The sequence below is a fragment of the Dyella japonica genome, from assembly GCF_040545895.1.
Lineage (GTDB): Bacteria > Pseudomonadota > Gammaproteobacteria > Xanthomonadales > Rhodanobacteraceae > Dyella > Dyella japonica_D.
Genome location: NZ_JBEPMU010000008.1, coordinates 57672 through 114747 on the forward strand (window position 1 = coordinate 57672; position 57076 = coordinate 114747).

At 64.1% G+C, this 57076-nt stretch carries 54 protein-coding genes and 2 pseudogenes (2 of these 56 only partly in view); 31 read left to right on the forward strand and 25 right to left on the reverse strand.

Features of this window, described 5'->3' with window-relative positions; translation table 11 throughout:
* On the forward strand, positions 1-80 hold the final stretch of the coding sequence (locus ABIC75_RS21835) for an MFS transporter (protein WP_354016007.1). 1174 nt of this gene lie to the left of the window's left edge; 80 of the gene's 1254 nt are visible here — the last part of the coding sequence; its start codon lies beyond the left edge, outside the window; it ends in the stop codon at positions 78-80.
* 110 nt (positions 81-190) lie between these two features.
* Entirely contained in the window at positions 191-1570 is a 1380-nt protein-coding gene (locus ABIC75_RS21840) for an FUSC family protein (RefSeq protein WP_354016008.1), read from the forward strand.
* Here ABIC75_RS21840 and ABIC75_RS21845 read toward each other — a convergent pair whose 3' ends face one another.
* Positions 1571-3376, reverse strand: coding sequence for a family 43 glycosylhydrolase (locus tag ABIC75_RS21845; protein WP_354016009.1), 1806 nt, complete (start codon positions 3374-3376; stop codon positions 1571-1573).
* Between the two features lie 226 nt (positions 3377-3602).
* Between ABIC75_RS21845 and ABIC75_RS21850 the strand changes: the two genes are divergently transcribed.
* Together ABIC75_RS21850 and ABIC75_RS21855 are read left to right on the forward strand one after the other, a co-directional pair.
* Positions 3603-5162: a GH39 family glycosyl hydrolase gene (locus ABIC75_RS21850; RefSeq protein ID WP_354016010.1), complete on the forward strand. Its 1560-nt coding sequence runs from the start codon at positions 3603-3605 to the stop codon at positions 5160-5162.
* A gap of 145 nt (positions 5163-5307) precedes the next feature.
* The gene (locus ABIC75_RS21855) at positions 5308-6450 is read left to right on the forward strand and encodes a M23 family metallopeptidase (protein ID WP_354016011.1); all 1143 of its coding nucleotides are present in this window, start codon (positions 5308-5310) and stop codon (positions 6448-6450) included.
* Positions 6451-6625: 175 nt separating this feature from the next.
* Here the strand turns inward: ABIC75_RS21855 and ABIC75_RS21860 are convergent, their stop codons facing one another.
* The gene (locus tag ABIC75_RS21860; RefSeq protein WP_354016012.1) at positions 6626-7957 is read right to left on the reverse strand and encodes a hypothetical protein; all 1332 of its coding nucleotides are present in this window, start codon (positions 7955-7957) and stop codon (positions 6626-6628) included.
* Between the two features lie 100 nt (positions 7958-8057).
* The gene (gene glnA, locus ABIC75_RS21865; RefSeq protein ID WP_354016013.1) at positions 8058-9473 is read right to left on the reverse strand and encodes a type I glutamate--ammonia ligase; all 1416 of its coding nucleotides are present in this window, start codon (positions 9471-9473) and stop codon (positions 8058-8060) included.
* Positions 9474-9795: 322 nt separating this feature from the next.
* On the opposite strand from glnA, the gene ABIC75_RS21870 reads away from it, so the two are divergent.
* The gene (locus tag ABIC75_RS21870) at positions 9796-10593 is read left to right on the forward strand and encodes an undecaprenyl-diphosphate phosphatase (RefSeq protein WP_354016014.1); all 798 of its coding nucleotides are present in this window, start codon (positions 9796-9798) and stop codon (positions 10591-10593) included.
* 45 nt (positions 10594-10638) lie between these two features.
* Positions 10639-12204 (forward strand): winged helix-turn-helix domain-containing protein, encoded by a 1566-nt coding sequence (locus tag ABIC75_RS21875; protein WP_354016015.1) that lies wholly within the window; start codon positions 10639-10641, stop codon positions 12202-12204.
* On the opposite strand, the gene ABIC75_RS21880 is transcribed toward ABIC75_RS21875, so the two are convergent.
* Both ABIC75_RS21880 and ABIC75_RS21885 read right to left on the reverse strand, forming a co-directional pair.
* Positions 12201-13319: a serine hydrolase domain-containing protein gene (locus ABIC75_RS21880; protein ID WP_436407969.1), complete on the reverse strand. Its 1119-nt coding sequence runs from the start codon at positions 13317-13319 to the stop codon at positions 12201-12203. The two genes, ABIC75_RS21875 and ABIC75_RS21880, sit on opposite strands and share 4 nt — an antisense overlap.
* Positions 13320-13463: 144 nt before the next feature.
* Positions 13464-14414 (reverse strand): LysR family transcriptional regulator, encoded by a 951-nt coding sequence (locus ABIC75_RS21885; protein WP_354016016.1) that lies wholly within the window; start codon positions 14412-14414, stop codon positions 13464-13466.
* 145 nt (positions 14415-14559) lie between these two features.
* Between ABIC75_RS21885 and ABIC75_RS21890 the strand changes: the two genes are divergently transcribed.
* The 8 genes from ABIC75_RS21890 (at position 14560) to ABIC75_RS21925 (ending at position 25673) form a co-directional block, all read left to right on the forward strand.
* Positions 14560-15756, forward strand: a complete 1197-nt coding sequence (locus tag ABIC75_RS21890; RefSeq protein ID WP_354016017.1) for an efflux RND transporter periplasmic adaptor subunit — start codon at positions 14560-14562, stop codon at positions 15754-15756.
* Positions 15757-15947: 191 nt separating this feature from the next.
* Complete coding sequence (locus tag ABIC75_RS21895; RefSeq protein WP_354016018.1) at positions 15948-19148, forward strand: efflux RND transporter permease subunit; 3201 nt, start codon at positions 15948-15950, stop codon at positions 19146-19148.
* A gap of 199 nt (positions 19149-19347) precedes the next feature.
* A complete protein-coding gene (locus ABIC75_RS21900) occupies positions 19348-20736 on the forward strand; it encodes a TolC family protein (protein WP_354016062.1) in 1389 nt (462 codons plus the stop codon).
* A 71-nt stretch (positions 20737-20807) separates the two neighbouring features.
* Positions 20808-21497, forward strand: a complete 690-nt coding sequence (locus ABIC75_RS21905; protein ID WP_354016019.1) for an SDR family oxidoreductase — start codon at positions 20808-20810, stop codon at positions 21495-21497.
* A gap of 139 nt (positions 21498-21636) precedes the next feature.
* The gene (locus ABIC75_RS21910) at positions 21637-22599 is read left to right on the forward strand and encodes a hypothetical protein (RefSeq protein ID WP_354016020.1); all 963 of its coding nucleotides are present in this window, start codon (positions 21637-21639) and stop codon (positions 22597-22599) included.
* A 123-nt stretch (positions 22600-22722) separates the two neighbouring features.
* The gene (locus ABIC75_RS21915) at positions 22723-23802 is read left to right on the forward strand and encodes a sensor histidine kinase (RefSeq protein ID WP_354016021.1); all 1080 of its coding nucleotides are present in this window, start codon (positions 22723-22725) and stop codon (positions 23800-23802) included.
* A complete protein-coding gene (locus ABIC75_RS21920; protein WP_354016022.1) occupies positions 23799-24566 on the forward strand; it encodes a LytR/AlgR family response regulator transcription factor in 768 nt (255 codons plus the stop codon). The genes ABIC75_RS21915 and ABIC75_RS21920 overlap by 4 nt, the downstream gene beginning before the upstream one ends.
* Before the next feature lie 129 nt (positions 24567-24695).
* Positions 24696-25673, forward strand: coding sequence for a TolB family protein (locus ABIC75_RS21925; protein ID WP_354016023.1), 978 nt, complete (start codon positions 24696-24698; stop codon positions 25671-25673).
* On the opposite strand, the gene ABIC75_RS21930 is transcribed toward ABIC75_RS21925, so the two are convergent.
* The 13 genes from ABIC75_RS21930 to ABIC75_RS21990 all read right to left on the reverse strand — a co-directional run bounded on the left by ABIC75_RS21930 (position 25667) and on the right by ABIC75_RS21990 (position 34523).
* Positions 25667-26593, reverse strand: coding sequence for a prolyl oligopeptidase family serine peptidase (locus tag ABIC75_RS21930; protein WP_354016024.1), 927 nt, complete (start codon positions 26591-26593; stop codon positions 25667-25669). The genes ABIC75_RS21925 and ABIC75_RS21930 overlap by 7 nt on opposite strands.
* A gap of 36 nt (positions 26594-26629) precedes the next feature.
* Positions 26630-27091: a GNAT family N-acetyltransferase gene (locus ABIC75_RS21935; protein WP_354016025.1), complete on the reverse strand. Its 462-nt coding sequence runs from the start codon at positions 27089-27091 to the stop codon at positions 26630-26632.
* A gap of 8 nt (positions 27092-27099) precedes the next feature.
* Positions 27100-28257 (reverse strand): AI-2E family transporter, encoded by a 1158-nt coding sequence (locus ABIC75_RS21940; protein ID WP_436407970.1) that lies wholly within the window; start codon positions 28255-28257, stop codon positions 27100-27102.
* Between the two features lie 8 nt (positions 28258-28265).
* Positions 28266-28592, reverse strand: coding sequence for a hypothetical protein (locus tag ABIC75_RS21945; RefSeq protein ID WP_354016026.1), 327 nt, complete (start codon positions 28590-28592; stop codon positions 28266-28268).
* On the reverse strand, positions 28589-29056 hold the full coding sequence (locus tag ABIC75_RS21950) for an ABC transporter ATP-binding protein (RefSeq protein WP_354016027.1): 468 nt from the start codon (positions 29054-29056) through the stop codon (positions 28589-28591). Before ABIC75_RS21950 ends, ABIC75_RS21945 begins: the two co-directional genes overlap by 4 nt.
* A 21-nt stretch (positions 29057-29077) precedes the next feature.
* Positions 29078-29443: a DUF883 family protein gene (locus ABIC75_RS21955; protein ID WP_354016028.1), complete on the reverse strand. Its 366-nt coding sequence runs from the start codon at positions 29441-29443 to the stop codon at positions 29078-29080.
* Between the two features lie 85 nt (positions 29444-29528).
* Positions 29529-29684: a DUF1328 domain-containing protein gene (locus ABIC75_RS21960; RefSeq protein WP_109124688.1), complete on the reverse strand. Its 156-nt coding sequence runs from the start codon at positions 29682-29684 to the stop codon at positions 29529-29531.
* Positions 29685-29814: 130 nt separating this feature from the next.
* A complete protein-coding gene (locus tag ABIC75_RS21965) occupies positions 29815-30435 on the reverse strand; it encodes a YbhB/YbcL family Raf kinase inhibitor-like protein (protein ID WP_354016029.1) in 621 nt (206 codons plus the stop codon).
* Between the two features lie 57 nt (positions 30436-30492).
* Positions 30493-31587: a PQQ-dependent sugar dehydrogenase gene (locus ABIC75_RS21970; RefSeq protein WP_354016030.1), complete on the reverse strand. Its 1095-nt coding sequence runs from the start codon at positions 31585-31587 to the stop codon at positions 30493-30495.
* A 59-nt stretch (positions 31588-31646) separates the two neighbouring features.
* Positions 31647-32048 carry a DUF3224 domain-containing protein gene (locus tag ABIC75_RS21975; protein WP_354016031.1) on the reverse strand — a complete coding sequence of 134 codons (402 nt, stop codon included), beginning with the start codon at positions 32046-32048 and terminating at the stop codon, positions 31647-31649.
* A gap of 116 nt (positions 32049-32164) precedes the next feature.
* Positions 32165-33169 carry a YheT family hydrolase gene (locus ABIC75_RS21980; protein ID WP_354016032.1) on the reverse strand — a complete coding sequence of 335 codons (1005 nt, stop codon included), beginning with the start codon at positions 33167-33169 and terminating at the stop codon, positions 32165-32167.
* Positions 33166-33942 carry a lysophospholipid acyltransferase family protein gene (locus ABIC75_RS21985; RefSeq protein WP_354016033.1) on the reverse strand — a complete coding sequence of 259 codons (777 nt, stop codon included), beginning with the start codon at positions 33940-33942 and terminating at the stop codon, positions 33166-33168. Before ABIC75_RS21985 ends, ABIC75_RS21980 begins: the two co-directional genes overlap by 4 nt.
* Before the next feature lie 104 nt (positions 33943-34046).
* Positions 34047-34523, reverse strand: coding sequence for an Lrp/AsnC family transcriptional regulator (locus tag ABIC75_RS21990; RefSeq protein ID WP_354016034.1), 477 nt, complete (start codon positions 34521-34523; stop codon positions 34047-34049).
* Between the two features lie 145 nt (positions 34524-34668).
* Here ABIC75_RS21990 and phhA point away from each other — a divergent pair, with 145 nt between their 5' ends.
* Positions 34669-35559, forward strand: a complete 891-nt coding sequence (gene phhA / locus ABIC75_RS21995) for a phenylalanine 4-monooxygenase (protein WP_354016035.1) — start codon at positions 34669-34671, stop codon at positions 35557-35559.
* On the opposite strand, the gene ABIC75_RS22000 is transcribed toward phhA, so the two are convergent.
* Positions 35448-36467, reverse strand: a complete 1020-nt coding sequence (locus ABIC75_RS22000; RefSeq protein ID WP_354016036.1) for an alpha/beta fold hydrolase — start codon at positions 36465-36467, stop codon at positions 35448-35450. The genes phhA and ABIC75_RS22000 overlap by 112 nt on opposite strands.
* A gap of 214 nt (positions 36468-36681) precedes the next feature.
* Here ABIC75_RS22000 and ABIC75_RS22005 point away from each other — a divergent pair, with 214 nt between their 5' ends.
* The gene (locus ABIC75_RS22005) at positions 36682-37296 is read left to right on the forward strand and encodes an OmpW/AlkL family protein (RefSeq protein WP_354016037.1); all 615 of its coding nucleotides are present in this window, start codon (positions 36682-36684) and stop codon (positions 37294-37296) included.
* Positions 37297-37375: 79 nt separating this feature from the next.
* Here the strand turns inward: ABIC75_RS22005 and ABIC75_RS22010 are convergent, their stop codons facing one another.
* Together ABIC75_RS22010 and ABIC75_RS22015 are read right to left on the reverse strand one after the other, a co-directional pair.
* Entirely contained in the window at positions 37376-38059 is a 684-nt protein-coding gene (locus tag ABIC75_RS22010) for an RES family NAD+ phosphorylase (protein ID WP_354016038.1), read from the reverse strand.
* 159 nt (positions 38060-38218) lie between these two features.
* Positions 38219-38611, reverse strand: a complete 393-nt coding sequence (locus ABIC75_RS22015) for an MbcA/ParS/Xre antitoxin family protein (protein WP_354016039.1) — start codon at positions 38609-38611, stop codon at positions 38219-38221.
* Positions 38612-38749: 138 nt separating this feature from the next.
* On the opposite strand from ABIC75_RS22015, the gene ABIC75_RS22020 reads away from it, so the two are divergent.
* Positions 38750-39292 carry an SRPBCC family protein gene (locus ABIC75_RS22020; protein WP_354016040.1) on the forward strand — a complete coding sequence of 181 codons (543 nt, stop codon included), beginning with the start codon at positions 38750-38752 and terminating at the stop codon, positions 39290-39292.
* Between the two features lie 51 nt (positions 39293-39343).
* Here the strand turns inward: ABIC75_RS22020 and ABIC75_RS22025 are convergent, their stop codons facing one another.
* From ABIC75_RS22025 to ABIC75_RS22035, 3 genes and pseudogenes are all read right to left on the reverse strand, one after another.
* Entirely contained in the window at positions 39344-41134 is a 1791-nt protein-coding gene (locus tag ABIC75_RS22025) for a DUF885 domain-containing protein (protein WP_354016041.1), read from the reverse strand.
* Positions 41131-42801, reverse strand: coding sequence for a SulP family inorganic anion transporter (locus ABIC75_RS22030; protein ID WP_354016042.1), 1671 nt, complete (start codon positions 42799-42801; stop codon positions 41131-41133). The genes ABIC75_RS22025 and ABIC75_RS22030 overlap by 4 nt, the downstream gene beginning before the upstream one ends.
* A gap of 1389 nt (positions 42802-44190) precedes the next feature.
* Positions 44191-44412: pseudogene (locus ABIC75_RS22035) on the reverse strand (transposase); the annotation flags it as partial.
* 171 nt (positions 44413-44583) lie between these two features.
* On the opposite strand from ABIC75_RS22035, the gene ABIC75_RS22040 reads away from it, so the two are divergent.
* From ABIC75_RS22040 to ABIC75_RS22095, 12 genes are all read left to right on the forward strand, one after another.
* Positions 44584-45078: a DUF3304 domain-containing protein gene (locus ABIC75_RS22040; protein WP_354016043.1), complete on the forward strand. Its 495-nt coding sequence runs from the start codon at positions 44584-44586 to the stop codon at positions 45076-45078.
* A 975-nt stretch (positions 45079-46053) separates the two neighbouring features.
* Complete coding sequence (locus tag ABIC75_RS22045) at positions 46054-46320, forward strand: hypothetical protein (RefSeq protein WP_354016044.1); 267 nt, start codon at positions 46054-46056, stop codon at positions 46318-46320.
* A 63-nt stretch (positions 46321-46383) separates the two neighbouring features.
* A complete protein-coding gene (locus ABIC75_RS22050) occupies positions 46384-46704 on the forward strand; it encodes a hypothetical protein (RefSeq protein WP_354016045.1) in 321 nt (106 codons plus the stop codon).
* 78 nt (positions 46705-46782) lie between these two features.
* Entirely contained in the window at positions 46783-47634 is an 852-nt protein-coding gene (locus ABIC75_RS22055) for a hypothetical protein (RefSeq protein ID WP_354016046.1), read from the forward strand.
* Entirely contained in the window at positions 47634-48530 is an 897-nt protein-coding gene (locus ABIC75_RS22060; protein ID WP_354016047.1) for a ParB/RepB/Spo0J family partition protein, read from the forward strand. The genes ABIC75_RS22055 and ABIC75_RS22060 overlap by 1 nt, the downstream gene beginning before the upstream one ends.
* Positions 48531-48592: 62 nt before the next feature.
* On the forward strand, positions 48593-49393 hold the full coding sequence (locus tag ABIC75_RS22065; RefSeq protein WP_354016048.1) for a hypothetical protein: 801 nt from the start codon (positions 48593-48595) through the stop codon (positions 49391-49393).
* On the forward strand, positions 49383-49700 hold the full coding sequence (locus tag ABIC75_RS22070; protein WP_354016049.1) for a hypothetical protein: 318 nt from the start codon (positions 49383-49385) through the stop codon (positions 49698-49700). Before ABIC75_RS22065 ends, ABIC75_RS22070 begins: the two co-directional genes overlap by 11 nt.
* Positions 49690-49893: a hypothetical protein gene (locus ABIC75_RS22075; protein WP_354016050.1), complete on the forward strand. Its 204-nt coding sequence runs from the start codon at positions 49690-49692 to the stop codon at positions 49891-49893. The genes ABIC75_RS22070 and ABIC75_RS22075 overlap by 11 nt, the downstream gene beginning before the upstream one ends.
* Before the next feature lie 96 nt (positions 49894-49989).
* The gene (locus ABIC75_RS22080) at positions 49990-50814 is read left to right on the forward strand and encodes a hypothetical protein (RefSeq protein ID WP_354016051.1); all 825 of its coding nucleotides are present in this window, start codon (positions 49990-49992) and stop codon (positions 50812-50814) included.
* A 25-nt stretch (positions 50815-50839) separates the two neighbouring features.
* Entirely contained in the window at positions 50840-51106 is a 267-nt protein-coding gene (locus ABIC75_RS22085) for a hypothetical protein (protein WP_354016052.1), read from the forward strand.
* An 85-nt stretch (positions 51107-51191) separates the two neighbouring features.
* The gene (locus tag ABIC75_RS22090) at positions 51192-51662 is read left to right on the forward strand and encodes a hypothetical protein (protein WP_354016053.1); all 471 of its coding nucleotides are present in this window, start codon (positions 51192-51194) and stop codon (positions 51660-51662) included.
* A gap of 108 nt (positions 51663-51770) precedes the next feature.
* Positions 51771-52448, forward strand: a complete 678-nt coding sequence (locus ABIC75_RS22095; RefSeq protein WP_354016054.1) for a hypothetical protein — start codon at positions 51771-51773, stop codon at positions 52446-52448.
* Between the two features lie 657 nt (positions 52449-53105).
* On the opposite strand, the pseudogene ABIC75_RS22100 reads toward ABIC75_RS22095, so the two are convergent.
* Positions 53106-53559 (reverse strand): annotated as a pseudogene (locus tag ABIC75_RS22100) (IS3 family transposase); the annotation flags it as partial.
* 401 nt (positions 53560-53960) lie between these two features.
* Between ABIC75_RS22100 and ABIC75_RS22105 the strand changes: the two are divergent.
* Together ABIC75_RS22105 and ABIC75_RS22110 are read left to right on the forward strand one after the other, a co-directional pair.
* Positions 53961-54734: a hypothetical protein gene (locus tag ABIC75_RS22105; RefSeq protein WP_354016055.1), complete on the forward strand. Its 774-nt coding sequence runs from the start codon at positions 53961-53963 to the stop codon at positions 54732-54734.
* Positions 54715-57076: the 5' portion of a TonB-dependent receptor plug domain-containing protein gene (locus ABIC75_RS22110; RefSeq protein WP_354016056.1), read on the forward strand. 578 nt of this gene lie beyond the right edge of the window; 2362 of the gene's 2940 nt are visible here — the first part of the coding sequence; its start codon is at positions 54715-54717; the stop codon falls past the right edge of the window. The genes ABIC75_RS22105 and ABIC75_RS22110 overlap by 20 nt, the downstream gene beginning before the upstream one ends.

Here is a 57076-nt window from a genome sequence, read left to right on the forward strand (position 1 = left end):
CCAGCCTTGCCGTGCTCGATGTGCTGGCTGCCGTGGCTCTGTGGGTACTGTTGCGAAAGCGGCCTGCATCGCACGCCTGAGCGTCACCGCCATGGCGGACTTCTCCGGCGGCAACATGGACGAACTATAGTTCCGCCATTCCTCCACCTGCTGCCCCGCCATGGCCGACACTTTTCCCGCATGGATACGCATGGCCCGGTCGAGTGGGGCCGCGCTGATACAGCCGTTGGTGGAAGCCGTGGTGACCATGCTGGCGGTGCTGGCCACGCTGCTCTGCACGCTCAAGCTGTCGCCGGGCAGCGGTCCGGCGGTGTTGGCGGTGGTGTTGAGCCTGTCGTTGTCGCGCAGCCATATGGACCGCGATCTGCGTGGACGACTGGAAGCGGTGGTGGTCTTGCCGCTGGTGGGTTTCGTGGCGATGGGCGTGGGCTTGTTGCTGCGTGACACGCCGTGGATCGGTGCGCTGGCCTTTGTCGTCGGCATATTCCTGTCGATCTGGTTGCGCGGGTTCGGCTCGATGGCGCGACGTGCAGGGCATTTGATCGCGCTGCCTTTCGTCACGCTGCTCACCGTGCCGCACGTCCACGCCTCGCCCGGCGGCGCTCTACCGCCCGTGCTGGTGCCGGTGGCGGTGGCGCTGCTGTCATTGCTGTGGGTGACGATGTTTCATCTGCTCGCGCGTCGACTGCGTTTGTTGCCGCCGGTGGAAACGCTGGAACACGCACCCGCCACACCAGCGCAGGAAGGCGGCATGCGCCCGACTGCCAGCACACGCATGGCCATCCAGATGGCGGTGGCGCTCGCGTTGTCGTTTGTCGTCGGTTACCTGTGCTTTGCGGAACGCTGGGCGTGGATCGTGCTCACGGCCTTCATCGTGAACAGCGGCAACCGCGGGCGGCTTGATGTCGCTTACAAGTGCGGCCTGCGCGTGTTGGGCGCGGCGGCGGGCACGGTGTTGGCGATGACGCTGACGATACACACCGGTGCAAGTCCTGCGATGACGGGCGTGCTGATTCTCATCGCGCTGTTCTTCGGCGTGTGGCTGCGCCCGCTGGGTTACGCGTGGTGGGCCTTGTTCGTGACGCTCGCGCTCGCGCTGTTGCAGGGCTTTGAACCGCAGCCGCCAGCCATGCTGCTGTGGCTGCGACTGGAAGAGATCGTCATTGGGGCGATGATTGGCCTGGCCTCGGCTTGGTGCGTGTTGCCCGTGCGCTCCACCGACGTGCTGCGTCGCCGATTGGCCGATGCGCTGGCGGCCATGGCCGAAGCGATGGACCCAGCCACCGCGGAACGCCTGCCCGCACGCGTGGCCAGGGCATTGGACGAACTCGACGACATGGCCGCGCCATTCCGCGCCGCGCGGCGATTGACGCAGCGCTTCCGCGCCCTGCAACCGGCCGATTGGGTAGACACCTTGCTTGCATGCCGCGCGCCGGCCATCGATGTGATTGCGCGTGGCGAAACCCCAGGCCGCGTGCGCCAGGCCATCGGCGCGGCGCGCAAGTCGCTGCGCCGGCCCGACACGCTGCTGCCGGCATTGCAGCAATTGCGTCAGACGCTCGACGGCTGATCACTCGCCGGCGGGCAGATTCCGCACGGCTGACAGCACGGAGACGCCGTGCTCGTCGAACGCTTCCACCGCCACCACGTAGTTCACGCCCTTGTTCAACGAGTGCAGCACCAATCGCGTCGGCTGGTCGGCGAAGCGTTGATAGGTGGAGTGCAGGCGATCGGCGGCGAGCCCCCAGCGCACGTTGTAGCCCACCGCACCGGGCACGGGCGTCCAGACAATGTCGGCATCGCGTGTATCGCTCAGTCGTTTGGCGGATACCAATCGGGGCGCCGATGGCAATGCACCGTCGGCGTTGCCGAACACACGCAGGTCCGCGATGGCCAAGGTGTGCGCGCCCACATGCTTGTGCACGTAACGCACATAGCGCACGCGTGCCGGCTGATCGAGTTCGACATAGGCGTTGGCGCGGTCACGCGTTTCACGCGACAGGTCGGCCAGCGTGCTCCAGTGCGTGCCGTCGCGCGATCCTTCCAGCACGAACTGCGTCACGAGGTCGGGCGCGTCGCCGTAACGGCCGGATTGATAGTCCGCGAAATTCACCTGCACCGCGCGCACAGTGCGTTCGCCGCCCAGATCCACGGTGAGCGTCTGGCCGGCTGTGTTGCTGGCAGCCACCCAGAACGTGCGCGGGTTTTCGTCCGTGGCGGCGGAGGCGGGATGATCGCGCAGCGACGATGACGCCATGGCCTTCTTGCGATACGAGAGCAACATCCAGCCCGTGAAGGTGTCTTCGCCTTCCTTCAAGGCGTGATCGGGCATGCGGTGCGGGAAATCGCCGAAGCGCGTGTCGATCCACATTTGGCCGTCCGAATGAAATCCGGCCGGATACAGGCCGATGCGTCGTTCGAAGGTCCAGTTGGCGCCGATCCACGACGTGCCAGTGTTCCAGACATTGCCGTGTGCGTCTTCGAAGGTGGAGCCGTGGCCCACGCCCGTGACGAAGCCGCCGGGCTTCTCGCCCACCGGGTTGTACGGCGCATAGCGGAACGGGCCAAGCGGCGCGTCGCCCACCACCACGCCGGTGCCGTACACGTTGTATTCGGTGCCCGGCGCGGCGTACTGCAGGTAGTAGCGGTTGCCATGGCGATTCATCCACGCGCCTTCGAGAAAAGGCTTGGTGGTGTTGTCGGTGTGGTCCTCGCCGAAACGCTCCCAGCCGTGCTCGGCAGGGTTCAATTGAAGCAAGGGCTGCGGCCGCGTGACGAACGCGAGGCGCTTGCCCTCGCCTTCGCCCGCGTCGGCAAACTTCATGTCCAGCTGCGCACCGTACAGCGGATGCACGTTGGACGAATCCCAATACAGGTAGACCTTGCCGTCGTCGTCCTGGAACAGCGCGGGGTCCCACGGACCGGGCGGCAGCTCGCCGGGTTTCATGGCCCATTCGCCCGCGCTCGACACCGCGCCAGGGATCGGCGGCAGCAGGCGTGTCCAGAATTGCCAGCGGCCGTGTGCCGGATCGGTGGAAAACATCAACGGCCGCGGCTCGGTGGCAGACTGCATGAGGAACAGCTTGCCGTCGGCCACCAGCGTGGCCGGTGCCACTTCGCTGTCGAACGGCCAGTGGTCGGGCTGCACGAAATCCCAGTGCACGAGGTCGGTGGAATGCCAGTAACCGTCGGCCAGCGTCTGGAACAGGTAGTAGGCATCGCCGTAGCGCACCACCGCCGGATCGGCGCCGGTGCGATAGGAAATGCCCTCGTTCATCTGCTCGAAGTTGTAGCGGTAGTCGATGTCGAGGGGGTTAGCCCACGTTTGCGGCGTAGCCGTGGCGGTTGAAACGGCGCCGATGGCCATCAGCGCCATGCAGCAAACACAACCGTGCCGGAGTGACACAAAGGCCTTACGAATCAGGCGTGACATAGGCTCGCTTGCCATGTTGCGGCGCAGCGGCGCCGGATTCTGTGAACTTCCCATATTGATCACGCGACCCGGTCTGTAAGAGACTCCGTGACCATCCGCGTAAACGTTTACATCGTAGCCGCCCATACACGGCCGGCCAACCCATCCCCTGTTGATCGAAGGAATCGTCATGACTACCCCGTCGCCGCTCCGCCGCCTTGCCCTGCGCACCTGCGCAGCGGCCTGTCTTGCCCTGCTCGGCTCGGTACACGCGGCGCCCGCCGGGAACGATTCCGTGCAGTTGCAGGTGGACGCCAGCGCCAAGGGCACGCCGCTGCCGCACTTCTGGGAAAACATGTTCGGCTCCGGCCGCGCCGTGCTCGCGCTGCGCGACGATTACCGCAAGGACCTGGAAGCGGTGAAGGGCGCCACCGGCTTCACCTATATCCGCTTCCACGGCATCTTCGATCGCGATATGGGCGTGGCCTATCGCGATGCGCAGGGCAAGCTGCAATTCAACTTCAGCTATGTGGACCAGGTGTACGACGGCCTGCTCGCGCGCGGCGTGAAGCCGTTCGTGGAACTGGGCTTCATGCCGCCGGAAATGAGCACCCAGCCCGATAGCCATCACGACTTCTGGTATCACCCCAACGTGATGCCGCCGAAGGACCCGGCCGAGTGGGACGCACTGGTGCGCGCCTTCCTGCAGCACGAGATCGAGCGCTACGGCATTGACGAAGTCTCCAGCTGGTACTTCGAGGTGTGGAACGAGCCGAACCTTGCTTTCTGGGGCGGCAAGCCGGAACAGCCCACCTATTACGACCTGTACGACCGTTCGGCGCGCGTGGTGAAGTCGGTGGACAAGCGCCTGCGCGTGGGCGGCCCGGCCACCGCGCAGGCGGCGTGGCTGCCTGATTTCCTCAAGCACGTGAAGCAGAGCGGCGCGCCGATCGATTTCGTCAGCACGCATGTCTACGGCGACGACACCGCCGACAACGTGTTCAAGACCAACGAAAACATTCCGCGTCGCGACATGGTGTGCCGTTCGGTCGAGAAGTCGCACAAGGAAATCGCCGCCTCGCCGTTCCCGAAGCTGCCGCTGATCTACAGCGAGTACAACGCCTCGTACGCCAACCTGCCCAACGTCACCGACACGGTCTACATGGGCCCGTGGATGGCCAACACCATTCGCGAATGCGCGGGCAAGGTGGACATGATGAGCTACTGGTCGTTCTCCGACGTGTTCGATGAGCAGGGCGTGGTGAAGACGCCGTTCTACGGCGGTTTCGGCCTGATCGCTGCCGACCGCATCGAGAAGCCGGCCTTCAACGCCTTCGCCATGCTGCACAAGCTGGGCGACACGCAGCTGCCGCTGAAGACCGACAGCGCACTCGCCACGCGCCGCGCGGATGGCACCGTGGTGCTCGCGCTGTGGAACTACACCAAGCCGCTGGGCGATACCGCCGACTACACGCCGGGCGTGCCGACGGGCGCGAGCAAGCACTTCGAGGTGGATCTGAAGCACCTGGGCAACGCCACGCAGGCCACCGTGTGGCGCCTGGACCAGGATCACGGCAACGCCGTGGCGGCCTTCGACAAGATGGGCCGCCCTGCAACCCCGAGCCGCGAACAGATCACTCAGCTACGTGAGGCAGGCAAGCTCGCCGCTCCGGAACAGGCCGCTCTGCAGAACGGTCGCCTGAGCATCGATATCCCGCCGCAGGGTCTGGTGGTCGTGGAACTGCACTGACCACCAACAAGCGTGTGACGCCGCCATCCCCTCGTGGCGGCGTCGCACGCGGCTTTTCCGCGTCGAGAACGCAATGACCTCTGGCATTGGCGCCTCGTAGCCGCTGGATCAAAGCTCGCGCTGCTATCCACCGTGGATCCCTCCCATGCGATTGCGGCGCGGCATCCTTCTCGCAGTGCTTTCCCTGCTGCTTGCTCACGCGGCCCACGCGCAGCGGGCACCGGTGCATCAGTCATTCGATCTGCGTGTGCCGTGGGCACCGGAACCGGTCGTGGTCGCGGGCAAGGTGTCGCTGGTGTATGAGCTGCATCTCACCAATGAAGCGCAGGAGACGCTCACGCTCCAGCGCATCGAGGTGATCGACGAGCAGCAGCATGTGCTTGCCGCTCTGGCAGGCGGCGAACTGACCGCTGCCATCGGCAGGGCCGACCGTGCGAAAGGCGACGACCGCGTCCGCATGGCGCCAGGCATCACGGCCGTGGCGTATCTCTCCGTTCCGCTTGCTGCTTCGAGCAGCGTGCATCTGCGGCATCGTATCGTCTATGCCGGCGAAGCGGGGCAAGACAGCATCGTCGAAGCCGGCAACGTCACGCCATCCCATCGTGCCGCATTGCAACTCGGTCCACCGTTGCGCGGCGGTCCATGGGTGGCGATCTACGATGCGCGCTGGGAACGTGGCCATCGCCGCGTGCTCTACACCACCGATGGCAGCGTCAAGCTACCGGGACGATTCGCCATCGACTGGATCCTGCTCGGCCCGCACGGCGGCTTCGCCAAAGGGAAAGGTGAAACGCCGCAACAGTGGTTCGGCGACGGCGCCGAGGTGATCGCCGTCGCCGACGCCACCGTGGCATCGACAGGTGAAGGCATCGCCGAACCGGCGACGCTCGCCGAAGGCGCCGCGCACAAGGTGCCGCTGGAGAATGCCGCCGGCAATTATGTGGCGCTGGATCTGGGCGATGGACGCTACGCGTTCTACGAACATCTCAAGCCCGGCAGCATTCGCGTGAAAACAGGCCAGCACGTGCAGCGCGGCGACGTGATCGGGCAGCTGGGTTTTACCGGCGAGTCCACCGGGCCGCATCTGCACTTTCACGTGAGCGATGCGAACGCGCCGCTCGCTGCCGAAGGATTGCCGTATGCGCTGAAGTCGTTCCGCACTCTCGGCGCCTATGCATCCATCGAGGATTTCGCCCAGGGCAAGCCGTGGACGCCGGCGCGGCCGCCATCGACCGGCGAAGGGTTCCCCGCGCCGCTTTCCGTGGTGGATTTCGGCCATAGCCCTTGACGTTATGTCTTAGGGCTCGTCCCCCTATCTCTCGTCGAGACTCATTCCCCTCACCGTCATTCCCGCGAAAGCGGGAATCCAGTGCCTTTCTATAACGTGTAAAGACGCTGGATTCCCGCTTTCGCGGGAATGACGGTGAGGGGCAGATGGTTGCCACCCGAATTCGAACAGGCTCCTAGAGGCCTGCGGGGAGCGGCCACGTCGTGAGCCATGGGTCCGTGGTGGTGGTGTCCCGTACATCCATGTGAAGACCCTTGCCGTCTGCCGTGACCTCGACATGACGGTCACCTGCGAAATGCATCCACGCCGGACGTGCGGCCAAGCGTTGCTGCAAGGACGAGCCGTGATCGTGCGCCTCCCGCAGCCAGAGCATCAAGGCTCCCATGCGAAGGCTTGCCGCGACATCCTGTTGGCGCGCGAGGCACGGATCGAATGCAGGCCCGGGAATGCGCGACAGGATGGTGCCCGCGCTATTGGAAACGAGGTCGAAGATATCGAAGCCCGGCGGAGCGGTCGCCAATGCAACGCGTTCGTCCGACAGCAATCTCTGCGGCAGCGACGCGTTGCATAGGGCAGCGTAACGCGGCGCCAACATGCGTTGCGTCGCCTTGGCATTCAAGCTCAGGTTGTCGTACCAATGTTCTTGCTTTCCGAACAGCTCGGGCGATCCCACCAAGGCAAATTCCGAGCGAATACTCGGACACAGATCGATATCCGCCTCGGTTACCGGTACAAACGCCGCCGCGCAGGATGCCGGCAAAGGTGCATCGGCCGGAAACGCCCCCAACAGCTGCACGAACAGTTGCACGGCGCCACGCAACCGCGCCGCGAAAATCAGCGTGCTGACAAGCGTGTTGCTGTGAGCATGCAGTCGACGCATGGTCGTTACCTGCGTGCACGCGGCGTCCATCGCTTGAGATGTATGCCCGTCGAGAAAGTTCGCTGCGATGGCGGTATGCCACAGCCCCATCGATGCACCGAAGGACGGCATCGGCACCGCGGGACCCAAGGGCATATCTGTCCATAGGTAGTCGAAGCCACTGAGCGCTTCATCGCGCGCTAGTCGCTGCGGGTGGCGTGCGAGCACCTGGTTCACTTCATCGCGCTGCGCCCGCACTTTGCCCAGGCAATCGGCTTCGCGCGGCTTGCACAGCAACTCTCCATCTGCCCGGGAGATTTTCGGCAGGACGGGGAAGTCAGCTTGCGGATTGGGGATGGGGTAGGTGCTGCCGATTCCCGGCTTGAAGTTCGCCTCCCACGCAAGCACGCGCTGATGATCTTTCGCATACGCCGCATCGAGTTGGTCGGCCGGCACATCGAAGTCCGCGAACCACAACCATGGATACGCATTGCGGCCCTGCGGCGGTTTGCCATCGATCTGCAGCGCAACCAGCGCCTTGGCCTGCTCCGGCGTCGGTGGACGCAGTCGTCCCCACGCAAACGCAACTACCACGGCAACGATCAATCCAACGATCGCCCACAGCACTCCCTTCAGCGCGCGATGCATGCCTGTTCCCCTTATGTCCCTGCATGCATTCTAGCCACGGAAAAAACGAAGGGCGCCGTAGCGCCCATCGTCCCTCTCCCCATTTCGCAACAACTCGCGATCAGAGCGCGTAGTACATCTGGAATTCCAGCGGGTGCGTGCTGGCGCGGTAACGCGTCACTTCCTGCATCTTCAGCGCGATGTACGCATCGATGAAGTCGTCGGTGAACACGCCGCCGGCCTTGAGGAAGTCGCGGTCCTTGTCGAGCGCATTGAGCGCTTCGTCGAGGCTGGCGCACACCTGCGGGATGTTCTTCTCTTCTTCCGGCGGCAGGTCGTACAGATCCTTGTCGGCCGGCGCACCCGGGTCGATCTTGTTGATGATGCCGTCGAGGCCGGCCATCATCAGCGCGGTGAACACCAGGTAGCCCGAGTTCATCGGATCGGGGAAGCGCACTTCGATGCGGCGGCCCTTCGGGCTCGACACGTACGGAATGCGGCAGCTGGCCGAACGGTTGCGGGCCGAATAGGCCAGCATCACCGGCGCTTCGAAGCCCGGCACCAGGCGCTTGTAGCTGTTGGTGGTGGAGTTGGCGAAGGCGTTGATGGCCTTGGCGTGCTTGAAGATGCCGCCGATGTACCACAGCGCCGTCTGCGACAGGCCGCCGTACAGATCGCCTGCGAACAGGTTGTTGCCGTCCTTCGCCAGCGACTGGTGCACGTGCATGCCGCTGCCGTTGTCGCCCACGATGGGCTTGGGCATGAAGGTGACGGTCTTGCCGTTCTGGTGGGCGACGTTCTTGATGACGTACTTCATGGTCATCAGTTCATCGGCCTTCTTTACCAGCGTGTTGAACTTCACGCCGATCTCGCACTGGCCCGCGTTCGCCACTTCGTGGTGGTGCACTTCAACGACCTGGCCCAGCGATTCGAGCACCTTGCACATGTCGGCGCGCAGGTCGCCCAGCGAGTCGACCGGGCTGACCGGGAAATAGCCGCCCTTCACGCCCGGACGGTGACCGGTGTTGTTGTCTTCGTACTTGTAGCGCGAGCTCCACGCGGCTTCTTCGGAGCCGATTTCGTAGAACACGCGGCCCATGTCGTTCTGCCAGCGCACGGAATCGAAGATGAAGAATTCCGGCTCCGGACCGAAGAACGCCGTGTCGGCGATGCCGGTGGACTTCAGGAACGCCTCACCGCGCTTGGCGATGGAGCGCGGGTCGCGGCCGTAGGCCTGCATGGTCGACGGCTCGAGCACGTCGCAGTGGATGACCATCTGCGTGTGCTGGCTGAACGGGTCGAGGTAGGCGGTGTCCGGATCCGGCATCAGGATCATGTCGGACTCGTTGATGCCCTTCCAGCCGGCGATCGACGAACCGTCGAACATCTTGCCGTCCTCGAACGTGCCCTCGTCGATGGCGTGGGCCGGGAACGTCACGTGGTGGTGCTTGCCGAGCATGTCGGCAAAGCGGAAGTCGACGAATTCGACCTCGTGTTCCTGGATCAGATCGAGCACTTTCTGGACGGGGGACGACATGGACAACCTCGACGGGCGAAAAGGTGAGAAATCGACAGGCGTCTGAGCAAGGCGCGTGCCAAGGACAAGCTTCTTTCTATATCAATGGGTTAATCAGTTTAGCGGAGCGTGGCGCAGTGATGTTGCACGATGATGAATCATCGATACGCACCATTATGGTGCAGTTGTTATCCATCCTCGGATCCTCCTTTCCCGCCAACAACCGTTCCCAGGGGGAAGACCTAACCGACCCAACGCGCCTCAAAAACGCTACGCCAGTCCCTTAAGCTATGCCGCTTCGCGCCGGTATGGAACCGGGGCGTCCTTTTGCGCTGGAGTTTTCGTGAGCGACCTCATCAACGTCATCCTGCTCGGCATCATCGAGGGCATCACCGAGTTCCTGCCCATCTCCAGCACGGGCCACCTGTTGATCGCCGAGAAGTTCGGCCTGGGCCAGCGCTCGGACCTGTTCAACGTGGGCATCCAGGCCGGCGCGATCCTCGCGGTGACCTTCATCTACTGGGGCCGCATCTGGAAGCTGTTCACGCAGTGGCGCGATCCGGCCAACCGCGACTACCTCGCCAAGTTGTTCGTGGCCTTCATGATCACGGCCGTGCTCGGCTTCATTGCGGTGAAGCTCGGCTTCAAGCTGCCCGAGGCGGTGACGCCGGTGGCATGGGCGCTGGTGATCGGCGGCGTGTGGATGATCGCGGCCGAACGCCTCGCCGCCCGCCAGCCCGACCGCACGCAGGTGACGTGGCGCGTGGCCATCCTGGTCGGCATCGCGCAGATGATCGCCGGCATTTTCCCCGGCACCTCGCGCTCGGCCGCCACGATCTTCACGGCCATGCTGTTTGGCACCAGCAACCGCGCGGCGGCGACGGAGTTCGCCTTCCTCGTCGGCATTCCCACCATGTATGCCGCCACCGGTTACGAGCTGTTGAAAGTGTTGAAGGAAGGCGGCGCGCACCATGAGGACTGGAGCGCCTTCGGCGTGGGCTTCGTGGTCTCGGCCATCGTCGCCTTCGTGGCGGTGAAGTGGCTGCTCGGCTATATCCGCAGCCACCGCTTCACGCCGTTCGCGATCTACCGCATCGTGCTGGGCATCGCGCTGCTGCTGTTCATTCCCGCGGGCGCCTGAGCAAAGCGTGCGAGGATGACGTCGGCACACTGACCTCCTCCTCGCATGAGCGCCACGCGTTACCGACTGCTGGATCTTTCCATCGACGTCACGCGCCAGCGCGTGATGCGTGATGGTGCACCGCTTGATGTCCAGGGCTTGTCGTTCCAACTGCTCGCATGCCTGCTGCGGCACGGCGTGGACGTGGTGGATTTCGACACGCTGATCGCCGAAGTCTGGGCGCCTGCCATCGTCAACGAGGAAACCGTGACGCAGCGCGTGAAGTTGCTGCGTCAGGCGCTGGGCGACGATGGCCGCGCGCCGCGTTATATCCGCTCCGTGCGCGGACGCGGCTACCAGCTGTGCGAGATGCCGGTGTTCGAAGAACAGGCCGCGCCGGTGTCGGCTCGCGCTCCACGCCGATGGATCGCCGCCGCCATCCTCCTCATCGCACTCGCGGCGATTGGAGTCGGCTGGTGGTACATGCCCCAGCGCATCCACAAGCCATCCGCCGCGCAGGAGCTGGTGCAGCGTGCGAGCTACTACGCCGGCATCGGGCAGCGCGACAACAACGAACGCGCCATCGCGCTTTATCAGCAGGCGCTCGTATCGACGCCGCAGGATACCGATGCGCGCATCGGCCTGAGCCGTGCGTACAGCGCACGCGTGTGTCTCTACAACTTTCCTTACCAATGGGCGCAGGAAGCGCAGATGCTCGCTGACGATGCCGTCGCTACCGAATCCTCGCGCGCATCGGCGTGGTCGGCGCTGGGCTATGCGCGCGATTGCCTGGGCGATATCGATGCGGCCATCGAGGCGTACCAGAAAGCCTTGACGCTCGATTCAGGCGACGATGCCACGCGTGCCTCCGTTGCCTATCTTTACCAGGAACGCGGCCGCATCGACGAGGCGCTGCATGCCAACCTGGACATGCGCGGCGATGCCTCGCGCGTGCGCTTCCGTGAAGTGCAGATGGCCCGCGAGATGGCCTTGCTGGGTTTCGACGACGAGGCCGCCACGCGCCTGGCACGTAGCTTCCAGCTCTATCCCGACAATGTGTTTTCCAACATCGCGTGGCCGCGCCACCTGTTCCTGCACGGCCGCCTGGTGGAAGCGCAGCAGGCGCTGGACGAAGCGCTGACGCGCAACACGCCACACGTGGAGCTGTATGTATTGCAGGGCGAACTCGCTCTGCTGCGCAACGATCGCGATACGGCGCTTGCCGCCTTCGCCCACGCGCGGCAGCTTCGCCCGCAGATGGGATTGCCCGGCACGCTGGCAGGGCTTTACGACAAAGACACGCCCAGCGCCGACTGGCTCGCTTCGCGTATTGCCGCCGTGCGTGACGAGGCGGCGCACCATACGCTGTATCCCGGCGAATGGCTCGAACTGGCCATACTGCTCGAGGCTCACGGCCAACGCGATGCCGCGCTCGATGCCGTGCAGACGGCCGTGAAGCAGGGCTATAGCGATGCGGCCTATCTGCAGGTATCGCCCTTGCTCAAGCCGCTGTCTTCCAATCCGCGCTACGCGGCGACGGTCGACATGATCAACCGCCGCGTGGCCGAACAGCGCCAGCGCGTGCTGGCGGCGACGTGGTGTCCGCCAGCACTGCGACAGGTGTCGCGCTAAGGCAACGCTTTCAATACGTAGTCGCGAAAGATGGCCTGCGACTGCTGGTGCGCATTGCGCTGGTTGAAGGCGGTGCTGGTGATCACGGCGACCAGTTGCTGCGATGGCATGACGAACACGTAGTTGCCGCCGTTGCCGGACATGGCCCACGTCACCTGATCGCTGCCGTGCACGGGGAAGCGGAAGCACCACCACAGGTAACCGTAGTCGGCATCGTCGCGTGCCTGCGCATGCGCCGTGAGCATCTGCTTGATCCATGCGGCCGAGATCACCTGGCGCCCCTGCCAGCGCCCGCCATCGAGTGCCAGTTCGCCGAGTTTCGCCAGGTCACGGCTGCGGTAACGCGTGCCGCCACCGCCCATGCCGATACCCAGCGGCGACTGGTTCCACTGCACGGTAGTGATACCCAAGGGCTTCTCCAACACGTCCGCGGCGAACGCGGCCAAGCCTCGATGCGTCGCGCGCTCCACCACTGCGCCAGCCACGAATGCGCCCGCCGTGCAGTACGAGAATGCGCGGCCATACGGACTGTCCTTGGGCTTGGCCATCCACGGCGCGAAACCCTTGATGGGCAGGTCCAGCGCAAATTGCAGCCAGTCCTCGGTGACGTACATGCGCTCCTCGTTGCCGGAGGAAAATTCGTTGTCGTCGTTGCATTCCCATAGCGAACTCATGGTGAGCAGGTCTTCGAGCGTGATCGCCTGCTTGCGCGTGTCGGCGTGCTGCAGCGGCCGCTTGTCGGGGAAGAAGTCGTACACGAGCGCCTGCACGCTGGGGATCAGGCCGCGGTCGATGGCCGCGCCGACCAGCAAGGCCGTCACGCTCTTGCTGGCGGAACGCACGTCGTTCAACCGCGACGCGTCGCCGCCATTGAAATAGCCCTCGTAGACCAGTTTGCCGTGCTGGGCGACGACGACGCTGCTGATGCCTTTGACGCTGCCGTCGGCAAGCTTCGCCTCCATGGCCGCGAGCGATGCCATATCCCAATGCGCGGCGCGGGCATCGACAACCGCCCAGCCATCATCGCGGGAAGTCGGCGGCTGGTAGTCGGCGGCGGCAAGGGAAGGTGCGGCCAGCATCAGCGCCAGCAGCCATCGGGGAAAACGTGTCGACATGGTTGAGCTCCGTGGGAAGACCGAGCCCAGCCCAACAGGACGCCGAATGAAGCGCCTGAAATGCGTATGAAGAATTATGAAAGTGCGCTACGGCGCCGTTGGAGCAGCAAGTGGGAGCGCACGCCAGCGCTCCCACTTGTACGGTCAGGCGCTCAGCCGCTCCGGCACCGCGGCCATCACCGGCTTCTTGTGCTTGCCCGGCTCGCTGCTCTGCTCGAACACTTCGCGCACCCACTCGATGAAGGCCTGCACGCGTGCCGAGAGGTGCTTCTTCTGTGGGTACACAATCCATACCGGTTTGCCGGTGGAGGTGGTGTCGGTCATCACCAGTTCGAGCTTGCCGAAGTCCAGCATGCAGGCCGCGATGACGTGCGGCGCCTGGGTGATGCCCAGCCCTGCGACCACGGCCTGGATCACCGACTCGGCGTCGTTGATCAGCAGATGCCCATCGATATCCACCGCCACCTGCCCGCTGGGCGTTTCGAAGTACCACTGGCGCGGGCGACCGTTGGGCAGCACGTAGTTGATGCAGCGGTGATGCTTCAGGTCTTCAATGCTCTGCGGCGCGCCATGCTTGGCCAGGTAATCCGGCGAGGCGATCATCACGTTGCGCAGATAGCCGATCTTGCGGGCGATCAGGCTGGAATCCTCCAGCGGGCCCATGCGCACGGCGCAGTCGATGCCTTCCTCGTTGAGGTCGTACGGGTAATCGCACATCGACAGTTCCAGACGGATGTCCGGGTAGCGCTGCTCGAATTCCGCCAGTCTGGGGATGATCACCGTACGCCCCACCGCAGCCGGCACGCCGATGCGCAGCTTGCCCGTGGGCTTGCGGTTGGCGTAGCCGAGCGCCTCGGTTGCCTCGGTGAGATCGGCAAGGATCTCCTTGCAACGTGCGTGGAACGAGGCCCCATCATCGGTCAAACGCAGCGAACGGGTGGAACGGAACAGCAGACGCGCGCCCAGCTGCTCTTCCAGTCGCGACACGGCGCGGCTGACGCCGGATGGAGTCATGCCCAGTTGGGCGGCCGCGGCAGCAAAGCTCTTGGCTTCGACCACGCGGACAAACGCTGAGATTGCGGCAAAGTCTTCCATAAGCTGGATTCTCACCCCATTCGTGACTGGCAGTCACTATTGCGTTGCATCAAAAAGCATTTATTGAACCAGATAGTACACCTAATCTCTCGCTCCTGATCGTCGGGGTACCCCGCCTTCGACGAGTTGATCTTGGGAGCGCGACATGAATAAACGATGGATCCTCGCCATTCTTGCCCTCGCGGCGGTGGGTGGCAGCTGGGCCTTGCTTGGCCATAGCGGCGATACCCACGCCCAGGCTGGCCCGCCGCCGGCCCCCGCCGTCACCGTGGCCCAGGTACTGGTGCGCCCGGTGGACGACGCCGACGAATTCACCGGCCGCCTGCAGGCGGTGGACACCATCCAGCTGCGGCCCCGCGTGAGCGGATATGTGGACTCGGTGCACTTCAAGGAAGGGGCGATCGTGCGAAAAGGCGATCTTCTTTTCCGCATCGATCCCCGCCCCTACCAGGCCGAAGTGGATCGCCTGAACGCCAATCTCGGCCAGGCCAAGGCCGAGCAGGTGCTGGCGCAGTCCAATGCCGAGCGCGCCCAGCGCCTGCTCGACCAGCACGCCATTTCCAAGGAAGAGGCCGACCGCCAGCAGACCGCGGCGCAAAGCGCCAAGGCCCAGGTGGCGTCGACCGATGCCGCGCTCGACAGCGCCAAGCTCAACCTCGGCTTCACCGAGGTGCGCGCGCCGATCGATGGCCGCGTGAGCAACGCGCTGGTAACCCCGGGCAACCTGGTGACCAGCAATGACGTGCTGACCAGCGTAGTGAGCGTGGACCCGATCTATGCCTACTTCGACGTCGACGAACACAGCTACCTGAAGTTCGATCGCCAGCGCCGCGAGCACGGCGCCTCGCCGCAGATCTCGATGGCGCTGGCCGATGAAAAAGGGTTTCCGCACACCGGCCGCGTTGACTTCGTCGACAACCAGCTTCGCGCCGGCAGCGGCACGATCCGCCTGCGCGCGGTCTTCGACAACGCCGACGCCAGCTACACGCCGGGTCTCTACGTCCGCATCCAGCTTCGCAGCGACAGCCGCCAGCCGCGTGCCCTGGTCGACGACCGCGCCGTGGGCGCCGACCTCGGCAACAAGTACGTGTACGTGGTCGACAAGGACCGCAAGGTGGAATACCGCCGCGTGGTCACCGGCCCGCTACTGGACGGCCTGCGCGTGGTTACCGAAGGTCTGGACGCCAAGGACGTCGTGATCGTCAACGGCATCCAGCATGTGCGCCCGGGCGTGGAAGTGAACCCGACCAAGGTGGCGATGGAAACACGCAGCCTGGATCCGAGCAAGCAGGTGGCGATGGCGGGCAGTGCGTCGGGCAAGAACGCGGCGCAGCAGAAGTAACCCGTCTCTGATCGTCATTCCCGCGAAGGCGGGGATGACGAGTCAGAAAGGTGATTGGCAAGAAATGACATGACGCCCCCTCTCCGTTGAGAGAGGGCCAGGGCCGCTTTGCCTCCGCATCACGCGAACAGAGCGCCGAAAGTCCCCGCCTCGCGCGGGAATGGTGCCAGCGAGCAACCAGGACGAATGCAATGAAAATCGCACAATTCTTTGTGGACAGGCCGATTCTGGCCGGCGTCCTCTCCGTGCTGATCGTCATCGCGGGCAGCATTGCGCTGTTCAAGCTGCCGATCAGCGAATACCCCGAAGTCGTGCCGCCCACCGTGGTCGTGCGTGCTTCGTATCCCGGCGCCAACCCCAAGGTGATCGCCGAAACCGTCGCCACGCCGCTGGAGGAACAGATCAACGGCGTGGAAGGCATGCTCTACACCAGCTCGCAGTCCACCAGCGACGGCGCGATGACGCTCACCGTCACCTTCGCGCTGGGCACGGACCTGGACAACGCGCAGGTGCAGGTGCAGAACCGCGTGTCGCAGGCGCTGCCGCGCCTGCCCGAGGAAGTGCAGCGTCTTGGCGTGACCACGCAGAAGAGCTCGCCCGACCTCACCATGGTGGTGCACCTGATCTCGCCGGATCAGCGCTACGACATGCTGTACCTGTCCAACTATGCGCGCCTGCACATCAAGGATCAGCTCGCCCGCCTCGATGGCGTCGGCGACGTGCAGATCTTCGGTGCTGGCGAATACAGCATGCGCGTATGGCTCGACCCGCAACGGCTGGCCTCGCGCCAACTCACCACGGGCGACGTGGTGCATGCGATCCAGGAGCAGAACATCACCGTAGCCGCCGGTGCGCTCAATGCGCCCCCGGGCCCGACCAACTCCGCCTTCCAGCTCAACATCAACACGCAGGGCCGACTGATCACCGAGGAAGACTTCCTCAACATCATCGTGCGCAAAGATGCCGACGGCTCGTTCACGCACCTGCGTGACGTGGCCCGCGTGGAACTGGGTTCCAACAACTACGCGCTGCGCAGCCTGCTCAACAACCAGCCGGCCGTGGCACTGCCGATCTTCCAGCGCCCGGGTTCCAACGCCATCCAGATCTCCGACGAAGTCCGCGCCTTGATGGTGGACCTGAAGAAGGATTTCCCGCAGGGCGTCGACTACCAGATCGTCTATGACCCGACGGTCTTCGTGCGCGGCTCGATCGAAGCGGTGGTGCATACGCTGTTCGAAGCCATCGCCCTGGTGGTGCTGGTGGTGATCCTGTTCCTGCAGACGTGGCGTGCGTCGATCATCCCGCTGGTCGCCGTGCCGGTGTCGCTGATCGGTACCTTCGCCGTGATGCTGATGGCAGGCTTCTCGCTCAATGCGCTGTCGCTGTTCGGCCTGGTGCTGGCCATCGGCATCGTGGTGGACGACGCCATCGTGGTGGTCGAGAACGTCGAGCGACACATCGAGCACGGCCTGTCGCCGAAGGAAGCGACGCGCAAGGCGATGAACGAAGTGACCGGACCCATCGTGGCCACGGCGCTGGTGCTGTGCGCGGTGTTCGTGCCGGCAGCGTTCATCAGCGGCCTGACCGGCCAGTTCTACCGCCAGTTCGCGCTGACCATCGCCATCTCCACGGTGATCTCGGCCTTCAACTCGCTCACGCTCAGCCCCGCACTCGCTGCGTTGCTGCTGAAGGATCGCGATGCACCGAAGGACAAGCTGAGTCAGTGGATCGATCGCGGCTTCGGCTGGCTGTTCCGTCCGTTCAACCGCCTGTTCATCAGTGGCGCGAACCGTTACGTGGGTGGCGTGAAACGCATCCTGCGTTCGGGTTCCATCGCGCTGATCATCTACGGCGGCCTGGTGTTGCTCGGCCTGTTCGGCTTCGCCCACGTGCCGACCGGTTTCGTGCCGCCGCAGGACAAGCAGTACCTGGTGTCGTTCGCGCAGCTGCCGGATGCCGCCTCGCTTGATCGTTCCGAAGACGTGATCCGCCGCATGAGCGACATCGCGCTCAAGCAGCCGGGCGTGGAGAGCGCGGTGGCGTTCCCGGGCCTGTCGATCAACGGTTTCACCAACAGCACCAACTCCGGCATCGTGTTCGTGACGCTCAAGCCGTTCGAGGAACGTCGCGATGCCTCGCTGTCGGCCGGTGCCATCACGGCCGCGCTGCAGCAGAAGTACGCGGGCATCCAGGATGCATACATCGCAATCTTCCCACCGCCGCCGGTGAATGGCCTGGGCACGATCGGTGGTTTCCGCCTGCAGGTGGAAGATCGTTCCGATGCGGGCTTCGAGGAGTTGTACAAGCAGACGCAGGGCTTGATCCAGGCAAGCACCAAGGTGCCGACGCTGGCGGGCCTGTTCTCCAGCTACCAGGTGAGCGTGCCGCAGATCGACGCCGATGTTGACCGCGAGAAGGCCAAGGCCGAAGGCGTGGACCTGGCCGACGTGTACCAGACCATGCAGGCCTACCTCGGTTCGCTCTACGTCAACGACTTCAACCGCTTTGGTCGCACGTATCAGGTGAACGTGTCCGCTGAGCCGGGCTTCCGTCACGAGCCGCAGGACATCCTGGGTCTCAAGACGCGCAGCTCCACCGGCGAGATGATTCCGCTGGGCTCGTTCCTCACCGTGAACCAGACCGTCGGCCCGGATCGCGTGCAGCACTACAACGGTTATCCGACTGCCGAAATCAACGGCGGACCGGCACCGGGCTTCAGCAGTGGCCAGGCACAGGCGGCGATTGAAAAGCTCGCCAAGGACAACCTGCCCAACGGCATGACGTTCGAATGGACCGAGCTGACGTACCAGCAGATCCTTGCCGGCAATACCGCGGTGCTGGTGTTCCCCTTGTGCGTGCTGCTGGTGTTCCTGGTGCTCGCTTCGCTGTACGAAAGCCTATTGCTGCCGCTGGCGGTGATCCTGATCGTGCCGATGGTGCTGCTGTCTGCCATCTCCGGCGTGTGGCTGTCCGGCGGCGACAACAACATCTTCACCCAGATCGGCCTGATCGTTCTCGTTGGCCTGGCGTGCAAGAACGCGATCCTGATCGTGGAGTTCGCCCGCGAAGCGCAAATCATCGAAGGCATGGACCGCACGCAGGCCGTGCTGGAAGCGGCTCGCCTGCGACTGCGCCCGATCCTGATGACCTCGTTCGCTTTCATCATGGGCGTGGTGCCGCTGGTGACCTCGCACGGTGCGGGTGCGGAGATGCGTCACGCGATGGGCGTGGCGGTGTTCAGCGGCATGCTGGGCGTCACCTTCTTCGGCCTGATCTTTACGCCGCTGTTCTATGTGCTGGTGCGCGGCTGGGGCGAACGCATGAGCGAACGCCGCCGCGCCCGCAAGGCCGCCCGCCTCGCGCAGGGCAGCAACCTCATCGAGGAGCATTGATATGTCTTTCTTCAAGAACCTCAGGACGTCGCTACTCCCTCTCTCCACTGGGGAGAGGGCCGGAGTGAAGGGCCGCGCCAGCGACACGCTCGGCTCGGGCGTTGGCCACATGGACTTCGCCATCGCGGACGATTGCGCCTGCGAACCCGCATCTCGCCGCAGCACGGCCAAGAAAGTCACCGCCATCGCCGCCGCGATCATGCTGTCCGGTTGCGTCAGTGTTGGCCCTGACTACCACGCGCCGCAGGAAAAGCCGGTGGCGTTGCAAGGCGTCAACGCGCAGGAATCCACGCAGACCTTCCAGGCGCAATGGTGGAAGCAGTTCAACGACCCCACGCTGGAGGCACTCATCCAGCGCGCGGCGGCGAACAGCCCCGACCTGAAGATCGCCTATGCGCGCCTGCGTGAATCGCGCGCCTTGCTCGGCGTGGCGAAGTCGCAGCAGATACCCGATGTGGAAACCGTCGCCAACTACTCGCGTGCTCGCGAGCAGCAGCCCGGCTTCACCGACCAGCGCACCACCATCACCAGCTACCAGGCCGGTTTCGATGCGAGCTGGGAAATCGATCTGTTCGGCGGCGTGCGCCGTTCGGTGGAAGCTGCACGCGCGGACGCCGGTGCCAGCGAAGCCTCGCTGCAGGATGCGCAGGTCACCTTGTTCGCGGAAGTCGCGCGCTACTACTTCGACCTGCGTGGCGTGCAGCTGCGCATCGACGTGGCCAATCGCGACATCGAAAACCAGCGCGAATCGCTGCGCCTGATCCACGCGCGTTCCGATATCGGCACGGGCTCTGAGCAGGACGTGGCAAGCGCGACCGCGCGACTGAACTTCGTGGAAGCGCAGTTGCCCACGCTGCAGACGATGGCGCAGAACGACACCTCGCGTCTTGCCGTGCTGCTGGGCGAGCGCCCAGGCGAACTGGATATCGATGTCTCGCCGAAGGGCTTCAAGCCGATCGACGTGACGCTGGATATCGGCAACGCCGGTGATGTGCTGCAACGCCGTCCGGACATCCGTATCGCCGAACGCGAACTGGCCGCCGCCAATGCGCGCATCGGCGTGGCCAAGGCCGATTACTACCCGCATATCCAGCTGGGCGGTTTCCTGGGCTTCCTCGCCGGCAAGAGCAACGACTTCGGCGGTGCGCAATCGCGCGCGTGGTCCATCGCGCCGAGCATCTCCTGGTCGGGCCTCAACGTGCAGCGCGTGCGTTCCAACGTGAAGGCCAGCGAAGCGCGTTCCGATGCCGCGCTGGCGAGCTATCAGCGCACCGTGCTGCAGGCGGTGGAAGATGTGGACAACGCCATCGTCGGTTACAACCTGCAACGCGAACGCGTGCTCAAGCTGCAGGACCAAGTGACCAACAGCCGTCACGCGGCCGACCTGGCGCGCATCCGCTACAACGAAGGCGCGGCCGACTTCCTGCTGCTGCTCGACGCCGAGCGCACGCAGCTGGAAGCGGAAGATGCGCTGGCCGATGCGCAGGCCGCGATCAACCTGCGCGCCGTGTCGGTGTACAAGGCGTTGGGCGGTGGCTGGCAGGCGTGTGCCACCGAGCGTTGCGACCAGCTGGCCGCCACGCCATGAACGCGGTGGCGTTTCCGGGGAGGCCTTCACGACGTCGCGCGGCGACGGCCGACCCGGAGCCGTCACAACGCGTGGCGCTGGTCAGCGGCGCCAATCGCGGGCTGGGCTTCGAAATATCGCGCCAGCTCGCTGCCGAAGGCGTCACCGTGCTGATGGGCGCGCGTCGCCCGCTCGCCGGCGAAAAGGCCGCGCGGCAATTGCGACGTGAAGGCGGCACGGTGATCTCGGTGCCGCTGGATGTCACCTCAACCGAGAGCGTGCGTGAACTGGCCGCGCGCATCGAAGGCGAATACGGTCGGCTGGATATCCTGATCAACAACGCCGGCGCGTATTTCGATGTCGATAACCAGGCATCGTCCGTGGATCTGGGCCTGGTGCGGCAGGCGCTGGAAACCAACCTGCTTGGCGCGTGGCAACTCAGCGAGGCGATGCTGCCGCTGATGCAACGGCATGGCTACGGCCGCATCGTGAATGTGTCCAGCGGATGCGGCGCCATCGACAGCGACGGCACCAGCTGCCCCGCGTATCGCGTCTCCAAGGCCGCGCTCAACAGCCACACGCGCATGCTCGCAGCGGAACTGGCCGGCAGCGGCATCCTCGTCAATGCGGTGTGTCCCGGCTGGGTCGCCACCGACATGGGCGGCCACGGCGGTCGCCCCGTCGCCGAGGGCGCATCCGGCATCGTGTGGGCCGCGATGCTGCCGTCGCGCCCCGCCCTCAACGGCCTTTTCTTCCGGGACAAGCAGCGCATCGACTGGTAGTGGCTTCCGCCGTCCGGCCACGGCGGCATGCCGCTCGTGGCACCGGTGCGACCGGTCGTCACAAAAGTAGCGACGCTGCATGACTTCCGCACTACGTTTTGGACGGTTTCCCGTTCAAGCACGTGCCGGAGCAAGCATCATGTGGCAGCAGATGATTTGCGTGGTTCTCATCGCGATATCGCCGCTGATTCCCTCGCCGTCGATCGATCAGCCCCTCACCACACCCACCGTGTTCGTTCCCGGCGGCGATGTGAGCGCTGCCGACGACGCCTCGCCCGCATTCACGCCCAACGGCGAGACGGTGTATTTCATGCGCGGCACCGACAAGGGCACCGTGATCGTGACGTCGCATCGCGTCGATGGTGGCTGGTCCGCGCCTGTTGCCGCACCGTTCTCCGGTCAGTGGCGCGATGGCGATCCGGCGATGGCGCCCGATGGTTCGTTCCTGGTGTTCGCTTCCAATCGACCCGCCTTGAAGGACGGGCCGGCGATCGATGCCGTGCGCAAAGGCCAGCGAGTGGTGGGTCAAGGCATGAATCTTTGGCGCGTCGACCGCCAGGGCAACGGCTGGAGCGAGCCCGTACGCCTGCCCGATATCGTCAACACATGCACCAGCACTTTCGCGCCGAGCATCGCGGCCGATCACAGCATCTACTACATCGGTTGCGCGCCCGATGGGGTGCTGCGTCCGCTGCGCACGGTGTATGAGAAGGGTCAGTACCAGGCACCCTATGTGGTGGCGGTGGGCGACAAGGACGCGCAGATCCGCGATGTCGCCATCGCACCCGACCGTTCCTTCATGGTCTTCAGCATCAAGCACGATCCGAAGCAGCCCTACCGCCTGGCCATTTCCTTTCACACGGCCGACAACTGGAGCGAGCCGCAGGATCTCGGCGACATGGTGAACGGCGGCACGCACAGCATGGGTTCTCAACTGGGCTGCGACCATCGCACGCTGTATTTCTCCAGCGACCGCGCCTTGCCCGCTTCCCTGTCGACGAACGCGAACGGGGACCGCATGTGGAAAGTGTCGCTGGCGCCGTGGCTGGCCCGGCTCGGCGATCGCCTGGTGGCGGTGGCATCGTCCTGCGTCGCGGGTTGAGCCTGTGTTGAGCCACGCCTGGCCGCCGATGTCTTCAGGCACTGTCGCCGCGAGGCGCGTGCGCCCACACTACGCGGGTTCATGGCGGCAACGCACGCCTGCGAGGTTCCGGTGTCCGACCTGATGACCGCGCCACGTTGGAAGATCTGGGGGCTGGTGTTTGCCTTCTGGACGCTGCTGGCACTGTCCTATACGGTCAGCTCGGTGATCTCGATGATCAGCGAAGGCGAGGCCTATACCTGGATTCGCCCGTTCACCTGGAACTTCACCAACGCGTATCTGTGGATGCTGCTCACACCGGTGGTGGGTTGGCTCGGCGCACAGGGCGGTGGTGGCGGATGGAGTCGTTTCTGGGCCGTGCACGCGCCAAGCAGCATCGTGCTGGCCGCGCTCCAGGTGATGCTGATGCTTGGCATCTACTGGACGTTGTGCGGACCACCCGCCTCGCGGCCCAACATCGGCTTCGTCGCGTTCGCGCGCATGCAGTTCGCCTATAACTTCCACCTGAGCTGGCTCACCTATGGTGTGATGCTGGTGGTGTTGCGCGCCATCGATTCGCAGCGCCGCCTGCGCGACGAGCGCCTGCGCAACTCGCAGCTGGAAACGCAGCTGGTGCAGTCGCAGCTGCAAACCTTGCGCGTGCAGCTGCAGCCGCATTTCCTGTTCAACACGCTCAACGCGATTTCCGCGCTGGCCTTGGCCAATCCGGTACAGGCGCGGCAGATGATTGCGCGACTGAGCGACTTCCTCCGCCTCACGCTGGAGGAACGCCATGCGCAACAGGTGCCGTTGTCGCGCGAGGTGGAGTTCCTCACCTGCTATCTCGGCATCCAGCAGGTGCGCTTTCAGGATCGTCTCACCACGCACATCGACGTATCCGCCGACACCCTGCGCGCCCTGGTGCCCAACATGATCCTGCAACCGCTGGTGGAGAACGCGTTGCGCCATGGCCTGCTCGAGAAGACCGAACGCGGCACCCTGCACATCGTGACGCGGCGCGATGGCGACAACCTACTGCTGCGCGTGGACGATGACGGCATCGGCCTGCCGCCTGAAGGCCCCAAGGACGGGCTGGGCCTGGGCAACACGCGCACGCGCCTGGACATGTTGTTCGGTGCCGACGCCAGCCTCGAACTGCAACGCAAGGCGGAAGGCGGCACGCGCGTGGAACTTCGCTTTCCGTTCCGGGAGTGCGCCGCATGAGCGCGTCACCGATCCGCACGCTGCTGGTCGACGATGAAGTGCTGGCGCGACTGGCGATACGACAGGCGCTGGCATCGCACAGCGACGTGGCCATCGTCGGCGAATGCGGCAACGCGCACGAAGCGCGGCAGGCCATCGAAGCGCTGGAGCCGGACCTGATGTTCCTGGACATCCGCATGCCCGGCATGGACGGCTTCAAGCTGCTGCACAGCATGAAGCGCGATACCTTGCCGATGGTGGTGTTCGCCACCGCATTCGGCCAGCACGCCCTGCGCGCCTTCGACGTCAACGCCATCGACTACGTGCTCAAGCCCATCGACCAGGAACGCTTCGACCAGGCCATGGCGCGCGTGCGGCGTCATTGGCAGGGCTTGCATGCCACGCCTGTCGCTGCGCCTGCCAGCGGTGCAGCGGCCAGTCCACCCTCGCCTTACCTGCAACGCCTGAGCGTGCAACAGGGCGAACACATCCGCGTGATCGCCGCCAGCGACATCGACTGGATACGCGCCGATGGCAACTACGTGCACATCCACGCGGGCAACGCGACCTATCTTCATCGCGAATCGTTGCGTCACCTGCTGGCGGTGCTCGATCCCGGCAGTTTCCTGCGCATCCATCGCGGCATCGTGGTGAACGTGGAACGCATCCGCGAAGTGCATCCGCTGTTCCAGGGCAGCGCCGAAGTGGTGCTGCAGGATGGCACGCGGCTGAACCTCAGCCGTCGCTTCCGCATGCACGCGCGTCGCGCGCTGGGCATGGCCTGACCGTCGACGCATCCGCGACAACCGCTCGTCATCGCGCGCATACCGCCGGTCACAAACCCACTGCAGAAGGACAACCGAAGCCTCACGTTGTGGGAACTCACCGTCCCCACTCCTGAAGGAGCATCGTGCATGTCATCGAAGCCGTTCGTGCTGGCCGCGTCCATCGTTCTTGCGTTGTTCTCCGCTCATGTCGCCGCCGGCGAACTGGTCGGGCCGGGCATCATTTCCACGGCCTTGCAGGAAACGTCGGCTGCCGTGACACCCGATGGCGGCACGCTGTATTTCATGCGTTCGGATTTCGCCGAGAAGGACGACACCATTCTGGTTTCGCACCGGCAAGGCGATCACTGGGGCTCGCCGCAGGTCGCTTCGTTTTCCGGCCAGTGGCACGACTCCGAACCCGCGCTCTCGCCGGGCGGCAAACGCCTGTACTTCGTCTCCAATCGACCGGTGCGCGACGGCGACGTGCCCGTCATGGCGGACATGGGCGGGCAGACCTTCGCTGGCACCAACCTGTGGTACGTGGAACAACAGCGCGACGGCAACTGGGGCAAGCCGGTTCATGTCGACGGTGCGCTCAACGACGGCGCGATGATCTACAACCCGTCGGTGGCCTCCAACGGCGACCTCTATTTCTCCGCGCATCGCGACGATTCGGGCAAGGCTTACCAGATCTATGTCGCACGCCGCACGGCAAAGGGTTACGCCAAGCCCGAGCGTGTGGCCCTGGGCGATGTGGATCACAACCGCATGGATCCCTGCGTCGATCCCGAGCAGCGCTTCCTGATCTACGCTGGCAACGAAGGCGATTCGATGGGCAGCGCCGATCTCTATATCGCGTTCCGCGAACCCGATGGCCGCTGGGGCAAACCCGTCCACCTGCCTGGCGACGTCAACAGCAGCGCGCTGGAAAATGCACCGTCACTGGGTCCGCGCTTCGGCGAGCTTTATGTATCGAGCGGCCGCGAGAATGCAGTGACGTTTCCCAAGAAGCTGGACGATATCGCCTCGCTCCAGCATCGGCTGGAAGAGCCGCTCAATGGCTCGCGCAATCTGTGGCTGTTCGACATCAGCGATGTGCTGAAGGCGCACGGCATCGATCAATGAGCCGTTGATGCCGCCGCGTTGGTCAACCATCCGCCAACCGCCTGGCGTACGCTGGCCAGCGATGCGACGTCCGCCGCCCACTGATGGGACATGTCGGGCAGTTGGCGGAGCTGCAACCGCGAGGACTGCTGGCGATAGAACGGCTGCAGTCCTTCATATAATTCGGAGGCGGCGCGCGCATCGATCACCGCATCGTTCGTGCCTTGCAGGAAGAGCAGCGAAGGATGGTGTCGAGCGATGTCGGCGGTGTGTGTGATGGCATCCGTCTGCTTTGCCAGTTCGCGCGAGGCGGGCGACCATGCATACGTCTGTTTCGTCGCCTGTTCGTACGCCTGCACCGATGCGCTCAAACCCGTGGACGTGTTGATGAGCACGGCGGCATCGATCTTCACCTTGCCTTGCGACAACGCGTAAAGCGCCGCTGCGCCACCGGCCGAGAAACCGACCAGGCGAATCGACCCGTCGTGTGGCATGCACGCGTTGCTCTTCAACGCCGCGACGACAGCCGGCAGCTCATCGGCCGCGCCGGCGACCACGGGCTTGAACAGCTCAAGCCCCACATCCTCACTCTGGCGCCGCGCGAGTTCCTTGGTGCCACCGGCCGGTGCGCGTGCGCCGAACAACGGCAGGCCGAGGTACACCTTCACGGCATCGACATCGTCCAGCGGCAGCGCATCCATCATCGCGTCTTCGCTGGCCGGCGGGCCAAAGCCATGCCAGAGGATGATCGGCGGCTTTGCGACGTGCGCGGGTGTGCGCAGGATGGCGGGCACGCCGGCCAGCGTCGTGCGGGTGATGGTTGGATCGTCATGCTTGCCCGCGGCACAGAGTGCGCGAGTGTCGGCAGCGAATGCGCTGGAACAACCGCCCGCAAAAAGCAGCAGCACGGCACCGATCCGCATCGTCAATGAAAGCCGCATGGCAGCACTCATTCGGGAAGTTGTGTCGCTGCGACGCTACAACGGCTTGCGGTAGACAATAAACCCTGACTTCTCGGCTAGGTTGTCGTAGAGCTTCATGGCCGTGGCATTGGTTTCGTGCGTCTGCCAATACACGCGCGACGCGCCGGCCTCGCGCGCCTTCGCATAAACGGCTTCGATCAACGCACGCCCCACGCCCATGCCACGGGCCTGCGGAACGGTGAAAAGATCCTGCAGATAGCAGCTGTCGACGACACTGATGGTGCTGCGATGGAACAGGTAGTGCGTGAGCCCCAGCAGCTGGCCCTCGCTTTCGGCCACCAGCGCATGCACAGGTTCGGCCGGATCGAGAAACCGCGACCACGTGGAGAGCGTGATGTCATCTGGCAGTTCGGTAGCGCCGCTGCGTCCGTAGAACGCGTTGTAGCCATCCCATAGAGGTTTCCACGGGTGGAAGTCGCGCTCGGTCACGTCGCGGATGACGAACGATGCGCCCACGTCGACGCTCAGCGCTGCACCATGCGCGCAAACCAGCGCCAGCCACGCACGCGCTCGGCCACTAGTTTGGCGCTGGTAAGCATGGGCACGGCGAGCAACGCACCGGGAATGCCCCACAGCCAACCCCAGATCAGCAGCCACAGCAGGATCGCGATGGGGCTCAGGCGCATGCGATGACCCTGGATCAGCGGCGTGACCACATTGCCTTCGAATGCCGTGATGCCGGCGAAGGTGAGCGCCGGCAGCAAGGCCGCGCCCGGCTCGTTGAAGTTGAGCAGGCCCACCACGGCGAGCACCGCAGTAGTACTGATGGCGCCTACGTAGGGAATGAAATTGGCCAGCATCGCCACCGTGCCCCACAGCAGCGGATCGGGCATGTGATACAGCCACAACATGCCCGCCGTCACTCCACCCAGGCCGAAGTTGATCAGCGTGGCGGTGAGGATGTAACGCGACACTTCGTACTGGATGCCGCGCACCACGTGGACCGCGTGCCGCTTGTAGCCGAAGCTGGGCGACGCCTGGACCAATCGTCGAAGCATCAGGTCGCCGTACACCAGGAAGAAGAACACCAGCAGCACTACGGTGAGTACGCCAGCCAAGACTTTCGGTGCGCTGGAAATGACGTCCCATGCCGTGATTGACAAGGGCGGCTGCGCCGAGCCCTGCACGCGCGAGGTGCTGCCGGTGAGGCCTTGCGTGGCGCGATTCGCCGCTTCCAGCGGCTGCATGAAGGTGCGCAACTTCGGGATGAAGCTGCGGATGGCGGTGGGTGCTTCGTGCACCCAACCCATCGCGGGCTGCGTGAGCGCACCCACGCCGGCGCCGATGGCCGCCATCAGGCCGATCATCAGCACGCTCGCCGCCAGCCAGCGCGGAATGCCGATGTGCGAGCAGCGCGCCACGATGGGATTGAGCGCCAGGCCAATGAAGGAGGCGAGCACCAGCGGTATCAGCAACTGCTTGGTGATGGTCACCGTGTACATCAGCGCCAGCGCCAGAAACATGTTGAGCACGATGCGGATGCCGCGCAGGTTCCGCCGCGCGCTCTGCGTGCGCTGCACGTGCATGAGCTGCGTACGCGGTTCGCGGCTGGGCACCATCGCCTCGACGGGTACCGGGCTTTGCGCCGCGTCACCGGCGGCAACGGGCGGAGGCGATGACATCGGCGTGTTCATGTGAAGTCGCTGGTGTCCGGCCTGACGTGATCCGGCATGAGGTCGTCGGCCTGTTGCGAGAACTCGGCCACCAGCCGCATGGCCTGCCCCACGACTTCCGCCGCGGTGCCGCTCAACAAGGCGCCCAGCCCCGGCACGCGCAGCGGATGCACGTTGAGCTGTCCCAGCACGAAGCCCGCGCCCGCTGCCATGCCCACCGTGGTGAGCGGATGGCGCTGTCCGCGTTCAAGTAGCGCCTGCGCGGGCACGGCCAGTTCCTCACGCGCCGCCTGCGCGCGGTCTTTCGCTTCGCGCACCGCATGCATTTGCTGGATGAGGCTCATGGCACGTCCTCCGGGCGGATGTCGCCCTGCGGGTCGGGACGACGCAAGGTCTCTCGCATCATCGCATTCCATTCGCCCCGCGTCGCCGGCAACGTCATCCAGTGCATGCAGCGGCGGAACAGCAGCATCGCACCGGCGAGAAACAGCAGCTCCACCAGGGACAGCGCCGCCAGTGCCCAGGCCCAGGAGCCAAACCACTGTGCCAGCAGCCAGCCGATCAGGCCCAGCAGCGTCAGGCCCAGGCCCACGGCGGCCACGGTGGCAACCAGTCCCGCGATCAGGAGCCAGTGGACGGCGCTGCGCGCCAGGCCCAGTTCGGCCGACAGCAGCTTCAGTTGTGCCCCGAACAGCTGGCGGAACGCACGGCCCAGACGGCCGATGTCATCCAGCAGGCCGGGTGGTGGCGCAGGAGGTGGCGTCTCGTCGGGCGAGGCGGGCGCGTCGTCGCGTCCGGTCTGGTCCATCCCCTGTCCTCGGGTTATCGGTTAGCGACGCAGTATGCGACCAAGCAGCCAGCCGGCGCCAAGGGCGATGGCCACGGACTGCACGGGTTTCTCGCGGACATAGTCGCGTGCGCGCTCAAGCCACTCGTCGGCGCGATCCACCGCCTCGTCGTAGACCTCGCGACCACGCTGGCGATATTCGTCGGCCTTCTCGGTGGCACGCGTGGCAGTGTCGGCCGCCTTGTCGGTGGCGCGATGCAGGCCTTCCTCGACCTTGTCGGCCGCGCGGTCCACGGCTTCCTTGGTATTCGTCACGGCGCTGGTGGTGGCCTGCTTGATGCGCTCGGCGCGTTCCTCGATGCGCTCGGCCGCAGTGTTTTCCTCGTGCGCCTGGACTTGCTTGTTCATGACGTTCTCCGTTGAAGCGGACATGCAGTGGTATCGATCGGTCCGGCCAGACGCATCGGGGCGGGCGGCCCCGATGCGTCGTCGCTCAGCTTGCGCGCCTGAAGAAGGCGATGATCGCCAAAATCAGGAAAACGATAAACAGGATCTTCGCAATACTGGCAGCCGTGCCTGCGATGCCGGTGAAACCGAACAAGGCAGCAATGATGGCGATGACCAGGAATACCAGGGCGTAGTGCAGCATGGGGCGATCCTCTCAGCGGACATGACATCGTCCTGCCGACCATTCACCCACAGCCCATGCCTTGCGAGCGTGAAAAAGAGCTCAGGTCGGGTCGGCCTTTGGTCGCCGTTCACGCTCGCGAGCCCGGTGTTCAGGACGCTGCGGGGTTGATCGTATACGTGCCCATGATCTCCGCCTCGGCCAGCACATGGCCGTCCATCGCCGCGCGCAGTTCGTTGACGGTGAAACCATCGGCAAGCTTGAGGCTTTCCACGTCCAGCGCATAAAGGCGGAAGTGGTAGTGATGCACGATGGAATCGTTCCACGGCGGGCACGGGCCGTCGTAGCCGAGATATTCGCCGCGCATGTCCGCGTCGCCCGCGAACCAGCCGGTGTAGTCGTTCAAGCCCTGCACGCTGCCGGGCGGACCGTACGGCGCACGCTTGCCGCGCGGCACGATGCCGTCGCTGCAGGCACCTTCGGCCAGTTCGCCGCATTCCACCGGAATGTTCGCCATCAGCCAGTGCACGAATTCCACGCGCGGCAGATCGGCCGGTACGGTGCGGCCTGCCTGGTTCACGTCGTCCGGCTTGCTGGGCACGTCGAAGTCGAATACGGCGAGCACGAACGAACGCGTGGCATGCGGTGCGTCTTTCCACGCCAGATGCGGGCTGAGGTTGTCCGACAGTGCGAAGGGCTCGCCGCGTTTGCCGAAAGCCAGTTGCACAGGCATCGCCTGGCCATGTTCGAAACTATCGCTGCGCAGTTGCAAGGTCGTTCTCCGAATGAAAGCAGATGATGGGAATAGCGTCGCCGTGACAGCGCCGCATCAGGGTTTTTCGTAGGTGACGCGATACACCGCGCCGGCCAGGTCGTCGCTCACCAGCAGGCTGCCATCGGGCAGCGGCTGCACATCGGCGGGGCGGCCCCAGGCTTTTTCGTCTTGCTCGAATCCTTCCAGCAGCGGCTCGTAGGCGGTGACCTTGTCGCCGTTCAAATGCACGGTCATCACGCGATAGCCGGATTTCACGGTGCGATTCCACGAGCCGTGTTCGGCAACGATGATCGCGCCCTTGTAGCTGGCGGGGAACTGCGAACCTTCGTAGAAGCGCAAGCCAAGCGCGGCGACGTGATCACCCAGCTTGTAGACGGGCGGCGTGTAATCCTTGCAGTTCTTGCCCTGGCCAAACTCCGAATCGAGCGTGTCGCCCTGGTGGCAGTAGGGATAGCCGAAGTGCTCGCCCACATGCGAGAGGCGATTCAATTCGTCGCTGGGCATGTCGTCGCCCATCAGGTCGCGACCGTTGTCAGTGAACCACAGTTGCTTGGTCCTGGGCTGCCAGTCGAAGCCGACGGTGTTGCGAATGCCGAAGGCGACATCTTCCAGGCCGCTGCCATCGGCGTTCATGCGCGTGAGCTTGGCGTAGTCCTTGCCCTTGTCGCAGATGTTGCACGGTGCGCCGATCGGCACATAGAGCTTGCCATCGGGGCCAAACGCGATGAATTTCCAGCCGTGGTGCGTTTCGGTGGGAAACTTGTCGTAGATCACTTCGGGCTTCGGCGGATCGGCGAGATGGTTCTCGATGTCGCGCAGCACGAGGATCTTGCTCACCGCCGAGATGTACAGGTCGCCGTTCTTGAACGCCACGCCCACCGGCAGCTGCAGGCCGCTGGCGATCACGCGCACCTTGTCGGCGTGGCCATCACCCCTGCTGTCGGTTAGCGCATAGACCTTGCCGGCGCTGTTGGAACCGACGAATACCGTGCCCTTGGCGCCCAGGGCGATTTCGCGCGCGTTCGGCACCTGGTCCGAATAGACGGCAACATGGAATCCCTTGGGCAAGGTGAGTTTGTCCAGTTGCGGCGCCGCCATCGCGACATGCGCAGCAAACAAACCGAACAAACCCAGCATCAACTTGCGCATGGACGGCACTCCGGGTGGAGTTCTAAAGCCTAACGCCATCGCAGCGACGGGGGAAAGCGTCACGGCACATCAGGCAGCATGTATTCAAGATCGTATGAATGCACGCCGTTGGCGATACTGATGCTGAGCTGGCCCGAGATGCCTGCCAGACCATCGGTGCCCGAATCCGGCACGATGGTGACCGACAGCTGCGGCGTGCCGCGATGCATGGTGCCGGAGTGTTGCAGCGCGAAACTGCCGTGGCGCCCGTGCACGCTGCCTTGAACCCGCTCCATCGCCACGTAACCGGCGGAGCCATCGACGGCGGTACCGACGGCAAGCATCTGTCCTTGGCCGCGCGCCTGCATCTCGCCGTGGAAGTGCTTGGCGATCGCCATGCGGCCAACACTGGGATCGCCCACACCTTCCTGCGGCGCTTGCGGCGTGATCTTTACGTCGAACGTGCCCTTGGCATGTGCCATGTCCGGGTTCTCCGTCTGAAGGCGATGCTGACGCGGATGATGCGGCGCCGTTATGACAACCACCGCATGCTCGGCGCCCGCCGAAGCGGTGTCAACGCGGACACGCCACGCGGCCGTCAGGCGGAGGCGATCGCGTTGAAGCGCGCGGCGATGTAGTCGTCGGTGAAGCTGGTCATGTCCCAGCCGCGGATATAGCCGCAATGGCCGCCGTAGGGCGAGATGTCCAGCTCCACGTTCGCGGGCAGGTCCAGTTTCTCGAAGGCGGCCACGGGAATGACGGGATCATCGCGCGCGGTGAGGATGGTGCACGGCACATGCATGCCTTCCAGTGCGCGACCGGCCACCGAATAGCCGTCCAGATACGCTTCAAGCGAACCGAAGTCGGTGTGACGCGCCACCAGCGAGGCGGTGAGCCCGCGCAGGTTCTGCTTGAGTTCGGCCAGTTCGAAATACTGGTGCTGCGGGAACGCGGCCTGCTTGGCCTGCAGCGAACGCCGCCACTTGTGCATGAAATACGCCTGATAGAACCACGGCGCCTGCGCTTCCAGCGAGAACAGGCCTTCGCCCGGATCGATGATCGGGCACACCGCCAGTGCGTAGCTCAACGGCAGTCCCGCCGCCGGCGCCTGCATGGCCGCGCGCAGCGCAAAGTTGCCGCCGAGCGAGAAACCCGCCAGCGCCATCGGCCTCGAGGGAAAACGTTGCGCGATGTCGCTCAGCGCGTACAGCACCTCGTCGATGCGGCACGAATGGAACAGCGCTTCGTTGAGATGATGGCTGTCGCCGTGATCGCGGAAGTTGAGGCGAAATACATCCCAACCATCCGCGAGCAAGCGGCTGCCGGTCTGCAACACGTAGGTGGAATCGACGCTGCCTTCCCAGCCGTGGAACAACACGGCCAATCCGCGCGACTGCGACTGCGCCGTCTGCATGGTGTAGGCGCCGGTGAGGCGCACGCCGTCGCCGCCGTTCACCACCATCGGCTGGGAATTCTGCAGCACGGTCTGCGCCGCCTTGGGCAACAGCAACCGGCGCACGCCGCTGGAGGACAGCATGGTCTGGATATGCCCGCTGCGCAGCGGCCACGGCGGCAGAAAATCCTTTCCCAGGGGAAGCGTCATGCGTGGCTTTCGTTGTTCTGCTTGTCGTCCAACGCCTGCGCAATGCGCTCGCGCGACGTCTCCGCCATGCGGCGGCGCGCGTCCGGCGTGGCCGCCACGGGTTCGAGGAAATGCACCTCGGCATCCAGCGGCGCCTCACCCAGCAGGCGCAGGAAGTTCTGCATGAAGTTCTCGTGCTCGCGGAAACCGGCGTCCACTACGCGACGACCATCGCGCGCAAAGCGCAACGCCACCGGTTGCACCGGCACCTCGGCATCGAGCGCGGCCTGGAAGATGCGCGCATGGAACACGCGCAATACGCCGTTGTGGCCGGTGCCGCCTTCCGGGAACACCGCCACGGAACGCCCGCCACGCAGGCGATCGACCATCACCTGCATCACCGCCGCCAGCGAATGGTTGCTGCCGCGGCGATGGAAGATGGTGCCGCCCGCTGACGCCAGCCAGCCCACCAGCGGCCAGCTGGCGATTTCCGCCTTGGCCACGAAGCAGGCGGCGCGCTGGCTGTGCAGCAGCTCGATGTCGATCCACGAGGTGTGGTTGGCCACGAACAGCACCGGGTCGGCCAACGGCTTGCCGACGCGCACGGAGCGCAGCCCGAAAATGCGCAGCAGGGCGGTGGACCACCAGCGGATGGTGCGATGCGCAAAAGGCTCGCGACCATCCTTCATCACCGCATCGCGGCGCCAGGTGAGCACCAGCGAACACAGCAGCACGCCAAGCACCACGTGCAAAAGGAGCAGCGGCACACGCCAGAAGTAGCGCAGCGGTCGCATCAGGTCTCGGCGGGCGGGAGCGGAGAGGGATTGGCTGTTCATCAGTCCGGTTAGTTTACCGTTAGTCGGCCCCTGCGTCCCCGCGTCGCAGCATGGTTTTCGTCTCAATGTTCCAGCTGGGTCAGGGGGAGCGCGGACGAGCGCTTCACGGTCCGCAGCACGAAGCTGGAATTGACGTCGGCCACGCCTGAGGCGTTCAGCAGGCGATCGAGCAGGAAGCGGGAAAAATCCTGCAGGTCGGCCACGAAAACGTGCAACAGGTAATCCATGTCGCCGGTCAGCGCATAACAGGACACCACTTCGGGCCAGCCGTTCACCAGCTCGGAAAAGCGCTCGACCACGACGCTTTCATGCTTGCTGAGCTGCACGCGGACGAACGCCTGCAACCCGAGCCCCACGGCCTGCGGGTCCACCTGGGCGGTGTAGCCGGTGAGGACGCCGTCGCTCTCCAGCTTCTGCAGGCGGCGCAGGCAGGCCGAAGGAGAGAGGCTGACCCGCTCGGCCAGCTCGGCATTGGTGATGCGACCGTCGGACTGGAGGACGGCCAGAATTCGCAGGTCGGTGCGGTCCAGAGTAACCATGGCAATAAATCTCCATAGATACGAATAGGGGAGCACGATTATTGCGCAATCGAGCTGAATCAATGCAACAAAACAAGCATCGTGCGCGGCAATCGCCCTATGCTGAGCCATCCAAGCAGGTTGGCCTTGTTGCCAGGAGTAGCTCATGAACAGCACACCCCGCCGCGTCGAACATCACCAGACCGACCGAGGCTATGTGCCGGTGTATGCCACGGGCGTGGTCGAGCAGCCCTGGGCGGACTACTCCGCTACCGACCACCAAGTGTGGGACACGCTTTACAAGCGCCAGCGCGACCTGCTGCCCGGCCGCGCCTGCCAGGAATTCCTCGAAGGCGTGGAGCGGTTCGGCCTAGGCGACGGCGGTATCCCGAAGTTCGCCGACCTCAACAAGGTGCTGGGCGCCACCACTGGTTGGGAACTGGTGGCAGTGGAAGGCCTGCTGCCGGACGAGGTGTTCTTCGACCACCTGGCGCATCGCCGCTTCCCGGTGAGCTGGTGGATCCGCAAGCCCGACCAGCTCGACTACCTGAGCGAGCCCGATCTCTTTCATGACCTGTTCGGCCACGTGCCGCTGCTGCTCAACCCGGTGTTCGCCGACTACATGCAGGCCTACGGCAAGGGCGGCATGAAGGCCTTCGCCATCGGCCCCGAGGCGCTGATGAACCTCACGCGCCTGTACTGGTACACGGTGGAGTTCGGCCTGATCAACACCAAGGAAGGCATGCGCATCTACGGCGCCGGCATCGTCAGTTCGAAGGGCGAGTCGATCTACTCGCTGGACTCGGCCTCGCCCAACCGCATCGGCTTTGGCCTGGAGCGCGTGATGAGCACGCGCTACCGCATCGACACCTTCCAGCAGACCTACTTCGTCATCGACAGCTTTGAGCAGTTATTCGAGGCCACGCGTCCGGACTTCACGCCGATCTATGCCAAGCTGCGCGAGGAACCCGCGCATGCGGCAGGCGACGTGTTGGCCAGCGACCGCGTGTTCACGCGCGGCAATCGTGAAGGCTGGGCGACCAACGCCGATACCTGATCCGTTTTCGTTCGACTGCCACGCAAGGCCCGCCCAAAGGCGGGCCTTCGTTTTTCAGTGGCCAGCTGCGCGGACGATGGCTTCTCACTCAGGAACGCCAGGGCTTCGGCCACGAACGGCGCCGACTGCGCGCCGAACACAGGCAGATGATCGCCCTGCGGCACGATCCATAGCGCCGAACCGGGAATCGCGGCATACATTTCCACCGGCAGCGCCACCGGGAAGAACGCGTCGCGGTCGCCATGGACGATGAGCGTTCGCGCTCGAATCGCTCCCAACGTGGCCGGTGAGAACGTCATATCGTCGTAGCTCTCGGCAAAACGCGCGAACTCCTTCACCAGTTCCTGCACCTGTGGCTCGCCGCGTGCCGCACATCGCTGATAGCCGGCCAGTACAGGCGGCGGCAGGTCGGCCGGCGAATTGAGCTTGCGCTGGATCGCGCGCGCCTGATCCGTAAAGCGCGGCGTGGCGCTGACCAGCACCATCGCCTCGACACGCCCGGGTTGCAATGTCGCGACATGCAGCAGCGTCATGCCACCGGAGCTGAAGCCGATGGCCTTGAAACGTTGGATGTGCAGTGCGTCCATCAGTGCCAGCACGTCCTGCGCTGACTGGCGATGCGTAAACACGTTGGACGGATTGGTGGATTGGCCATGCCCGCGCATATCGATCGCGATGCGCCGGTACGCGCCCAACGATGCGTCGAACGGCGCGAAGATGGCACCGCACGCGCCGAAAGGATGCAGCAACACGAGCGGCTCGCCCGAACCACTGACGGTGTAGTGCAGGGACACGCCATTGATGCTCGCTGCGTGATCGCCGGGCGACAACATGTCCGCTGCGTTTGCGCATGGCGCGGTCGCGAACAGTGCGACCGCATATAGAAATGCCGAACACAGAGACTTCATCACCACCTCTCCCACATGTGGAAAGCGTTTGCGCAGCTTAGGCGCGCGCCCCGGTGCGTCCATATCTCCTACGGCGTACCGCGCCTATGTGACCGTTGCGAACACATGCGCTGCGTCCGAATGCCCTAGACGCGGATGACCTAGATCAAGGGCGCGCAACGCCTTCCTAACGACCATGACGTCGCCCCCAACGAAAACACGATGGAACAACGTCATGAAAGTCCTGCTTCCCCTCGCTCTCGTTGCCACGCTTGGCGCGATAGCCACACCGGCTGCCCATGCGGATGACAACAACTGGGTCGTGCGTTTTGGCGTGCATGCGGTGGCCCCGAAGGACAATCCCGGCTCGCTGGCCGGCGCCCAGTCCAGCATCAGCAGCAGCACTCGCCCTACCGCCAGCCTCGAATACCTGTTCACGCCAAACTGGGGTCTGGATCTGCTGGCGGCGTGGCCGTTCCAGCACGATGTGAAGCTGGCGGGTCTAGGCAAGGTCGCGCAGACCAAGGAACTGCCGCCGACCTTGGGCATCAATTATCACTTCATGCCCGACAGCGTGTGGTCGCCCTTCGTGGGCGTGGGTGTGAACTACACCAACTTCTTCGACACCAAGAGCGCCGGCGCACTCAAGGGTGCGAGCGTCAGCATCGCCAACAGCTGGGGCGTCGCCGCACGCGTGGGCTTTGACCTGCGCATCACCGACCGGTGGCTTGCCACTGCCGATGTGCGCTGGATCAACATCGACAGCGACGTAAAGGTCAATGGTACGAGAGTAGGCAAGGCAGCCGTTGACCCGATCGCCTTTGGCCTGAGCCTCGGCTACCGCTTCTGAGGGGAGACCAGTCGGCACGGAAGCCGCGCGGGCCCTTCGCGAGAAGGGCCCATTTTTATGCGCGTACGCGAGGCTGGTGTCAGCCGCGTTTCCACTCATCAACGGTGAGCACCTGCGCGATGCGCTTGCCGTCCCAGCGATACATCAGGTGCTGCGCCTGCACGCAAGGCGCCACGCGGTCGGGATAGAACACCGCGACACATTCGCCGCCAGCGTGACGCACGCTGTCGTAGACCAGGCCATCGGAACCTTCGTTGCGCAGCTTGCGCGCCAGGGCGATGCCTGCGGCGTAGTCGTCGGGGTCGTGCTGTGCTTTCCATCCGCCGCGCAGGTCGTGCAGCTTTGCCTGGATGCTGGTGCTGTAGCAGCGCATCTCGATGTCGCATGGTGATTCAGCCGTGGCGGCGAGGAACAGCTCGCGGTGATACACCGTCTCTTCCACGGCGGTGGCCACGCTGTGCGCGGCGTAGAACACGCCCCAGCTGCCATCGGAAAACCGACTGCCTTCGGGGTTCAAATGCGTGAACGCCGCCATCACCGGCGTGGTGCCAGGGCCGCTGACGCGTCGATCCGGCGGCACCATGTGCAGGTCGCCTATCTCGTCCCGCAGACGCGGATTGGTCATCGCCTCGATGGCGTACAGCGCATCCAGATCGCCGGGTTCGGCAATACGGTCGAACACGCCGATGGGTGGAAACCGGCTGGGCACGATGCGATAAGCATGACTCCAGCGGATGCGTTTGAGCGGTGGAATGTCGGCCATGACGTGGATCTCTCACGCGTGTCGCCAGAGGGGGAAAGTATGCCGGCAGCATGTATCGCCGGTTGCGACGTGGCGCGCAAGGCGGTTTCGCCGCGCGGTCGCAGGAGGCGCGACGGCGCCGTGCGCCCGGGCCGCGCACGATGATTCAAGCGGTATGACTCAGCCGCGCTGCGCGTCGAGGTATTCGCGCACCACGTAGAGATCGGCGACGTTGCCCGAGAGCATGCGTTCCAGCGCCGACTGGCCACCGAACAAGGTGGCGCGGTTCGCCCGATGCACCCAGCCGTCCGCCTGGTCGGGATCGGGAAAGAGAATCTGCAGATCCTTGAAGATGCCCAGCAGATAGCTGATGCGCTCCAGCGTGTCGCGCCCCAGCGTGCCGGCCTGCAGGCGCTTCCACTTGTAGAACGTGGATTCCGGTGGATCGCCCAGCAGGCGGCGCTGGTCGTTGATGCGCAGGTTCCAGCGCTCGGCGATGTTGAAGAAGGCGCGCAGCGCGGGACCGCCGAGATCGGCAACGGGATGGGTTTCAGGCTGGAGATGAGCCGCCATGGTTCAACTCTCCCAGTGAAGTTACGAGGAAATTTACTCCACTGATGCATTTTTCGCCAGTGGCCGGTCATCTGCCGTTCGGCCAGTACAGGGCCGATACCCGCCGCCGCATACTCGCCCCCCATCGGAGGACCCGCCATGCGCAAGCAAGCCGTTATCGCTGCTGCCCTATTGTCGCTCTACGCCCTCGGTGCGAACGCGGAAGTGAAGGAAGCCGCGCCCGACCACCTGCTGATCCAGGACAGCCGCACCATCCATGCGCCGTCGGACAAGCTCTATGCCGCGCTGACTGACGTCGCCAAGTGGTGGAACCGCGAGCACACCTACTCCGGCGACGCCACGCACCTGAGCCTCAAGGCCGAGGCCGGCGGCTGCTTCTGCGAGCGCTGGGGCAACCAGAGCGTGGTGCATGGACGCGTGATCTGGGCCGCGCCCGGCCACCTGCTTCGCCTCGACGCCGCATTGGGACCGCTGCAGTCCCTGGCCGTGCAGGGCGTCATGACTTTCACGCTCAAACCCGCGCCGGAAGGCACGGCGCTGCAGCTGGAATATCGGGTCAACGGCTCAAGCGTCAGCGGTCTCGACAAGATCGCGCCCATGGCCAACGGCATGCTGATGGAGCAGTTGCAGCGGCTGCAGAGCTACGCGGAAACGGGCAAGGTCGCGCCGGCGAAACCCTGACCAACGCCCTGAAAGCAACGACCCCGGCCAGGCCGGGGTCGCGTGGGCGCCTTACCTCTTGGCGTCCTTGCCCTTCGCGCAATCGCAGCCGAAGTCCGGCTCCGGACCGCCGTCGGCAATGAAGCGTTCGATGCGCTTTTCCAGCACCGGGAGCGGCACGGAGCCGATCTGCAGCACGGTGTCGTGGAAGTGGCGGATGTCGAACTTGGCACCGAGCGCCTGCTCAGCCTTCTGGCGCAGTTCCAGGATCTTCAGGTAACCGAGCTCGTACGACAGCGCCTGGCCCGGCCAGCTGATGTAGCGATCCACTTCGTTGGCGATTTCGCGATCCGAGAGCGCGGTGTTCTGCGTCATGAAGTCGATCGCCTGCTGGCGCGTCCAGCCGAGGTGATGAATGCCGGTATCGACCACCAGGCGGCAGGCGCGCCACATCTGGTAGGTGAGATAACCGAAGCGGTCGTAGGGCGTCTTGTAGATGCCCATCTCGTTGCCGAGGTATTCCGAGTACAGGCCCCAGCCTTCGCCGTAGGCGGAGATGTAGCCCTCGCGGCGGAAGTCCGGCTGGCCGTGCTGTTCGGCCGCCAGCGCCAATTGCAGCGAATGGCCGGGCGCCGATTCGTGCAGCGTCAACGCGGGCATGTTGTAGAGCGGGCGCGACGGCAGATCGTAGGTGTTCACCAGGTACGTACCCGCGCCGCCGCGGCCGGAGGTGTAGTACGGCGCGATATCGGCCGGCACCGGCACGATGGCGAAGCGCTGGCGCGGCAGGCGGCCGAATTCCTTGCCCAGCTGCGCGTCCACCTGCTTGGCCACCCAGGCAGTGCGCATCAGCAGTTCATCGGGCGTCTTGGCGTAGAACTGCGGGTCGGTGCGCAGGAAATGCAGGAAGTCGGCGAAGCTTCCCTTGAAGCCCGTCTCCTGCATGGTCTTGACCATCTCGGCGTGGATCTTCGCCACCTGTTCCTGGCCCACCTTGTGGATGGTGTCCGGGTCGAGGTCGAGCGTGGTGTATTCGATGATCTGCTGGCGATAGAACGCCTTGCCGTCGGGCATGGCTTCGGCGGCCAGCGTGGTGCGCGCCTTGGGTTCGTATTCGTTGTGGAAGAAGGTGAGCAGGTCGGCGTAGGCCGGGATCACCTTGGTGCTGATGGCCTGCCTGGCCGCGTCGCGCAGTTTGGCGGCATCGGCGGCCGGCACGCTGGCGGGCATTTTCTCGAACGGCTTGTAGAAGCTGCTCTGCGTCGGGTCCTTCAGTTCGGAGACCGAGCTGATGGAGGCATCGCGCCCCTTGAGCACGTCGTGCGGCACGGTGAAGCCGCGTGCCAGGCCGTCGCGCATGTTGGCGATCTGCTGCTGGAAGTACGCGGGCACTTCGTTGAGGCGATCGATGTAGCGCTGGTAGTCCTGCGTGGTGTGCAGCTTGTCGCCATCCAGCACGTAGCCCAGCTCGCTCCAGAAGGCCGAGTCGCTGTTGAACGGCATCTGCCACTGCTTGAACTTCTGCGCGGCGAGCAGATTGTTGATCTGCGCCCGATACACGGCGTAGTTCACCTGCGCTTCGGGCGACAGCTGCTTCACGTCGATGCCGTCGAGGTCGTTGGACACCTTCTGCCAGTAGTCCAGGCGCTTCTGCTGGTTGGCGGCGTCCACGTTGTCCAGGCGCGAGCCGTTCGGCTGCGCCTCGCCCGAGCTGGCGATGCCGGACTGGCCGTTGCGCCAGGTCCATTCCTGCTCGTAGATCTGCTTGAAGCGTGCATCGGCATTGGTATCGGCCCATGCCGGTGCAGCCAGTGCAAGCGTGGTGGCCGCGGCCAGCCAGGTGGTGCGTAGAGCTTTCTTCACTGCGGATTTCCCTTTACCGATGAGGTCGTAAGCGGCGGAGCCGACACGGCATCCTCCACGCTCCAATCGTCCAGCGCCTGTGGCGGAAGCTGGGGTAGCGCCATGCGCAACAGGGCGTCGCGCGCGTCGTCCTTCAATCGTGCCACGCGCAGCTCGATGCCACGAGCGGCCAGCCAGGCGGCGAAATCGCCAAGGGATTCCAGCGAGGTGCCGTCCAGATCGGGACTTTCCTCCAGGCTGAGCACCACGCGGCCCAGCCCCTGCCCGGCCTCCACGCGATGGCGGGCCTGCGCCAGCATTGGTTCCGCATTGGCAAAGAACAGCGGCTCTTCCGGCCGCACGATCAGCATGCCGGGCACCTGCAACGCGTCCGGGTGCTGCGCCACGTCGACGAAGTCATGCCCCTCCGCCAGTCGCCCCAGCACGCCGAGCCGAGGCGTGGCGAGCTGGCGCAGCAACATCACCAGGCTGAAGGCGATGGCGAACAGCAAACCGTTGAGGATGCCCAGCGACAGCACCGCCACCACCGCCGCCAACAACACCAGGCGGTCGCGATGCCAGCGGAAATACGGCGCGAACACCGACACGCGCAGCGACTTGCTCACCGCATGTATCACGATGGCCGCCAGCACCGGCTGCGGAATGCGTTCGATCCCGCGCAACGCGAGCAGTACAAGCACGAGCACGCTCGCTGCACCCACCAAGCCAGCAAGACGCGACCGCGCACCGGAAGCCTCATTCGCCGACGTGCCCGAATAACCCGCGCCCACCGGCATGCCATGCAAGGCGCCCGAGATCACATTGGCGACGCCGAGCACCAGCAGATCCCGATTCGAGTTCACCGCGTCGCCGTGCTTGAGCGCAAAGCCACGGATGGAGCTGTACGACTCGGCGTAAAGGATCAACAACAACGCCGCGGCCAGCTCGACGCTGGGCAACCACTGATCGCTATGCGGCCACGCCGGCCAGCCGAGATCGGCCGCCAACTGGATGGGGCCCGTCAGCGCTACGCCATGTGCCGCCAGCCAGCCCGACATCGCCACGCCCAGCGCAATGGCCACCAGGCTGCCGGGCAAACGCCGCAGGTACTCGCAGGCAAACAGCAGCAACAACGCCACCACGCCGGCGCCTAGCGCCGCCGCGTTCACCTGCGGCAGCACCCGCGCCAGTTGCGCGAGCAGCAGCGGCGCGAAATCGCCATGCACATTGGCCACACCCATCAGATGCGGCAGCTGCTTGAGCGCGATCACGCAGGCCAGACCAAAGGTGTAGCCACGCAAGACGGGACGCGCGATCAGATGCGAAAGCCCACCCAGCCGCAACGCACCCGCGATCAGAAAGCAGACGCCGCCGAGCAGCACCAACGTGCCCGCCAGCGCCACCCGCGAGACGTTGTCACCGCCTGACAGCGCCAATGTTCCCGCCGCCAGCACCGCCGCCGATGACGAGGTGGCCGACACGATGGCATAGCGGCTGCGCCCCAACAGCCCATAGGTCGCCAAACCCACGAACAAGGCGATGACGCCCGCCTGCGGCGGCAGGTTGGCGATGCCCGAGTAGGCGACGGCTTCGGGAATCAGCAGGCCGGCTACCGAGAGGCCGGCAATCAGATCGAGGTGCCAGGTGGGGGGCGCTTTGGCGACGACGGGGGGAGTTGTCGTGGGCATGGGGCGCCGCTCCTGCGTGGATGTTGGGGAGGGTAGCTGATTGGTGGTGTTGCTTTGGGGTTGTGGTGGGGGCGTTGCTGTCGCGCTTATGCAGCGCTGTCGCGATCTGGCCGCCTGCGCGGCGGGCGTTTCGATCGGCTGCCGCCGCTCGAGTCACTTTTCTTTTGCTGGCCCAAAAGAAAAGTAACCCAAAGAAAATGGCCTTTAGAGCGATAGGCTCATAGCGTTCTGTCGGATACGAGCCTTGACGACTTCGAGGCCCGGATCATCACGATCTCTCTAATCGACGGTACGTCTACGCCGCAACGCGCCGAGGCGAAGAGGGCTTAAAGCAGGATGTCGCTGCGCTACCCCATGGCTACGATCGTTGGATCTTCGCCAAGCACTGCACTTCTCCCTCTCCCCTCGTGGGAGAGGGCTGGGGCATTGCCACCTTTACGGTGGAGAGGGGGCGGGTGCTCGCGAAATCGTTGCTACTCGAGCTTTGGCTTTCGCCATTGCTTCTGCTCTTGGCTCTGTGGGGTCCCCGTATGACAGCGGCGGGCGGGTGGAGGAAAGCCCGCAGGGTGGCCGCAGGGATGCGGCCAGTTTTTCGACAGGACAGGGACGTCCTGTCGAAAAACCCCGTAACCCGACCGCGAACCTGAAGGGCTGAAGCCCGGTAGGCGCGTCATCCGGGGTGCTCTTTCTTTTGGCATTGCCACCATCTCGGTGGTTACTTTTCTTTGAGCAAGCAAAGAAAAGTGACCCGGCCTCCGGCAGGAGGACAGAAGCCCGCCGCAGGCGAACCCGGTCGCGATATCGCAACAACCGAAGACTGACGAAACTGGATCCCGGCCTGCGCCGGGACGGAAAGTTATTTCTTGCGATCCGAAATAGTCAATGTATATCAGCGGCTTAGGCGCCATCTTTGGCCACCGCCACGAGTCGTACGTACGCAGGTACGTAAAAGATTTTTGAAGGGATTCGGCTGTCGACAGACACCGGGCCGCATCGAGCGCTATCGACGGATGCCGTTTCATGCACGTGGCAAGTCACCCCAGGAAAAAAGCACCCGGGAGGGGTGAGTACCCCGGGGCTTCTCCTCAGCCACATGCCCTGATCATCGTCGAGGCAAGACGTCCTGAGCCCCTGATGCGTGAAGGTTCCCTGGACGCGCCCTTCTTCTATCCAACGGATGGTGACCTGTCAAATCGGTCGGCGCTCATTAAGCCAGCGCCCAAGCATCCAGACGACGACCGCACTGCCGGATGTCGGCCCATGGATACTCTCAACGATCATCCGGCCATCCGCGAGCTGTTCGCGCGGTTGCACATCGTGCGGGCGAAGCACATCGACACGGTTCGCGGCGGCGCGAAGGCGAAAGAGGTGGGCGATGTGCGGATTCCGGTCACTCAGCGCGTACCACTGCTGCAGTAGATGAATCCGCAACATGGTCGACATCGCCATCGGCGGCCGACCCCGTCGGCCTTCGCTGGGATAGTGCGGCTCGATCAGGGCCAGTAGGGTCGCCCATGGCACGACTCGTTCCATCTCACCCAAGAACTGTTTGCGGCGCGTGGGCTTCTTCTTGGCTTCGAAATTTAACGAGGCGAACGAGCGCTGTTTCATCGGGGTGAACCGGTCAGGGCGATGGTGCATCTTGGTCCATGCTGAAGCGGTCGTCTTTAGGACACGTCCCATGTGTTCGCGTTAGGTCAAGGCGTACAACGTGAGCTGATAAATCGGATATTTCCTGTGACTGACAGCCGTCCGTGCGCCCGCATGATGACGATAGGCCTAGTGATCGTGGCCATCGGTGCCGTCGTTAAAGCCGGCGTGGCCCCGTCCACTTACCCCGTGGCTACGGTCGGTTTCAACTACACCGAGAAGCCGATCTACTGGTTCGGTGTCATCACGGCCGAGGGCCAGTGTGGTAATGACGCTGGGGGTAAGCGACCCGGCACGGTGTACCTGCTCGGTAATGGCATCACCCATGGTTGCATGGTGCGCTCCGGTGAGACGGCGACGGTCAAATGGGAGTTTGATCAACCGTACTCGGACGTTTTGAAGAAGGTCCCGATGGAGTCGCACCAAGTGACTGTCACCATTCCACAGCCCGAGACGCGTGATTCCGGCTATCTGCAGGTCCATTTCCTGTCAGGCAATCGTGTGGTGCTGGATTGGCGTGACAACTTCGCTGACAGCCGGGTCGATCCTGTGAGCGGAAAAATTATTGACTTGCACGACGCATACATCGATCCAGACACTGGTCGACCAACACCTTTCAAGCATTGACCGATGAGCCGACGCGATCCGGCTACTGGCGCAGTCTCATTGGACTTCGCGGCTTGTCTACCGCGGAATTAATCAGAGGCTCCCTAGGCGACGGCGCCCCTATGGACGAAGCCCGTTTTTTGGACGCCCGCGCGCCCCCTATGGCATGTCCGCTCGGGGCAAACGTGGGTGATTCCCGCTCCTTCCCGGAAAGGTAGGCACCTTCCCGGAAAGGCAGAGTCATTATCTGTCCTTTCCCGGAAAAGCAGAGTCATTACCGGAAAGGTCGATTAATGCCGGGGAGCTCCCGGTCATTCTGCTTTATAGCTTTTAGCTTTTAGTCTATTAAAAACCACTAGCTGGACGCTGACGCGCCCAGCGGGGGTGTTCAGGTTGCCATAGCCACCCCAGCCGACCCCAGCCCCCGGTGACCTGGTGAATGCCCCCACAGCGGCAAGCGTCCTACAGGGCGCGTCGAGGCGAGCCGATGAGTGGTGGTGTGCCTGGGGGGGGCGATGGCCCGGCGCGCGGTGCCTAGGGCTCTCTGAGCAGCCACAGCGGCCCTCGGCCAGCCCACCGTCGAGGGAGTGGCCGGCCATTCGCCACATCGTTGACATGGGGAAACAATCGATCCCGAGCCGCCCCGAACGACCTCATTGTGTCGCAGGGCGGTCCGATGGGGCGGTCGTAACCGCATCTGACCACGGGGTAGGAAAAATTCCTAGATGGCCTGGTTTTAACTTCCTATTGACGAAGCGTTCATCGGTCGTTGGCATCCATTCATCATCACTTCTCCTTAACAACCGTCGCAGGCCGCATTCGACTGTCAGTACTTTGCACCTAAGTAAAATATTTTCTGCGGGGTCAAAAAATAACGCTCAACTTATCTCAACAAATGACAAGCAAAATTCATTTTTCTCTTAATAATTCGCCTCTTGCAAAACCCCAAAGATGGGGTAGTTTCGGCCACCCGAAAAAAACCACTGAGATAATTCCGTGATTACCCGTCGCGCCCTTCTTGCTCGCTATGGCAATAACCGCAATATCGCGGCCCTAGCGCGCGTCTCGGAATCGGCCGTTCGCTGCTGGCCGCTGGATCAGGCCATCCCCAGCGATAAGCAGATGATCTTTGCGTTCTTCATCGATCCGGCGTACTGGCAAAACACGCTGGCGCACTACAGCCATCTGTTCTTTCCGTTCCGGGGAATTCGCGATGGTCGGATCGATCCGCGCTTCCTGCCGCATCCGCCGCTGGGATCGTGAGCCATGCCCCGGCAAGCCTCGTTGTGGCCACCCGGCGATGCCGCGCGTTGGCGTGATGAAGGCATGGCGCGTGCCCAGGCTCATGCCGACGACCTCATCCCTGGCTGGCAGACGTTCGCGCTCGACGCCCTGCGCCGTTATGCACGCCAGCTGGCCAAGGAAGGCCGGACGTCCTTCCAAACCGAAGAGCTACGGCTCTTTGCCGAAACGCAGTGCGACTGCCCCCGCCCGCCCGACCCGCGTGCCTGGGGGCCGTTCATCCGAGGACTGGCCTGCCGCTCCATGCCCGTGCTGGTGAAGCTAGGCAGCGCCAATACACAGAACCCCAAAGGTCATCGCCACCCCGCGTCGATCTGGGGCTTTACGCGATTTCCGATGCCATGAAGCGCCGTCACGCCGTGGGGCGCGCGCGGCGTCCCGATGAGCGTCTGGCCGACGCGACCACCGACAAAGGGCACGATCATGCAGAACCATGATGTCAATCCCTTGCTCGACCTGCCCACACGCCACGCCCGTGGCATCGAATGGGTACGCGTCACGCCGGCGATCGCGCATCACTGGCTGGCGTTCAACACGACCAATCGCCACGTCACGCAACACAAGGTGCAGCAGTTCCAGCTCGATATGGAACGCGGCACTTGGCTCAATGACGGGGCGCCGATCCGCTTTGCCCCGAACAAACTGCTCGATGGTCAGCACCGCCTGATGGCGATGCTCCAGGCCGGCACGACCTTGCCCATGGTGGTCATCTATGGGCTCGATGAACAGATGCAGGTCAACATGGATACCGGACGGGGACGCTCCCCCGTCGATGTCTTCACCATCGAGGGGTTGGATCGCTGGCAGGCCACGGTCCTGGGGACGGCCATTCATGCCTTGATCTCGGCCAGTCGTGACGTGCCTATTTCCAGCACCGTGCGCTATGTCAATCGCGAGGTGCGGGATTTCTATCTGGAACATATCGCGGCCATTCAGCGCACCCTGCGCGTCTTGCACGACTTGCCGCGCAAGCCCACGCCGTTGCCCTGGGCACGCGCCGCCGTGGGTCACTATCTGTTTGCGAAGAAAGACCACGAGCTGGCCGATGGGTTTTTCAGAGGCGTCTATGAAGGCTACCAGCTGGGGCCGACCCAACCGGTCTTGCATCTGCGCAATCGCTTGCTCAACGACGCGATCACCAAGACACGACGTAGCGTGTTCGACGACTACTTCTGCCTCATTCGCGCCTGGAATGCCACGCGGCGGGGGACGCCATGGCGGAGCGGCCACGCGATGTATCCGGGCACGGACACGAACCTACCGGAGATCGTGTAATGGATGTCCATCCCTACTGCGCCATCTTGCCCGACATGCTCCCCGGGGAATACGCGGCGCTGCTGAACGACATCAAGGTCCATGGTTTGCGTGATCCGATCATGACCTACAACAACACCATCCTGGACGGCCGTCATCGCTGGCGCGCGTGCGAGGAGCTGCAACTGACCCCGCGCGTGGTGCCGTTCGTGGGCGATGACGCCGCCGCCTTGGCCTGGGTGAAGTCGCGCAACATGCGCCGCCATCTCCATGCCACCCAGCGCGCCTGGGTGGCGCGGGCATTCCTGGAACAGGAGACGCTCATGGCGAAGATGCGGCAATGCGCTGGCTTGCGTCAGGGCCAGCATGCGCCCGTGGGGGAATTTGTGCCCGGACGGGAAAAGGAACAAGGACGCGCCCGCGATCGAGCCGGGGCGGCCATGGGCGTGTCAGGCCGCCTCGTGACACAAGCGGCCACGATTGCCAAAACGGCCGCCCCCTGCTTAGCCGAGGCGATCAAGTCCGGCCTGATCCACATGCCCGAAGCCTTTGTGCTCGCCAAGCTCAGTCCCAAGACGCAACAGCGCTTAGTGGCGATGGCGGACCCCGCGGGTCGCAAACACGCGACGGCCTGCGCGCTCAACCGGATGCGAGGTAAACGTCGCGGACCACGGTGCGCCGACGAACTGCTACCCAGCACCCCCTTTGCCCGCGCCTTTCTCAATCAGGTGGAACGGGCGGGCATCTACACCAAGGAACAAGGCTGCCCGGATACCGCGACGGCGATTGCTCGCCTTCGGGCGGAAATCGATTGGAGCAGCGCCGCGCAACGGGGTCAGTTCGCCCGGTGCGAATACACCGCGACGATTATGTGGGCCTTGTGCGAAGAGCGGAACCGGCGCGTCGAGGTGGCGTGATGAGTCTCTTGCGGACCCGCAACGTGAAAGCGGGCTTCTGGTGCAATGAGGAGCTGGGGCCCTTGGCGGACGCGATTCGTCTGCTCGCGATTGGGTTGATGCAACTGGCCGATCGCGACGGCCGTTTGGAGGATCGCCCCCGGCGCATTCAGCACGCGCTCTATGGCTATCACCCGCAGGTGACGGTGCACGATGTGATGGCCTGGATCGACGCCCTCGAAGCCATTGGCTTCGTGCGCCGGTACACGGTGGACGGCCGGGCCTGTTTGCTGGTGGTGAACTTCCGCAAGCACCAGCACATTCATGCCAAGGAGGCGGCGAGCGTCCTGCCGCCTCCGCCGATCGACGCCCGGGAGGCGTCGATCGCGATGCCACGGGCCGATGCCGCCCCGGCCGGTGGCGACGACGATCACGCGGCCGCCGGCGAGGCGAGTGCCAACGTCGCGTGTGACGATAGGGACAGGCCACTGCGGGCGTCGGTGGCGGCGGCGGGCGTGCCCGCCGGCCCGGCCCCGACCGTCGTGGCGACGGCCCTCCGCATCCGGCCCAAGGGCAAGCCACCGCCCGCGAACGAACCGTCGGTGCATGACGTCGTCGCGCTCTACAACCGCACGTTTCCCGAATTGCGGCGCTGCGATGTGTTAACCACGCTTCGCGTGGCGCTGATCAGACAACGCACCACCGATCATCTCCCCACGATCGATCACTGGCGACGCTATTTCACGCATGTGCGTCGTTGCCCCTTTTTGATGGGGAAGGAGGCGCCGGGCTATGGACGGTCCCAACCGTTTCGCGCCGATCTGGAATGGCTGACCCGACCGGGCAATTTCGCCAAGGTCGCGGAGGACAAGTATGGCGACTAAATACGATCACGAGGACGCGCATCGCGCGTGCGCCGGACCGGTGTACTGCAGCGTCCCCGGCTGCCGGACGCATGTCGGGGGCGGTCGCTACGTTCGCAGTGTGGCCGATCTCCAGTTCACCACTCACCACGGTCAGCGCATCACGCTGTGTGGCCGGCATTACCTCGACGGGCTCGACACCTGCGGTCACTCCGTCATGGCGCAATTACGCCGCGATGCCGATTCGCTCGTGGCGCACTTTGAGGCCGCGCATCCGGCGGCCTTCTCATGGCATCCCCGCACCCCGGAGGTGAAGCATGCAACGTGAAGTGAAGTATGAGGGCATTCAGCCGACGGTCTGCAGTGGCTGCCAGCGACCGCCGCACGTGTACGACGACCGGGGCCAGTACTTCGTCGAGTGCGCCCGCTGCCACGTCATCACGGCGAGGTTCGCGACACCTGCCGAGGCCGTGACCGCCTGGAACACGAACGCACGTCGTCGCCGGCAGGTGCGCGCATGAACCGGAGCGATGTCACGCCCGTCCCGATCACCCGCCGTGGGTTTTCATCGGGCGGTTCAACGATGTCCCGCCACCGACCTTTCCGAGGTGATCGTCATGACTGAACAGGCGTTGATGGTGTCGATGGAGACCCTTCCCGATGGCGTCGAGGGGTTGGTGAAACGGGCCGAGTTGATTCAAGAGGCCGTGTCGCGCGTGATGACGGAAGGGGTGCACTACGATGTGATCCCCAACACGACGAACAAAGCGCTCCTGCAAAAGGGGGCGCATAAATTGGCGTTGCTGTTTCGCTTCACCTGGCGATTTGAACTGCAAGCGCTCCCGCTCTGGGGCGAGCACCGCGAAGTGCGCGCGAAGTGCATTCTGCTGTATCAGGGGCAGCCGGTCGCGGAAAAAGAGGCGCTGTGCACCACGCTGGAAACGAAGTATCGCTACCGCAGCGAAAACACCGGCGCCGAGGTGCCCCGGGATTATTGGACACGCGGCAAACCGGCCGAGCTGCTGGGTGGCGAGGATTTCATGCCGCGCAAATGCGACGGGCGATGGCTGATCTTTCATCAGGTGCCCTACCGCAACGTGCCGGATCACTACAACACGGTGCACCAGATGGCGCAGAAACGCGCGTTCGTGTCCGTCATCCTGGCCGCCACGGCCGCCAGCGATGCCTTTGATCCCGAGCCCGGTGACGATGACTCGATCGCGCGCACCACGCACAAGCAACGCCAGGCGCGCCGCGCGCCGCTCGACCCCCGCGCCGAAAGTAGCGATCGCAAGCAGGGGTTGATGGCCGATTTGGAAGAGGCGGCCTTGCAGAACGACGTCGCCCTCTTGGAGGCGTGGCAGGCGTTGAGTGAAGCCGATCGGGTGCTGGTGGGCAAGGATTTCGGCACGTTGATGCAGCGCGCGAAGGCGATGTCGTGAACGCCGCGGCGGGGAGAGAGAAGCCATGGGAGAACCCGCCGTGATGCCGGCATGCGAGCCTGCCGCGAGCGCGCCGACCGGCTTGTCACGCGCGCACGAAGCGGCCCTGTATGAAGCCAGCCGCCGTGTCTCGTCGTGGGCGGTGATGTGGCTGGAGTGCGGCTGGATCAAAGACGAATGCCGGCGCGATGTGCTCGCCTGGCTGGAGGCGATTCCCGAGCCCTGGTGGCGTCGCTTCCGCATCGATGATGCGAAGGAACGTCCCGCCCGCCGACGGCCGAGCCGCGCATGACCCCGGCCATGGCACCGGGGCCGGTCCGCCCGTCGCTCGTCGTGACGACGGGCGACGCACGCCCACCACGGTATCGGGCCCCACCATGCCTGTCGTGACCGAACTGGAACATCGCTTGCGCGAATGGGCCGACGAGTACGCCGGCTCGCGTTATGAGCATGTGGGATGGCCCCGGTCGTCCTCGATGGATGCCTTGATCAAATACCACGGCCGTCCACCGCAAGGACTGCACCCCAAAGCGATCGTGGGCACGGCGGCCGATGAGGTGGAGGGCGCCGTGCGGGAGTTGGCCAGCCCGCGCATTGGCGGCGCGCGCCAAGCCCTGGTCCTGCGCAATTGGTACTGGATGAAGGAGGCGGCCATGGAACATCGCCTGCAAGCGCTCCGAGCGCATCGATTGCATATCTCCGAGCGCGGCTACCGACTGTTCTTGCAAAACGGGCGGTTCTACGTCGCCGGTTTGCTGGATGTGGCGATGCAACCGGGGGATCTGTGCATCGATCCGGAGGAAGCCGCGTCGTATCGGGTGCCCTTATTGACGGTACCGAAAAAGTGAGGTAGATATGCGAGCGTTCCATGCTGACTGTCCAGCATGAACACCTCCTTCCAGCCCGCCATGTTTGGCGGGTTTTTTTATGCGCGAAGGGGTGTCGCGTGAGGCACCATGCCCGCCGCCTTCTCGGTGCGTTCCAACCTGAAAAACCTGCAGGCATCGCTGCATGCGCTGGCGTATAAGCAACTGCCTTTCGCCACCGCCCAGGCCTTGAATACCCTGGCCCAACGGGTGCAGGTGGCGGAAACCGGTCAGCTCAAAGCCACCTTCCGACACCCCAAGCCCTTCACGGTGAACTCGGTTGCGCGGCGAGGCGCGACGAAACGGACGCTGACGGCCACGGTCTTCATCCGACCCATCGCCGCCGCCTACCTGACGCCCTACGAGGAAGGCGGCGTGCATGTACTGGCGGGCCGCGCCTTGCTCAACCCCAAGAACATCCCGCGGGATCGCTACGGTCAGTTGCCACGCACCCTGCTGAAACGCCTGAAGGCACGGCCCGACATCTTTATCGGTGCCGTGAAAACCACGCATGGCATCGTCAACGGCGTCTGGCAGCGTCCCCTTCGACGCGCGCCTGCGACGGTGCGTAGCCACTCACGCACGACCGGCGCGATGGCACGGGGTGCCAATCGATCCGGCACGCTGAAGCTACTGATCCGGTTTGGCGATGCGTTGCCGGTCACGCAGCGCCTGCATTTTGGATCGACGGCCCAGAAAGTCATCGACCGAGGATTCGACGCAGCCTTCCGCGAGGCCATGGCTCACGCCGTGGCCAGCGCCCGCTGACGGGGCGCGGCGGGGTCCTACCGGGAGAGGTCGTCATCGTGGGCATTGCGCGCCGCGATGTACGGCTAGCTGTGGCGGTTTGAAATTTGGGTAACAGGTAACGCGTGGGGGTAACACATGACCATGGTGAACCAGACCGAATTTGCCCGCCTACATGGCGTCAGCAAGAAGACCGTCACACTCTGGAAAGCGCGAGAATGGTTGTTTTTCTAAGGGAAAAATGTGGATGTCCACAAATCCAACGCGATGTTGAATATGTGTCGACGCGACGAAACATCCGTGGGCCAGCCGGGCAAAAAAGGGGTAACGAAAAGTCAGAAAGCGTTACCCGTTACCTCCCAAGGTAACGATGAGGTAACGATTGAAGCCCATGCCGATGAAACGCCCGAACAAGCCGCCGAACGCATCACGTTGCGCCACGCGCCCTACAGTTTGAACGAGGCACGGCGCATCAAAGAAAACTACCTGGCGTTGTTGAATCCGCTGCAGTACGACCGTGAATCGGGGGCGGTCGTGCTGATTGATGATGTCACCCGACAACTGGGGGCATCCTACGCCAAGGTGCGCACGCGTTTGTTGGCGATCCCGGCGGAGCATGCCCCTCAGATGCATCGATTGAAGACGGTGGCCGAGGTCAAAGACACCTTGCTGGAACTGATCACCGAAGCGATGTTCGACAGCCGCCAACATGACGTCACGCACGATATCGCCGGTCTGGCCACCGGTGGTGGCTCGCTTCGCGATCGCAACAGTCCAGTGCAAAGGTGGCGCGCACCTTCTCATGATTGTCGCAGCGAAACTCGAAGCCATCGGAGCACCACCGTTGGTCGCTTACCGGGACGGCGACACGCCCTTCGTGACGACGCGAGGGCGGGGATGGCAGGCGGGCTCGTGCGAGCAGCAGCCCATGGGTGCGCATTACCCGATAGATGCGTTTGACGTTCACGGGTGGCAAGCCGCTCGCTTCGCGTTGACGACGAACGCGTGCCCAGGCACGGCGATAGCCATAGCTGGGCACGTCGACGATCGCGCCGCGGATCTCTTCGACCAGTGGCGCATCGTTACCGGGTCGCGTCGATCGGCCAAGCGACCACCGCGTTTCATCTGCGCGCGCATCCTGTTCGGATGGTGACCTAGGCGGATCCACTGGAAAAATGCCCGTCCAGGCGCATCCGCTATTGGAAAGTGCTGGTAGTCCTGCGACGAATTTCTGTCTGCTTTTAGGGCGTGTCTGATAGATCTGCCGACCACCCAGGCGTTAGGGTGGAAGCTGACAAGTCTGCAACATAGATGCTGTCGACATGGCGGCCCAAAGCCTCTTATGAGGCCGCACGATGTATGGGCGCGGATCGTTGCAGGGCTACGGCCGTCAGGGCGTGAGAATCGTATCGCGCCGATAAGCCGGTGTTTGGCAGGGGATGGGTTGGCTTTTTTTAAAGCCACCAATTTAGATCGATCTAAATCGTAACGAGCCGCGTTTGGTTCGCACCGGGGAGAAGCGGTAGGGTGTCCATGGATCACGGTCTGTCCATTCGCCAGCGGGCCTACGGCGAGACCTTCGCGGCATCACCGCGTATCTGGCGAGCCGCCCTCCTGTTGGATCTAGCTGCCGGAGGCACCGGCGACGCCATTGCCCAGACGGCACCCCCGCCCGCCGACGAGGTCAACCCGCTGATCGGCAGTCTGCATGGCGGCAATACGTTCCCTGGCGTCGTGATGCCGTTCGGCATGTTGCAGCGGAGTCCCGAGAACACCCGAGGCAAGCACACGCACACGGCCTCATCCAGCGGTTATCAGTATGACGCGCTCCGGATTCGCAGCTTCAGCCTGACCCATCTTTCCGGTGCGGGCTGTCGGGATGCGAGCGGCGATGTGCCGTTTATGCCAGTGACGACGGCCGTGACGAGTTCGCCATCGGCTGACGCCACGGACAGCATCTACGCCAGCGATTTCTCCCAGGCCAACGAACACGCGCGGGCAGGCGACTACCGCGTACGGCTGGCCAATGGCGTGCGGGTCGAGTTTGGTGCGGCGACGCGCAGCGGCTTGGCGAGCTTCCGTTTTCCCGTAGGCAAGCCGGCGAACCTGCTGATCCGTGCGTCGGACGCTGAAGTCGGCAGCAGCGACTCCCATCGCCGTGCATATCGGTCGTCGATTAGCCACGTCCCTATCCGCCATACACCCATGAGACGAACCGCATGTCGGCGCCGTAGACGCAACACAGCCGACGATCGCGGAGTCGTCGCGACACTAAGGAGAATGCTGCATGAAGTTCGGAGAACATAAGCTGTGCACGTCGGTACGCCTGGCGCTATCGCTGGGTATGTTGGCAGTAGGCACTTACGGCACGGCCGCTTTCGCACAGGACACGCAAACTAGCGGCACCGCTCCCGACGCGGCCAAGAGCAAGACGCTTGAAACGGTCACCGTGACCGGTTCGTTGATCCGCCGTGTGGACGTCGAGACGTCCAGCCCGGTCGTCACCGTTGATCGTGCCCAGATCCAGGCCACGGGCAAAATGACGCTGGGTGACCTCGTGCAGCAACTGCCGGCGATGACTGGCGGCAATATCAACCCCCAGGTCAATAACGGCGGCGGCAGTGGCAGTTCGAGCATCAACCTGCGCGGTCTGGGCTCCCATCGCACCTTGATCCTGATCGATGGCCAGCGCCTACTCAGCAAAGATCCCAACGCGATTCCGGCCGATGCGATCGAGCGCATCGAAGTGCTGCCGACCGGCGCCTCGGCAACGTACGGTTCGGATGCCATCGGCGGCGTGGTCAACTTCATCCTGCGCAAGAACTACCAGGGTGCGACGTTCACGGCCAACATCGGCCAGTCCGACCGCAACGACGGTGAGCAGAGCGGCTATACGTTCTCCTTCGGCCAGACGTCCGATAAGGGCAGCCTCATGGCCGGCCTCAACTACACCAAGCAGGACGGCGTGCTGCAGGCCGATCGTGCCTTTTCCAAGAATGCACTGACCCTGACGGGCAGCCATGTGGTCCGCGGCGGTTCGCCCAACACGCCGGTGGGTCGCATCCAGTTGCCTGATCAACTGGCGGCGCAGTTCGGCTGTCCCTACGTATCGTTGAGCCCAGGTGGCAATAGCCAGGCGGTCAACACTTCCAACTATCACTGCTATACCCCCGCCGATCGCTACAACTACGCATCGGTCAATCTGCTGATGACGCCCCAGGAGCGCACCGGCGGCTTTGTCTTTGGCGACTATCACCTGGGCGATCATGTCACCGCCTATGTGGACGCGGTCTATCAGAAGACGTCGTCCAGTTCCCAGTTGGCGCCCGCCGTCTACAGCGCGCCGGGGGCGACGATTGCGGCCGGCAACGCGTTCAATCCGTTCGGCACCGACTTTGGCAGCGCCGGCAACACGTTCAACTCGCGCCTAACCTCGAATGGCAACCGCACGGCCATGTACGGCAGGACCGACGCCCAGATCAATACCGGCTTCAGGGGTGACTTCACCGTCTGGGATAAGAAATGGAATTGGGATCTCGGCTACAACTATGGCCACCAGAGCATCGTCAAGGCTACCGGTGGCCTGGTTGACCAGACCCAGCTGTATACCGGCGCCTCTACCATCGGTGCGGATGGCTTCGCGACCAGTCCCAATTGCCCCAGCGTGGTGGCCTGCCAATTCAACCCGTTCGACATCCATGCTCCCGGCTCTGTCGCAGCGATTCAGGCGGCCAGCGTGACGGCGCCTTCCAACCAGTACTCGATTGAGAAAACCTGGCATGCCGGTGTCAGCGGCGAGCTGTTCAACTTGCCTGCGGGCGCTGTGCAGTTGGCCCTAGGCGCGGAGTATCGCACCGAATACGCACGATCCATTCCCGCTCCGCAGCTGCTACTTGATCCCGCGACCGGCAACTGCGTGCTGGGCAGTCAGTGCATCAGCGCCGTGCAGGGTGGCTACAACACCAAGGAAATCTACGCCGAGACGTTTATTCCTATCCTCTCGGGCATGCCCGGTGCGCAGTCGCTGAACCTGACCATAGGTAGCCGCTATTCGCGCATCCAGACGTTTGGCAGCACGAACAACTTCAAGTTCGCGCTAGAGTGGCGACCGATCGAAGACCTGTTGCTGCGCGGCACGATGGAAGACGTTTTCCGCGCGCCGAATTTGTCGGAACTCTACGACTCGGGTTCCGATACGCCGATGATCCACGCCGATCCGTGTAACGGCTTCACCGGTGCGCCGGCCGGGTCGCCGCTGGCCCTGGCCTGCCAGTACGTACCGACCAATGGCTCATTCATCAATAACAACGCCGGAACAGCCACCCAGGCGCCCAGCCAGGCAGGTACGGTCGTGCAAGGCGCCCGTGTCGCCGGTTTCCCGATCAAGCCCGAGCACGGCACGTCGTATGACTTCGGTTTGGTGTACAGCCCCTCGTATGTGCCCGGTCTATCGACCACCATCGACTTCTGGCGTGTAACTCTCAACGACACAATCACCACGGTGGGCCTGCAGAGCCTGCTCAACCTGTGCGCGGCGGGCTCGACTGTCTACTGCCAATACATCCATCGCGCTCCCGATGGCCCGAATGCGGGTCAATTGCTGCAATCCACGGTGGAGCCGATTGGCAACCTGGGCAGCCTGAGCACCA

Coding starts and splice junctions, on each gene's coding strand:
- ABIC75_RS22105 (WP_354016055.1), top strand. CDS start 53,961: ATGGATCACGGTCTGTCCATTCGCCAGCGGGCCTACGGCGAGACCTTC.
- ABIC75_RS21945 (WP_354016026.1), bottom strand. CDS start 28,592: ATGAGCCTCATCCAGCAAATGCATGCGGTGCGCGAAGCGAAAGACCGC.
- ABIC75_RS22020 (WP_354016040.1), top strand. CDS start 38,750: ATGCGCAAGCAAGCCGTTATCGCTGCTGCCCTATTGTCGCTCTACGCC.
- ABIC75_RS21960 (WP_109124688.1), bottom strand. CDS start 29,684: ATGCTGCACTACGCCCTGGTATTCCTGGTCATCGCCATCATTGCTGCC.
- ABIC75_RS22075 (WP_354016050.1), top strand. CDS start 49,690: ATGCAACGTGAAGTGAAGTATGAGGGCATTCAGCCGACGGTCTGCAGT.
- ABIC75_RS22090 (WP_354016053.1), top strand. CDS start 51,192: ATGCCTGTCGTGACCGAACTGGAACATCGCTTGCGCGAATGGGCCGAC.
- ABIC75_RS21880 (WP_436407969.1), bottom strand. CDS start 13,319: ATGTCGACACGTTTTCCCCGATGGCTGCTGGCGCTGATGCTGGCCGCA.
- ABIC75_RS22010 (WP_354016038.1), bottom strand. CDS start 38,059: ATGGCCGACATTCCACCGCTCAAACGCATCCGCTGGAGTCATGCTTAT.
- ABIC75_RS22005 (WP_354016037.1), top strand. CDS start 36,682: ATGAAAGTCCTGCTTCCCCTCGCTCTCGTTGCCACGCTTGGCGCGATA.
- ABIC75_RS21875 (WP_354016015.1), top strand. CDS start 10,639: ATGAGCGCCACGCGTTACCGACTGCTGGATCTTTCCATCGACGTCACG.
- ABIC75_RS22080 (WP_354016051.1), top strand. CDS start 49,990: ATGACTGAACAGGCGTTGATGGTGTCGATGGAGACCCTTCCCGATGGC.
- ABIC75_RS22060 (WP_354016047.1), top strand. CDS start 47,634: ATGGATGTCCATCCCTACTGCGCCATCTTGCCCGACATGCTCCCCGGG.
- ABIC75_RS21890 (WP_354016017.1), top strand. CDS start 14,560: ATGAATAAACGATGGATCCTCGCCATTCTTGCCCTCGCGGCGGTGGGT.
- ABIC75_RS21985 (WP_354016033.1), bottom strand. CDS start 33,942: ATGCGACCGCTGCGCTACTTCTGGCGTGTGCCGCTGCTCCTTTTGCAC.
- ABIC75_RS21925 (WP_354016023.1), top strand. CDS start 24,696: ATGTCATCGAAGCCGTTCGTGCTGGCCGCGTCCATCGTTCTTGCGTTG.
- ABIC75_RS21915 (WP_354016021.1), top strand. CDS start 22,723: ATGACCGCGCCACGTTGGAAGATCTGGGGGCTGGTGTTTGCCTTCTGG.
- ABIC75_RS21910 (WP_354016020.1), top strand. CDS start 21,637: ATGTGGCAGCAGATGATTTGCGTGGTTCTCATCGCGATATCGCCGCTG.
- ABIC75_RS22000 (WP_354016036.1), bottom strand. CDS start 36,467: ATGAAGTCTCTGTGTTCGGCATTTCTATATGCGGTCGCACTGTTCGCG.
- ABIC75_RS21940 (WP_436407970.1), bottom strand. CDS start 28,257: ATGTCATCGCCTCCGCCCGTTGCCGCCGGTGACGCGGCGCAAAGCCCG.
- glnA (WP_354016013.1), bottom strand. CDS start 9,473: ATGTCGTCCCCCGTCCAGAAAGTGCTCGATCTGATCCAGGAACACGAG.
- ABIC75_RS21900 (WP_354016062.1), top strand. CDS start 19,348: ATGCTGTCCGGTTGCGTCAGTGTTGGCCCTGACTACCACGCGCCGCAG.
- ABIC75_RS22095 (WP_354016054.1), top strand. CDS start 51,771: ATGCCCGCCGCCTTCTCGGTGCGTTCCAACCTGAAAAACCTGCAGGCA.
- ABIC75_RS21850 (WP_354016010.1), top strand. CDS start 3,603: ATGACTACCCCGTCGCCGCTCCGCCGCCTTGCCCTGCGCACCTGCGCA.
- phhA (WP_354016035.1), top strand. CDS start 34,669: ATGAACAGCACACCCCGCCGCGTCGAACATCACCAGACCGACCGAGGC.
- ABIC75_RS21920 (WP_354016022.1), top strand. CDS start 23,799: ATGAGCGCGTCACCGATCCGCACGCTGCTGGTCGACGATGAAGTGCTG.
- ABIC75_RS21895 (WP_354016018.1), top strand. CDS start 15,948: ATGAAAATCGCACAATTCTTTGTGGACAGGCCGATTCTGGCCGGCGTC.
- ABIC75_RS21840 (WP_354016008.1), top strand. CDS start 191: ATGGCCCGGTCGAGTGGGGCCGCGCTGATACAGCCGTTGGTGGAAGCC.
- ABIC75_RS21950 (WP_354016027.1), bottom strand. CDS start 29,056: ATGGACCAGACCGGACGCGACGACGCGCCCGCCTCGCCCGACGAGACG.
- ABIC75_RS21955 (WP_354016028.1), bottom strand. CDS start 29,443: ATGAACAAGCAAGTCCAGGCGCACGAGGAAAACACTGCGGCCGAGCGC.
- ABIC75_RS22050 (WP_354016045.1), top strand. CDS start 46,384: ATGGCGCGTGCCCAGGCTCATGCCGACGACCTCATCCCTGGCTGGCAG.
- ABIC75_RS21885 (WP_354016016.1), bottom strand. CDS start 14,414: ATGGAAGACTTTGCCGCAATCTCAGCGTTTGTCCGCGTGGTCGAAGCC.
- ABIC75_RS22030 (WP_354016042.1), bottom strand. CDS start 42,801: ATGCCCACGACAACTCCCCCCGTCGTCGCCAAAGCGCCCCCCACCTGG.
- ABIC75_RS22070 (WP_354016049.1), top strand. CDS start 49,383: ATGGCGACTAAATACGATCACGAGGACGCGCATCGCGCGTGCGCCGGA.
- ABIC75_RS21855 (WP_354016011.1), top strand. CDS start 5,308: ATGCGATTGCGGCGCGGCATCCTTCTCGCAGTGCTTTCCCTGCTGCTT.
- ABIC75_RS22015 (WP_354016039.1), bottom strand. CDS start 38,611: ATGGCGGCTCATCTCCAGCCTGAAACCCATCCCGTTGCCGATCTCGGC.
- ABIC75_RS21930 (WP_354016024.1), bottom strand. CDS start 26,593: ATGCGGCTTTCATTGACGATGCGGATCGGTGCCGTGCTGCTGCTTTTT.
- ABIC75_RS22055 (WP_354016046.1), top strand. CDS start 46,783: ATGCAGAACCATGATGTCAATCCCTTGCTCGACCTGCCCACACGCCAC.
- ABIC75_RS21845 (WP_354016009.1), bottom strand. CDS start 3,376: ATGGCGCTGATGGCCATCGGCGCCGTTTCAACCGCCACGGCTACGCCG.
- ABIC75_RS21970 (WP_354016030.1), bottom strand. CDS start 31,587: ATGCGCAAGTTGATGCTGGGTTTGTTCGGTTTGTTTGCTGCGCATGTC.
- ABIC75_RS21860 (WP_354016012.1), bottom strand. CDS start 7,957: ATGCATCGCGCGCTGAAGGGAGTGCTGTGGGCGATCGTTGGATTGATC.
- ABIC75_RS21990 (WP_354016034.1), bottom strand. CDS start 34,523: ATGGTTACTCTGGACCGCACCGACCTGCGAATTCTGGCCGTCCTCCAG.
- ABIC75_RS21980 (WP_354016032.1), bottom strand. CDS start 33,169: ATGACGCTTCCCCTGGGAAAGGATTTTCTGCCGCCGTGGCCGCTGCGC.
- ABIC75_RS21975 (WP_354016031.1), bottom strand. CDS start 32,048: ATGGCACATGCCAAGGGCACGTTCGACGTAAAGATCACGCCGCAAGCG.
- ABIC75_RS22085 (WP_354016052.1), top strand. CDS start 50,840: ATGGGAGAACCCGCCGTGATGCCGGCATGCGAGCCTGCCGCGAGCGCG.